This is a genomic window from Bacteroides sp. Ga6A2 (genome assembly GCF_000702225.1).
Classification (GTDB): Bacteria; Bacteroidota; Bacteroidia; order Bacteroidales; family Bacteroidaceae; genus Ga6A1.
Window position 1 is genome coordinate 57,672 of sequence record NZ_JNKX01000014.1, and the last position, 57,671, is coordinate 115,342.

A 57,671-nucleotide genomic window follows, 5' to 3' on the forward strand; every position below is an offset into this window, starting at 1 on the left:
TTGGGAGATATTATTCTCAGTTCATTCTATTACATTAAGCACAAATCTACAAAACGTAAGTATGTCGTTTTAGGCAATAAACAAATTGGTTTGGGTAATCGGTTGTTTGCGTTGGCTAACACCTACACTTGGTTTGGGAAAGATAATATCACACTTTACTGGATGCTAGATCATTGGATGGTTGATTCTTTCAATAATCTATTTATAATGTCGGATGCGCCTGGTTTCAAATGCGTCTCAAAGAATAAGATGGTCGAGAGTTTATCAATATCCATCATTGCCAAAGACAACTACTGAGTTTTGGCAATTATGGGTACCAGAAATTTTGACAGAAAAACTTCCTTTTGACGGAAGAGGCTACAAAACACTATACTGTCTTTACAATAACACCCCTGGATGGGCAAAAGAAGTATATCAAGTCTTTTTTAGACAATTGCAGCCATCTGCCAATGTCCAGAAAAGAATTGATGAATGTCATCTTCAATTGAATTATGTTGCGGTTCAAATTCGTGCTTCAAAGTCAAAAGGAGATACTATGGGAGTTGTTTCCTTAGAGCGTTATTTTAATGTAATGGACTCTTATGACCCTTCTCAACATTTTTACATTTCATGTTTTAATAGGGATATCAGTGATGCGTTTTCAACTCGTTACGGAGATAGAGTACACGAACTCCCCAATAAGCAATATCATTCTATGGTAGATGCTGTCGCAGACATGTGGTTCATAGGACGAGCTAAGGAGCTTATATGTCAGAATAGGAGTTCGTTCGCAGAAGTAAGTTGGTGGTGGGGAGGAGGGCGAGCAAAGGTTATTCGTCTCGAAGTTGAATATATACAAAACAAATAAGTTCTATGATTCAACTCGATCATAAACAGCAATGCTGTGGTTGTGGCGCATGTGTCCAGCGTTGTCCTAAGCAATGCATTTCTATGCAAGAAGATATTGAAGGATTTTTATATCCTTCTGTTGATGACTCTGCTTGTATTGATTGTGGCATGTGCGAGAAAGTTTGTCCAGTTATTCATCGGGATGACAAACGTGTTCCTATTAATTGCTATGCTGCAACTAATCCAGATGAAACCATTCGTAAAGAAAGTTCAAGTGGTGGTATTTTTACAATGTTGGCAGAAAAGGTTTTAGATCAGGGTGGGGTGGTATTTGGCGCAGCTTGGAACGAAAAATGGCAGGTGGTTCATAAGTATACGGATAATAAGGGCGGCCTCTCCGCTTTTCGGGGGTCAAAATATGTTCAGAGTATAATAGGTAATTCATATAAACAAGCGGAAGAATTTCTAAAAGATGGACGTTTTGTACTTTTCACCGGTACACCTTGTCAGATTGCTGGGCTAAAAAAATTCCTCGGCAAAGATTATGAGAATCTACTTGCTGTTGATTTTATTTGTCATGGTGTTCCATCTCCCAAAGTGTTCCGCTGGTATTTACAAGAAGAGATTGATCAATTCGCGGCACAGAAAAGGTACGACAAGCCTAATAAATGTAGTTCTGTTCCCCATATACCCAAGGAGGATATTATCCTGCCAGATGGGGTACAAATTAGAAAGATCTCTTTCAGAGACAAGAGAAAAGGTTGGAAAACTTTCAGCCTTGCCCTCAGTGTATTTGAAGAAATTGATTGTAGAAATAACAGATTAGAAACGATTTCAAGCACGCTACATGAGAACTCTTTCTTAAAAGGTTTTCTCAACGATTATTATCTTCGTCCAATCTGCGAAAAATGCCCGGCCAAGCAATTTAAGAGCGGGGCGGATTTAACAATCGCTGACTATTGGGGATATCAAGGTAATATAATTGAAGATGATGATACGGGAATTTCTGCGGTTCTATTATTAACAGTAAAGGGAGAACAGGCATTTGAAAGTATCGGTTGCTTAAGTTGTGAAGTTCCTTATAATGATATTCTTCGTATCAATGCTGCGGCAGAGCAATCTGTATCTGCTCCTTACCGTGCATATTTCTTTAAACAAAAGAACATGTCTTTTAATCAAGTGATTACAAAACTTACTTCTCGAAGATTCGTGGACAAGCTTGTTAGAAAGTTTTGGTTGATAACACATCGAGAATGAATTATTTAACACAAAGAGTAGAATTATGAAAATAGGCGTTCTTACACATTCTGCGTCAGATGATAATTATGGCCAATTGCTTCAGTGCTATGCACTCCAGCAATATTTAAAGGGCCTTGGACATCAGCCGTTTCTTATCCAATATGAGGTAGAAGACGCACCACAGAAAGATATCCTATCCCCTGTTAAAGATATTGTTCGTGGCATTTTATGTCTTTTTTCTAAAAAATACTGCGATGCATATAATAGTGTAAAAGCAATGCAAAGGCAGAGAGAAATTAATGCAAAGCGTAACAAGAAACGTGAATTCGTACAGTTTAAGGCGGAAAATATAGAACAGACAAAGTACTATGCTACGTTGAGCGAACTGCAAGAAACTCCCCCAGAAGCAGATGTATATATTGTTGGTAGTGATCAGGTCTGGAGCCCTGATGTCAACAGTAAATCAGCTTTGGCATGGTATCTGCAGTTTGGCGATAAAAAGACAAAACGCATTTCTTATGCCGCTAGTTTTGGTCGTAAACTTGAAAAGCACGAATATGAACTTTTTAGGAATTTGACAACAGGGTTTACTGCTATCAGCGTTCGTGAAAACAAAGCGCAGACATATAGCAAAAATGCAGGAGTTGAAAATGTTCAGGTAGTATTGGATCCTACTTGTCTTGTAGGAGCGGAGGTTTACATGCCCTTTATTCAAAAGGATAAAAAAGTGAAGCCCTACCTTTTTTTGTACTATGTGAATGTTATTGATAAAAATGATCTATCATGGAATCAGATAGAGGAGTTTATAAATGCAAATGAACTTGAACTGAAATCTGTGAGTGCTTCAGGTTATTATCCAAGTTTTGACATAATTTCAGGATATGAAAATTTGCTATTAACTATCCCGGAATGGCTTGATTGTGTTTATCATGCTGACTATGTTGTAACTACATCTTTTCATGGTGTTGTTTTTGCTATTTTGATGCATCGTCCCTTTGTGTCTATACCAATCAAAGGTATGTATAGCGGAGGTAATGATAGGTTAGTGTCATTTCTTGAAAATCTTGGATTGGCCGATCGTATTTTGACGGATAATCGCCTTATCAATGATATTTTGATGTTATCTATAGATTGGATCTCTGTGGAAGAACGCCTTAATGAACAGAGGAAAAATAGTGAAGATTTCCTAATCAAAGCGTTGAATTCATAAGCCTTGATTCTATTATTGAGTTGAATATTTGTTTCATGGAGTAACATTGGCCCTTTATGCAACAAACCAAAGTAATAGTTATTGGTGGAAACCACCACAATACTCTAGGACTTATCCGCAGCATTGGAGAGAAAGGGCTTCCTGTGTATCTTTTTTTGGAGCACCAGGAGAGTTTCGCTGCATGTAACCTGCGATTCAGTAAATATATCACGAAGATGTATCATTTGCAGGATGAGGACGAGATAATAACACTTCTTAAACGTGATTTTTGGAATGAGGATTACAAGCCAACAATTCTGTGTGGCAGTGATGTTTCGGTTTCTTTGCTTGATGACCATTACGATGAGTTAAAGGACAAGTTCCATTTCTTTAACGCAGGTAGCCAAGGAAGAATTAATTATTTCATGAATAAGTCTAATATGATTCCTTTGGCAGAGAAATGCGGATTAAAGACGATAAAAACTTGGCATTTGAGTGGTTATGATTCTATTCCAAAGGATATCATCTATCCATGTTTTTCAAAGCCTCAGAATAGTTCATTGGATGGGAAAAATGGGACCGGTATTATCCATACGGAGGAGGAACTGCGCGAGAGATTAAATACAGGAGAAGATGTTTTAGTGCAAGAGTACATTGATAAAGATTATGAAATAGATATCAATGGCTTATCATATAATCATGGGAAAGATGTTTTAATTAATGCTATATGCAGAAAAATAAGAGATTACTATGACAGGCAGTCTCAGTATGATGTATTAGAAAGCAAGTCTCTTTATTCTCGTGTTAATTATGATGCAATTAAGCAATTTATCCAATCTATCGGTTATGAGGGTTTGTTTAGTGTCGAATTTATAAATAAAAAAGGATTGTATTATTTCCTAGAAATAAATATGCGGAATGACGGGGCAAATTACCTTTATACGTCTGCAGGATATAATTACCCTTTCCTTTGGTATCTTTATGGGGCTGACGGGAAATTAGCCGAGTCTCAAATTAATTTGTCACAACTGAAAAAGTCTCTATACATAATGCAGTGGTCAGACTTTTCGGATGTCATACATCGTCGAATTTCTTTCTTTGAATGGCTGAGAGATTTGTCGCGTACACGTGCTTTTTTCGTATTGAACTTTAAAGATCCCAAGCCCTTTATGTTTGTCATTTGGCAGAACATAAAACTTGTTTTACATAAACTTCATATTTTATAACTCAGGTGATTTATGCAGCAGAGCGGTTGTTTTACAATAGATGTTTCTATCCAGAATGGTATGCCATTTCTTACTAAAGAGCGTAAGAGTATCTTGAGGATGTCTCATAGTCATTGGTATAGTTTGTTCTATCCACCAATGATGCAGGCAGATCCTTTCCTCTTCGTGAAAGGGGATACACTCTATCTTTTCTATGAGTATATGCCAATTGGAAAAGGGCTCGGAGTAATCAAGATGACATATACTGAGGATCTTCAGCATTGGTCAGAACCTCTTCAAATCACTCAGGAACCGGATTGCCACTTTTCTTACCCGTGGGTGTTCGAAGAGGATGGTGTTGTCTATATGATGCCAGAGACAGGATGTGACCATAACATACGTCTATATAGAGCTGTCAACGAAGAATTGACGGAATGGGTGGTTGATAGTGTTATCCTTGAACGTAAACAGGAGGATTGGAATGAAATAAAATTTGACTTTGCTGACAGTTGTATCTATAAGAAGGATGGCGTGTATTATCTCTTTACATCATATTATAAAAACAACGGGTATTTTTTAGAACTCTACACGTCAAAAGGTTTGAAAGGACCATACGCTTTGCATCCGGCTTCTCCTGTTTGTGAAGGAAACAAATATGGGCGTTGTGCTGGTAGTCTGATTGAGATTGATGGAAAATTATATCGTCCTACTCAGGATTGTGTGACAAGATATGGAGGTCAGACGCATATCATGGAGATAGACGAACTGACCCCCACAATCTATAAAGAGCATCTGGTTAGAGAGAATATAATGCCACAAGACGAAGCTTTCTTTCGCGAGGGTGGACATCAAATTAACTTTACTCAGTTTAAAGGTAAAACAATTGTAGCAACCGATGCAGGTTATGGTACATCTTTCTTTCTTGAGAGAATCCGTATAAAGATACTGAAATTGTTGGGATTAAAAGATAATAAACCATATTGAGAATGTGAATAAAAGTCAAAGAGGATTATAAACAGAAAGTATTATTTCACTTTTAAGCTAATATGTCCATCCTATTTGTAATAGAGAATGCCAATCTTCGAGGAGGTACAGAAATACAATCATTAAACCTTCTACATGCACTGCGTGCTGCAGGGGAGGATGTATGTCTGCTATCTCTTGTTCCTTACGAAGGTGAGGATGAGCATGTACTTTCTTTAAGTGAGGAGGAGTATGCTAAATGGATGGGTATCGCCTCTAAAATATGGAATAAACTTTCATTTTCAATTCTGAGTGATTATGTTTTACGGAAAACCCTGAGAAATATAATTAAGGAACAGAAGCCTTCTGTATTAATCAATCAAACGTATGATATTATAACTGCACTTCCTACCGGTAAGCGTGTCGCTCAGGTCTTTCATTGGTCTATTGTAGGGTATGAAGCCTCTCTAAGATCCAATATTAATAAAAAAGGATTATTTGTACGATACCTATCGCTTTTTTGCGAGTTTGGAAGGCGTTACCGAAGGCATAGGATATTGTCGCGGATTTCGAAACTTATAGTGTTGTCAAATGCTGCAATAGGTGAATTGAAAAAACTTAACATAAAAGTACGGGATGAACAGATAGCTGTAATTCCTAATTTCCTATCTAAAAGTAAAGATAGTCTTATACACTCATCTCTAAAAAATAACAATGTGGTCTTTGTGGGGCGTCTTTCTCATGAAAAGGGTGTTTTGCGATTACTTCGTATCTGGAAGCGCATTTCTCATGTGATGCCTCAGCTCAAACTCTCTATTTATGGAGAGGGGACTGCGCGTAGTGTGATGGAAACATACATTCGTAAAGAGAATCTGCAAAATGTCGTCTTTTGTGGTTTTTGCAGATCGACAGATGATATATATACACATGCCGACCTTCTGCTGATGACGTCGGATACGGAGGGCTTTGGACTTGTTCTTATAGAGGCGATGTACTATGGAGTACCATGTGTTAGTTTTGATTGTCCTATTTCGCCTAAGGAAATCATTGCTGATGCTGGAATTACCATTCCTTGTTTTGATGAAAAAAAATATGCCCAAAAGGTTGTTGAATTATTATCAGATGGGAAAACTTTAAAGACACTCCAACGGAAGGCAATATGCAGAGCACGTGATTTCTATTTAGATAAAATAATAGATAAATGGATAAAACTAGAAACTCATACTATATGCAAAGAATAAACTGGATAGACTGGGCCAAGGCCTTAGGAATTCTTTTGGTTGTGATGGGGCATAGTAATTATGCTCAGGACGATATCAATCCCATGATATTTATGATTCACATGCCATTGTTCTTTGTGGTAAGTGGATATCTGTTTAAGACAGACAAGGGCTTAAAAGCGATAACACAATCAAATATCAGGACTCTCCTAATTCCCTACATTCTTTTTAATGCGATATGGATGATTTATATATTAGTGACGGCCTTAATAAAGCTGTTGTTGGGTATTGATCCGGAATGGGCATCATTTATGGATACTTTATATCAGACAGTTGTTGGTATTCCTGGTGATTTATTCTGCGGTACATCATGGTTCCTGTTAGCTCTTATTTGGTGTAAATATATACTGTATGCTTTTGAGATGGGAGGGCATTTATGGAAGAAGGTAGTTATTGCGATTTTGTGGATGGCAACATTTATTGCGATACAGATATATAATCCACAGAGTCCTCTTTGCTTTAATGCTGGTGTGGCAGGATGTCTGTGGTTCGCCACTGGTTACTACATCAAGAAATACCGCGAAAAGATACATGTGTCAAAATGGATCTGGGCAATAGCAATACCAATTGCTTTTATTGCTTGTCTTTACGTTTGCCGACTTCAAGGAAACTGTAACTATCTTGTTGGGAATGTAAAAGGACTTTGGGGCTTGGCTGGAACAGCAGCAGGCTTGGTGTCATTCTTTGGCGTTTGTGTGTTGCTTGACCAGTTTAACTCAAAACTTATCATGCGAATATCTTCAGCCTCGATAGTCATTATGTGTCTTCACATGATGGTAATGATTAATTTGCAGAAGGCTGTTCACTATCAGTATCACCTAGGTGTAACTCTTCTTGGAGATATTGCCATCGTTTTGATTCTTACAGCCGTTTTCCCGTTGCTGCAAAAATATACACCATGGCTGATAGGCTATAGAAAATAATAGACGTAATGAAAAGATTAGAATATCTTGACCAGATCAAAGGCATTGCCATCTTTCTGATGGTAATGGGGCATGTGATTCTGTTTACCTTTAGAGTGGAAAACTGTACAATAGAGAAGATGTTTTTCTTCAACATGCCGGCATTCTTTTATGTATCTGGCTATCTGCTGTATAAGGAGATTGATAATGTGGAGGATTTTCTTGGAAGACTGAAGCATAAAGCAGCCAGACTGTTACCTCCATGGATTACTGTAACGGTAGTGATGGCAGAATACATGGGATGGGGATTCTTTAATACTTTATGCATATTCTATTGGTTCTTCTATGTGCTTTTCCTCCTGACATTGATTATCATTGTGCTGGATTTTATATTATTTCGCCACCTTAGGAATCCATACATATATTGCATTGCCCTCATGATAATCCCAACCGTTTCTGCGGTGTTAAAATTCATGGGCTATAGTGGCTATCTGCCAGCTCCATGGCTTTGTATGTATTCACTTCCTTTCCTTTTCGGGTGGGTGTGCAGAAAGTATGAAAAAGTGAATGACTTTGTTTTAAACAATCAGATTCTTTTCGTAATTGCTTTGGTCATTTTCCTTTTGACGTGGTATAAGGCAGACGTAGCAAACAACTATATACAGATTGTAGCTGCTATTGCCGGAATTATTGTGGTACAGTCTGTTTTGTATCATAGAGAGGTCGCTGGCAAGAAAATGGCGATTGTCAGCAAAATAGGAAGGAGCTCGTTGGCGATTTATGCCCTTAATAATTTCTTCCTTCCAGACCTTGGGGGGGGGGGCAATTTGTTTGCAGGGAAAGGCCTTGTTCTGGAGATTATCGCAATAGGTGGAGTAACGATTGCAGTCATTGCGTGTTGCATCGTTGTGGAAACTGTCTTTCATAACAATAAGTATTTGAGTAAGATATTGTAAGAATATGTTCTTGGAAATTCAAAAAGCAGATAAAAGTCAAAAAGACATCTATTTAGATAGAAATGTAACGGATGCCTTGAAGTTCATTGCATGTATGATGGTTGCAATGAGCCATTATAGTGGTTATGTACTTGCTAATGACTTGTCTTCAAATATCATATATAAAGTGTTTGCTGCTACAGGGGGATATCTCGGTGTGGCGATATTCTTTTTTCTAAGTGGTTTCGGGCTGATGATGAGTGACATGAAACATCATCTTAGCCCAATAGAATTTATTAAAAGACGATTGGTGAAGACGTGGCTGCCGGCTGTCTTAGTATCAGCTATTTGGCTGGGAATAGCTTGGATGGTGGACTTAGATTTGCTTTGTAACAAGCATTATTTCCTAGGTATTCTGTGGAGGTTCAATGATGAAGTGATGTGGTTTGTTCAAACGATCATCATTATGTATGGCTTCTTTTGCCTTTACAGAATTGCCCCCCCCACCACATTATTTTTGCAACTAATAAAGCTCATAATCTTTGGATTCGCGGCTTATTGGACAATACGTTTGACGGGTATCGGATCTTCTCTAAGTGTTCCTTTGTTCTTTCTTGGCATTGCTGTGGCAGAGGTCCCGGAATTAATCAAGCGGACATTAAATAATATCGTGATACTTATTGTTATGGGAATCGTTGCTATAATATTGTTGTGGATGTTTCGTCATGATAATTACTTGATGCATGGATGGGGTAACTATATTAGTTTAACTTTGATGTTACTAGTTTTTACCCACTACAATATAACGATTAGCACGTTACCTAAGTGGTTGGGCTCATCTTCTTATGATGTGTATTTGGTCCATTACAAAACACACTTGTTTATAGTTCATTACATGACGGTAGATGCTCTTTATATGTTTTTGGGTGGTACAGCGCTTGTTACTTTGGTATTCTATAAACTAAGAAAGATATTGGGAGTTTAATGAATCGTTTATATTATGAGTGTCAATAATATCTATATATGTGTTACCCCATTCTTCCCTTCTCCTACACACTGGCAGGGTGCCTATGTGTTGGATCAGGTCAAGGCTATCAAAAGGAATTCGGACTTTGAGGTGGTGGTGTTTAAAACGAATTCTCTAAACTCAAAGGAGGAGGACTATGACATTGATGGGGTGCATGTATACTCGATTCGTCCATTTCTCATGCCATCATATATTCTCAACGGCCTGACAGAGGGGTTAGTAGGAACGCTGTTCGTGAGGAAACTGCGTCAGATAGGAATAGATCCAATGGACGTGGCCTTTGTGCATTGTCACACAGCCAGTCATGCTGCTTTTGGATTTGGTGTAAGAAAGGTGAATCCTAACGCAAAGGTACTGGTTCAGTTCCATGACTTAGACCCCTATACACTGCGCAACGGGAAATGGGCTGATAAGCGATGGAACGTAAGGTATCGTGCAAGAAAGAGCCTGGAGGCTTTTGAAAGGGCAGACTTGCTGATAAGCATTAGTACACCTGTTCAGGACAACCTGTTGGCATTCCCGAAAGCCCGTCCGGAGGAGATCTATCCCAGTTATTTGGCAAGACTAGAGCATTTGAAGGATTTCCCAAGTCTTAAATCGCGTAAGACTTATATCCTGTACAACGGAGTAGATACAAGTCTGTTTAATCCAGAAATTAAGAAGCAACATGATTATTTTAGGATTGGATGTATCGGCAATTTCCAAGAACTTAAGGATCACATAACGCTCATCAAGGCTTTCGATATTCTAATAAAGAAGGGATATACCAATATGCGTCTGTCACTATTGGGGACGGGTGAAACGCGTCCGATGTGTGAGAATTACATCAGGGAGCATGGCTTGGAGGAATATGTAGAATGGCCAAATGAAGTCCCACATGATAAGTTGCCAGACTATTACAGGTCGTTGGACTTGTTCGTACTGCCCAGTGTCTATGAAGGCTTTGGGTGTGTCTATACAGAAGCATACGCATGCGGTGTGCCATTCATGGGCGTATATAACCAAGGGGCTGCAGAAGTCATCGCTCCGGAAGAACGCGTCAAGTGGTTGATACAACCTCACGATTATGCCGGTTTGGCCGATTTGATAGCGAATTATTATCTTCATAGGGAAACACAAACCCTATGTTGCCCAATAGATATAATTGTATTAATTATGAATTTCTTGAAGTTTATAAAAAATTTATGAGAAAATACTTGTTACTGATGTTTCTGCTTGTTAATGTGACGGCAGAATATTTTCTCTTGGCATCCATATCGAAGATAGTTTTTTATATCGTACTGGCATTAAGTGTATTCGTATGCATTGGTGATGTAAAAGTGATTCGTAAAGGATTAAAGAAGTGCCCATTTTTTTGTGGTGGGCTATGCTGTATATTGGTTATCAGTTTACAGTAGGCTTAAATACCTTGAATTTAGAGAATGTCATATATGTTATTGCAAAAATTGCCACTTTTGGTATTCTGTTATGCAGTATAGCGGTACATTATGATTATTATTTTCAAAAAATATATACACCACTTGGGTATATTTATTGGCATTTTACTATTTGTTGGCTTTAACTATGTGTCATATTCTGGCTTCAGATCATATGGTTTCTTCAATCCAAATGCTGGAAGTTTTATAGCACTGATTGGTGCTTCTTGTTTCCTATTTAAAGATAAAAAACTTAATCTGGTAGAAAAAATCATTTTATGGTTCTGCATATTATGTGTTGTCACAGGTCATAGCCGAAATACCTTAGCAATGTTGCTTATTATGGTTTTGTTCAAGTATAAGCTATCGCCCAAGCTTATTGCTGTTGGATTATTTGCCATGTTGTTCTTTGTTTTTGTCTTACCAATCATCGGACTTGAAGTAGAGGCCGTTAATCGTTTGGTTGGAACTTTGGACGGTTCCATTTCTATGGATCGAGAAAAACAACGTATGGCAGCTTTGTGGATGATAGGACAACACATGTGGGATGGTAATGGTTTTAACTTTACAAACTATGGTGATGCTGAATTCCTGACGGAACTTGGCGCGCATAACGGGTATTTAACTACCTTTGAACAAATGGGCTGCCTTTTTGCAAGTATCTGGTTTGTAGTGTTGTTCGAATGCCTATGGAGAATTAGAAAGTTGTATAGGGTAGATGACCTAAATGTTAAGCGCCACTTTGCACTTGTTGTTGCTATTATCTTTGCAGCAATGAATGAAGATATCTTTGTCGGGGTAAATAACTTTACAACCAATTTTTTCTTTATGTCTCTTGCTATTTTATCATTTTATCAACAACAATCTAAGCATGATGGACAAGTACGTATATCCTAAATTGCCTGCAGCAATCTGTGCACTTCCTTTTGTACGTTTGTCTGGAAGTGGTTTGGCAAATTGCCTCTTTGTCTATGCAAGGGCAATAAAACAAATATTGACTCATGGCGGAGAACTGATTACTCCAACGTGGGCAAATCTGTCTTTAGGTCCTTATATTCGACATCAGCAAGATAAACGGCACTATTTAGGGTTGTTTTCTAGTGCTAATGAAATAAGCGGTATAAAAAAGTTACTACTTTTGTCCGTATGTAAACGTAGAATAAAGGTAATAGAGGGATTAGATCCGTATTTCGCAGATCTATTAGATAATGCGAAAGAAATCTGTCGCTATATAGAAATTCATGTTAAACCAAACGTTCTTTTGTCCGTTAAAGAATATGATTTTTCAAATTGTGTTGCTATTCATATAAGAATGGGCGATTATCCAGAAAAGTTCAGAGTCCCAATAAGTTGGTATCTTTTGAAGATAGACGAACTTAAGAAACAAAATCCTGATTACAAGTTCTTAATATTTTCAGATGGAAGTGATTATGAATTAAATGAACTCCTATCTGTGACAGATGTAAAACGAGTTTTTTTCGGGAATGCCTTAGCAGATATCTTCGCTATCAGCAAGTGTTGTTATATGATAGGATCGGATAGCACTTTTTCCGGTTGGGGGGCGTTTCTTGGTCAGGTGCCATGTGTTTTTTACCGAAAACATTTCGGTCCCGTGTTAAAAGATAGTTCTAAAGAGATTGTTGAGAATAATGAGAATCTTTGGTGAAGTCATGGAACTCGTATTATTTTCTAATTCTGAGTCACCATCAAGTATTAGCTGTAGATGAGTTATACAGGTTACTTGATGATGATTTCCGATTTGTGGCAACTCTTCCTCGTAATGAAAAGGAACTGAAAGGAGGTACGGACTACTCTACACGACCATTGACAATTAGCCGAAAATATTGAAAAGCAGTATAAAGAACATGACGTACAACATCTTTGTCAGCCTTATGATATTGATGAATTGATAAAGGATTTCATACTATATATTGAGCTAATATGAGCAAATATCTAAAAAGTGAATATCTACTTTTGCTATTCCTCATTGTGAATATGACGGCAGAATACATCATGCTTGCATCAATCTCTAAGATGGTTTTCTATGGGGTGTTGGCATTAAGTATGCCTATATGCATGATGAATTTGAATATCATCAAAGATGGATTTAAACAATGTCCCTACATGGCTTGGTGGATTATTATTTATATTATATATCAATCTACTGTGGGAATCAAATATGCAACAACAGAAAACCTCATTTATCTCGTAGCTAAGATTACAACATTTTGTGTGATGCTGCTTTGCATTGGCAAGAATTATAGGTTCTATTTTGAGAAAATTTCAAAGCCAATGGGCTATCTTGTTGTCTCTCTGCTTATCATCGGATTTAACAAAATGGGTATGGACTCTGCGAGTAGGGCCTTTGGTTTTTATAATGGAAATGCGGGTTGCGCAATAGCAGTGATTGGTATGGCTTGTTTCCTGTTTAAAGAAGGTAAGTATAGTAAAGTGGAGATAATATGTCTTCTTTTTTGTGCTATGTGTGTCCTGTTGGGAAGTAGTAGAAATTCATTGGCAATGATGGGAATGTTGATTATTTTTCGTTATGGCGCGTCTTCTAAACTGATTTTGGCAGGTATTATCGGCTTATTAGCAATTGTATTCGTTTTGCCGGAATTAGGTTTTGGAGTGTCTTCTGTTAATCGCATGATAGGCACTTTTGACGGACGAATATCCATCGACCGCGATGATCAACGTGAGGCTGCCCGCTGGATGATTGAACAACATCCGTGGGATGGTAACGGTTTTAATTTCGTGAATTATGGATATGCTTTAAGTTTAACAGATCTGGGAGCGCATAATGGTTATCTCAATATGCTCGAACAAATGGGGTATGGCTTTGGCGGTCTTTGGTTAGGAATACTTATTTTAGGGGTGGTAAAAAACCTAAAATTATATAAAGAAAGTAACATATATGTTCGCAAGTATTTGGGAATAATGCTGGCTATATTGTTTGGAGCAAATCAGGAAAGTTATCTTTCTGGTGTTAACCAGTTTACGACAAACATGCTATATGTTTCAATGGTTGTATTATGGATGTACAGTTACAATAAAAAAACAGGGAAAATAACAGCATGAAGATATTATATTGTGTAAATATCCCTTCTCCTTATCGTGTGGATTTCTTTAATGAGTTGGGTAAGCATTGTGAACTGACGGTATGTTTTGAACGCAACACCTCAAGCGAGCGTGATAGCAGATGGGTAGCATCCGCAGCGAAACACTATAAGGCCATAAATCTGGAACTGCGTCCGTTCAGTTATGACAGGACAATCAGTTTCGGGCTGTTGAATTATGTCAGGAAGAGTGATGCAGATATAATAGTTTTAGCCAATTACTATTCCCCCTCAGCAATGCTTGCAATTAGCTATTGCAGGTTGACAGGCAAGAACTTCTACATGGAAGGCGATGGGGGCTTTTTTGAATATGACAGTTTCCCGAAGAAATTATTGAAGAAATGGTTAATACTGGGATCAACAGGCTACTTCACAACATGTGATGAAAGTATAAAATATTTAAAATACCTTGGTTACAGAGAAGATCGAATTTACAAATATCCGTTTTCTTCTATAAAAGAAACGGAAATCGTATCAACATCTAAATTGACTTCAACATTCAGAAGCAATAAACGTTCACAACTTGGAATTCCAGAAGGAAAAGTCGTAATAGCTGTGGGACGTTTTATCCCACTTAAATGTTTTGATGTTCTCATAGATGCGTTTGCTCGTTTGAAAACTCAAAATGCAGGGCTTTATATCATCGGAGGCACCCCGACTCAAAAGTACATTGACCAAGTATCTGCTTTGAAGCTCAATAATGTGCATTTTGTAGGTTTTAAGACCAAAGCAGAGCTGTCGGAATACTATGAAGCGGCAGATGTCGTTGCTTTTCCAACGAGAAAAGACGTTTGGGGATTAATCACCAACGAAGCCATGGCACATGGGAAACCTGTTGTGGCCACCAATGGGTGTGGCTCTGCTTTGGAAATGATAAAGGAGGGAGAGAATGGCGACATTGTTCCCATAAAGAATTATGATGCATTGGCAAAGGCAATAGATAGAGTGCTAAATGACGGGTGCGAAAAATACTCGGAAGCATGTGTTGAGACGGCTCGCCGCTACACGATAGAAACCATGGTGGATGCCCACCTAAAGGTATGGGGAATAAAACAATGAAGATATTACATACTACACCAACACTGGATATTTCGTATGGTGGTCCAAGTACCTGCACATACTACCTGGTAAAGGGGCTAAACGAGTTAGTACCGACTGATGTACTGACGTTAAGGAGTGAGAAATTAATATGGAAGGATACTTTTATCAAGGCCCTGCCTAATGATGCCTTTTCGCCTTTCTTGTATTCAAGAAATTTTGGGAAGTACATTAATGATCACGCAAGTGAATATGACTTTGTACATGCCAATGTTATCTGGTATTACTTCTCACATCAGGCCCGAAAAGCTGCAGAAAGAGCAGGAATACCCTTTGTGTTGTCGCCACATGGGATGCTTTATCCTAATGCATTGAAGGGAAGGTCTTCATGGAAGAAAAAGTTAACTATGCCGCTGTTTCAACGTGAAGACTTGGAGAAGGCTACAATATTGCATGCTACTTGTAAGCAGGAAATGAAACATCTAAGGGCATTGGGGTTGAAACAACCGATAGCAGTTGTTCCCAACTGCCTTAACATCGATGAAGACTATCTTCGCATGAGTGACGAAAAGCGGCCAGAGAATAATAGAAGACGTTTTGGCTTTGTGGGAAGAGTGGCACGTATCAAGAACATAGATCGCATCATAGAGGCATGGAAGAAGTTGGATGATAAGACTCAAGATGCAGAGTTGGTGATAATTGGTAGCGGAGATGAGGTTTATCTATCAGAATTAAAGCAATATGTGGCAGAGAACCAGTTGAAGAACGTATCATTCACAGGCTTCCTGACTGGAGATAAATTGAAGGCGGAAGTACACAAACTTGATGTGCAATTATTGGTAAGCACCAGTGAAAATTTTGGCATGGTTGTGCCAGAAGCCCTGATTAATCGTGTACCTGTGATAGCTGCTTATGGTACGCCTTGGGAAGAATTGCCAGAAAAAAACTGTGGATGGTGGATTGACAACAGTGTTGATTCGATAGCGGAAACTATTGAACAGGTTTTGCAATTGTCAGAAAGCACGCGGCTTGTAATGGGTGAGAACGGGCGTCAACTTGTACTTGAGAAATACAGTATGGAGAATGTCGCAAAAAAGATGAAGTCTGTGTATGATTACGTATTAGGTTATGGCACAAAAACGGAAGACATATATGAATAGGAAGAAAGTTGATTTAGGCTCATATAATTGCGACTGGCACGATTGTGGAGGCAGCGGGTTAAAGATAAAAGTATGGTATTTCTTCAATGCATTGTTTTTAAGGAATATTCTGTGCCCATTTATGGGAATAAAACGTACCGTACTTAGAATGTTTGGTGCCAAAATAGGCTCAGGTGTATGGATAAAACCAGGAGTAAATGTAAAATATCCATGGAATCTAACTATTGGCAACAATGTCTGGATAGGTGAAAATGTATGGATAGAAAACAATGAGCCTGTAACAATCGGCGATAATGTGTCCATTAGTCAAAATGCCATTTTACTTTGTGGTAACCACAACTATAAGAAAACAACTTTTGACCTGATGGTTGGTAAAATATCAATAGAAGAAGGTGCTTGGGTAGGAGCGGGAAGTATGGTGTGTCCTGGAGTTACTCTACATAGCCATGCTGTTTTAGCTGTATATTCTGTTGCAAATAAGGATTTGGATGCATATGGAATTTATCAGGGGAATCCAGCCCAAAAGGTTCGTGAACGTATAATAGAATAGTGTTATGAAGATATCAATTATAACAGCAACGTATAACAGAGCACATATCATACGAGATTGTATAGAGAGTGTACTCAAACAGGAGTTCAAAGATTATGAATATATTATTGTTGATGGTGTATCCAAAGATAACACCATTGATATTATAAAGGAATATGAACCAAAATTTGAAGGACGTCTACGATGGATTTCTGAAGCAGATGAAGGACTATATGATGCTATAAATAAGGGGATAAGGATGGCTAAGGGTGATGTTGTCGGTATAATTAATTCCGACGACTTCTTTCATAGAAGCGATACGTTTAAATTGATAGCACATGCTTTTGATGACCCTATGGTTGAGGCAATCTATGGTGATGATAGAGTCGTATCAGGAGATGATGTCAACAAAGAACTCAGAATAACGAGGGCGTCGTATTTCAGAACATGGATGTATCGCATTGGCTTGATGCCGGGGCATCAAACTTTTTATGCAAAACGGGAACTTTTTGAGAAATATGGCTATTACAAAACAGACTATAAGATTGCTGCTGATTTCGAGTTGATGCTTCGTTTTATATATGTAAATGGTGTGAAGACAAAATATATACCAGAAACCATAATGACATTTAGAGTAGGTGGCGTAAGTACCCAACTCGCAAATAAATTGCTTCTGAATAAGGAAACAGTGAGAGCCTGCAGAGAGAATGGGCTGTTTTGCATAGAACCTTTAATTTGGTTTAAATATTTGTTTAAACTAAACAGAATCTTTGGTTAAGATTAATAGTTTTGGAAATGAGGAAAAAGAAGTTTAGTGGCAAGAATATCTTGGTATTAGAAGGCTATTGTAAACAATGTCTTCCATTTATACGCGGCTTTAAAGAATTAGGGTGTGAGGTATCGGTGTTATGCGGCTCTAAACTGGACTGTGGCTATGCTTCACGTTTACCTGATCATAAGATTCTTGGCATTTGTGACCTGCATGATAAGAAGGGATCAGAAAAATATATAGTTAATCTTATAAAAACAGGAAAATACGATTTAGTTTTTCCAGTGTTTGAGTTTGGCGCAAGAATATTGGCACATCATAAAGAGGAACTTGCTAAATATGCTATCATATGGGTAAATGATAAAGAGATTTTTGACAGAGCCAATGATAAAAATGAGGTGATGAGAGTATGTATGGAAAATGGTCTGCCATGCCCCAAAACACTTTTTGATGTGACTAAACCAGAAGACGTAAACGAAGGCGGTTTAGATTATCCTATCATTATAAAACCTCGTAGTATGTTTGGAGCTCGTGGATTCCATGTTTTTTATAACGAAACAGAATTGAAAGAATATATTGAGGCTCGACATATTTATTTAGCTGATTATGTAGTACAGGAATGCATACCATTAGATAGTCATGTGATAGCAGGCAATGTGTACGTGGACAGAGACGGAGAGGTGAAAAGTTCTTTCATCTATGACAGTATACATTTGTACCCTGAAGACGGTGGTACCAGTACAATGAATGTTTTGATAGATCGCAAGGATATACATGAAACATGTTCAGCACTTGTCAAGAAAATGAATCTCCGAGGGGTCATTGGTATTGACATGATGATAGATAAACGAGATAATGTAGCAAAGGTGATAGAGATAAATCCTCGTGCAAGCCATGCCATAACTATAGGATTTCTCTCTGGTTTTAATCTTTGCCAGCAAATACTTGAAGATGCTTATAATCAACCTGTAACACGCTTTGACAAGAGTGATACAAGTCTATGTCTCAGAATAGGGCAAACGGATATGTTGTGGTTCCTGAAGAGTAAAAATAGATTCAAAAAATCTCCTTGTAGGTTAGGATACAAAAAGGTTAGGGAACAGATGTTCTATTGGGATGACCCTCTCCCTTGGTTCGCTTTCCTACTGGATGGACTTAAGGATTTTAGAAAAAAAATGAAAGAGAAGAGACTATAAAATAACTGAAAAAAGCTTTTATATTTTACAAAACGATGAGAGATAGCAAATATATCATGAGTAAGGGTAGATTTGATTACTTAGATGTTGCCAAAGGATTAGGTATGCTCACTATTATCTGGGGACATATTGGCTTTGGATGGTTGAGCAATGCATCATTTATTCATTTCATATCCCATTGTTCTTTTTTTTGAGCGGTTCTGTTTTTTTTCGAGACAGATATCCAGAATTTCAAGGTTTTATAAAAAAAGAATAAGAAGCCTGTTGCTGCCATATATGTTTTGGTCGGTATTCACAAGATAATTTGGGCTGCTTTTGCATATTTTAGTCATGTTCCTGTAGACAGTTATTGGATGCCATTACTGCAAACTTTTATTTCTCAGGGCTCGGAGGGATATTTGGTCCATAATGTTCCACTTTGGTTCGTCATGTGCTTATTTGTTGTTGAAGTTCTTTATTATTTTTTGTCATATCTAAAAGAGGAACTAATTGTTCTTTTGAGTATCGCTTTTGGCGTATTGGGGGTGTTAACTATAAAAGCAACTTTCTTTGATTTCAGCACATTGCCATGGAGTATTGATGTGGCTTTTATGGCTCTGCCTTTTTATATGGCTGGTAACTTATTGGTGAAGCATTTTCCTCATGAAATGATTGTATGTTCAATAAATAGGTATTGGGGGAGGAGTGTTCTTGTATTTGTTGTGTCATCTTTTATTGTCTATTGTGGCGCTAACTATAATGGAATAATTTCGATGGGACATTCATATTTAGGTCGTAGCCCAAGTGTGTTTTACATCACAGCTTTTGTGGGTATTATTGCTTTTGTTATTTTTAGTATTGCAATAAATAATCTATCATTAAAGATTGTCAGTGGAATTAAGTGGATTGGACGAAATAGTTTTCGCGTTATGGCAATCCATAACCCTATAAAGGGAGTATTAGTATTACTTCTAGTTAAGTTTACTGGTGGTTCTACATTGGATTTTATAAATTTTATCATCGCTTTTGCCTTGACTTGCATAATAACTATTTTTGTTGGTTTATATAGTGGAACACATTAAAAATAAGTACTTTAGTACTACTAAAACAACTCTGCAGATAATGATTATTCTTGTTACCGGTTCCGCAGGTATGATAGGCGGGTATGTTGTAAAAGGCTTGATAGAGAAAGGTCATACGGTTATTGGTGTTGACCGAGTAAAGCCAAAGGTGAAGTTTCCTGGATTAACGTCCGTCATCTTGGATCTGTCATCCAAAGATGACGTGATGCGGGTGTTTAGTGAAAACAAAATTGACCGCTGTATTCATCTTGCGGCTCTGGCCCATACGGCTGGCGTGAAGGATGTTACATGGGAAGCATTCAAAAAGGTGAATGTTGATATGGCGGAAAATGTGTTTGAGGCTTGTGCAAAGTATGATGTGCCGGTGTTGTTTATCAGTACTGTTGATGCCATTGGTATGGTGAAGGGCTTAATTACGCCCGATACGGAATTGAATCCAGTATCTAATTATGGTAAAAGCAAAGCACTGGCTGAAGGGAGACTGAAAGAGATTTGCAAGATATGGAACATCTATCGCTTCTCTCCTGTATATACACAAGACGTTAAACGTGATATAGAGAAACGTTATTACTTGAAATATCCAAACTTTGCTTACTTAATAGGTGGAGGTCAACAGTTTGAGGTGCTTGATGTCACGAAAGCAGTAGCCTCTATGGTTGACTGGGTAGACAAGAAAGTGGATAACACTATTCATTTCATTAAGGATGATGAGTTGCTGGATAGTGCTAAGGTTATAGCGGAAGAGAGCGCTGAAGGTAGGGCTAAAAATGTTTTTCGCATACCTCGCTGGATGGTAGTATGTGGGTATTATTGCATCAAACTTGTGTTTGGAAAGAGTAATAAGACCTATTTAGTGTTCAAAGCATTGTGGCCGTTTAGGACGGTATCTTTAAATTGAAAACAAAATATAAGATAGCAGCAGTTTGCCTTGTATTTTTCCTCGGTGTATTATATTTAAACTGGAAATATGAGGTGATTGCCTTCAATCCTTTTTCTGGAGAAGAAGAATGTGAACTGAAAGTAATGACATGGAATGTGCATTGTTCAAGGGGCACGGACAGCATCAGGCAAAGAAAAATAGCAGATTTGATTCTTAAGGAAGATGCAGATTTTGTGCAACTAAATGAATATAATCAGGATAGTTGCATGGTGATGGATTCGCTTCTTAAAACGAAGTACCCTTTTACTGAAGAGTTTCGAAGCCATCAAATCTGTGGGGATATTTTTTACTGTAAAAGAGCCATGACAAATTCTGGGCATGTATATATCCCAACTCCAGGGAAATCGATACAAACGATTAAGGCCACAATAGCCTTAGTTGATGATTCTGTGCAGATATTCGGTGTTCATATGGCGAGCAATCGCTATGATAATAGTACTATTGAGAAAGAACTTGTAAGTGACACCACATCATATGATAGATATAAGGATGCACAGGATAATCGCTGTTTTCAAGCACGTTGGACGAAAATAGCGGTTCTTGAATCTGAGTATCCAGTAATAGTGATGGGTGATATGAATGATTTTAGTTGCTCTGCTCCGTTAGATACACTTTCTACTTGTGGATTGAAAAATGCATGGTGGGAAGGGGGAAATGGATATGGAACTACTTACCATGATGGCTGGATGCGGTTGAGAATTGATCACATACTGCATTCGGATAAGTTGAAATTGCAATGCATTAAAGTAATAGATTCTGATCTTAGTGACCATAACCCAGTTGTAGCTGGGTTTAATGTAAACAATTGATAGATATGTATAGTTTTATTAAAAGAGTATTTGATTTTATATGTGCGTTTATTGCACTTGTGGTTTTATCTCCAGTTTTCCTTTTTACTATTGTTGGAATACTAATTAGTGACTGGGGACCGATATTCTATAAGGCCAATCGCATCGGTAAAGGGAATAAGCCGTTCAAAATGTTTAAGTTCAGGTCGATGAAAGTGCTGAAAGCACCAAAGAAGGGCGCAGAAGCAAGTCTGAGACCTGATGAAGACCGTATATTCCCATTCGGTCATTTCATCCGTAAAGCTAAGATTGATGAACTGCCTCAGTTGATAAATATACTTAATGGTAGCATGTCTATTATTGGCCCTCGTCCTGTGGCTGAAGACCAATTCGATATGTTCCGCTATGGCAAGTGGAATGAGGCTGCTAAGGTTTCCGTAGGTCTGAGTGGTCCAGCTGCTCTGTATGACTATATCTATGGTGACCAGTTTACTGATGAAAAGGAATATATGGAGAAAGTGTATCCTACTCGTCGAGAGTTAGAATATACATACGTGCAGAAAACTGGTATCTTCTATGATTTAAAGATGATAGTTTATACAGTTATCTGTATTCTTTATGCTCTTGCTGGTAAGGAGTGTACATGGATTTTAAATGAACTTAAGGCAGATGCTGCTCAAAGTATGTCTCAGAGTGTTTAATGATTTAAGAGTTAAGGAAGAATTATGAAATTCTTATTAGTAGTTGCGCATCCTGACGACGAGGTCTTGGGATGTGGCGCATCGATTTACAAGTGGACAAGACTGGGTGATACGGTGGACGTGTGTATCATGAGCGCAGAGGCGAAGGCTCGTGCTTTCCGCCCAGAAGATAATGAGTTGGAGGATGACACTCATGCTGCATTGGCATACATTGGTGTGAATAAGGAGTATGAGGGCAAGTTCCCAAACATAGAAATGAATACTGTGCCTCATCTTCAACTGGTGCAACATATCGAGGCTGCCATCAAGGAGAGTGAGCCGGATATCATCATCACGCATCATCCTGCCGACACAAACAATGACCACCTACAGACCAGTATGGCCTGTCAAGAGGCAATTCGTTTGTTCCAGCGTAGGACGGATGTGAAGCCTATCAAGGAGTTTTGGTATATGGAGGTTCCTTCATGCACAGAATGGGCATTGAATACCGCCATGAATAGGTTCCAGCCAAATACTTGGGTTGAAGTTGGTAAAGAAGGAGTAGATGCCAAGGTGAAGGCTTTGTCGATGTACCGTGGCGTGATGCGTCCTTATCCGCATCCACGTTCTGCAGAGGCCATTGAGGGCTTTGCTGCTTATCGTGGTTGTCAGGTAGGATGCAATTATGCAGAAGCATTTGAGGTTGCCTTACGTAGACTATAAAGGTACTGTAAACTCTGTGGCTGTTTTTTACTTGTTTTGACCACAATGTGGATGAAGTTAGAATACTTTAGTATCTGACAATTTACTCACCTTCTTTTCTCTCAAACATGACTCGAAGAGTACTTTCTTTCTGTCCTGTTGTACACATTGGTTAAGACTGTGTCATATGTCTAAACTCAAATCGGGTGTTAGAAGAATATAAATCTGTGGTTGAGTTTATAAAGTGTTGAAAATAAGTTATTTGAAGAAACGGCTTCTAATGACCGATTAGGGTTTAAAGTTGGTATGTGTTTGCCTGCAGGACCTTATGTGACAGATAAAGATGTGAGGTACATCGTAGATTGTATAAAAAACTCAATTGATTTTTGATATGAACAGCGCATGTTGTTCGTATCGAAAAAGTTATACTCAACGAACAAGCGGACATCAGTTAGCGATGTTCGCTTGTTCGTTTTTTATCGACAAAAAGTATGGATAAGTTAATTGTAACTACTTGATTACCAGCCTGGGCAATAATTTGGATTTAGATAAGAGTGTAAGGTTTTCGGAAACGAAGCCAAGCAATATCTGATAAGTTCATATGTGAGCGGTGTTTCCTAAGGATTAGATATCTGATGGAAACGCCGCTCTTTTATGCTGAGATGTGCTTGCAAATGCTTGAAAATCAGTGTGGGCAACATATTGGATTTAGATATATATGAAGGCACCTTTGCAGGTTTTGATGAACGGCACGGAGCCTATGGAATAATCAATTGTTTAACTATCAAAAAACTTTTAGAATTATGAAAGAAGCAAAGCATGAACAGATGCGGCAAAATGATGTGCCACTGGAGAAAATTTTGGATGCCATGGAACTGTCAGGTAAGTGGGTGGTCAAGAGACTGAATGGAAATCCGACGAGCGGTCCATTCTCGGAATTAGTCCTGACGGAAAAGGCTGCGGTGTTCTTCCCGAAGGTTGCTTATATGAAGTGGGCATCGGGAGCGTGGAAGTGGAAGCAGGGACTAGACTTGACAACTCAGTTTATACGAATCATAAGAAGTGAGATGAGTCACCGCCTGCGCGACTGGAGAGAACGGAACGAGTCAGAAGTAACGCCTATGAATAACGAACTTGTGGCTCGGGAACTAGAACAAGCTTTGGCCGATGAACTGGAGATGGAAGAAGAGATGAAGGACTTAGGGTATGCCAATATTTTGGAATATGTGTCAGAGCATCCGCGGCTGGTAGTTTATGTGAACTTGGTTCGCGAAACGAACGACTACCGCACCATCTCGAAGAAACTGCGCATTACGATGACGGAGGTGAAGGAACTGGAAGCCGAAGTGATAAAGATTGTCAGAACTAACAGGGCTAAGTGATAATTTTTAATTCAAATAATATGGAAGTGAACTTATTGGATAAAATCTGTGTTCTTGATGCAAAAACAGTAACAAAGAAAGAGTTTGAGCAGACTTTGGGTATGTCCCGGGAAGAGTACCTGAAAGAAATGAGGCGATTTGTTGAGGAACAGCAGCGTGTCAAGGCTGCTGCAGAATCGAAATAGCCCAGATGGACATCGTCCATTCGATTAGCGAGCCCTCGTGCTAAAACAGCGCGGGGGCTTTTTTTGATACTAAAAAAATGTAAACAACATGAAGTATTTTAAGATGGAAGAATTCGAATGCCGATGTTGCGGTAAGGTTCGCTTTACTGAGAACATCGAGGCTCTGGTGGAGAATGTGTTGGATCCAGCACGGGAAAAACTGGGGATGGCAATTGCCGTAAATTCTGGTTTCCGTTGTCCAAAACACAATGCCGCTGTGGGCGGAGTGCCTCAGAGTCAGCACACGGTTGGCGAGGCGGCTGATGTCTCTCTTCTGAAATCAGGGAGCAAACTGGAACAGTTGGTTACTGTAATAGTTGAACAGGGTAAGTACGACCAAGTGATTCTTTATCCGACATTCGTACACGTTTCGTGGAAGAAAAACGGGACTAACCGACGGCAGATACTGAAGAAGTCAGGAAACGGCTATCAAAGACTGTCAAAGGGCTGATAATTAAAAGTATATGGCAAAATGGGAACAATAGACATTACAAGCGTGGTACTCGGCTTGATTACTTTGCTGAGCGGATGCGGCTGGATGGTAGACCGTAAGAAACACAGACAAGAAGTGGAAGGACTGAAAGCCGACAACCGACAGAAAGACATGGAACTGAGTAAGGAATACGTGACGGAGTTCCGCACCTTTATTGCTGAGCCCTTGCAGCGAGAGGTGGGCGAACTGCGCCAGGAAGTAAAGGAGTTGCGCAATGCGATACAAAGAATTGACCGCTGTCCTCATAGGGATGTGTGCCCTGTGTATGACGGGATGCCGCAGCAGCCGACAGATGACGGTTGCTAAGAGTGCAGAGCGGAGCGTCCTTACTGTTGAGAGTGAGAAGAAGATAGAAAGAGTGGATAGTGTGGTAGTGGAACAGAGAGACACGCTGCGCGAGGTAACCACTTTGACTATCATGACAAACGACAAGGGTGACACTCTAAAAGTGACGCAAGTGACAGAGCGCGACCAACTGCGTTCGCGGTCTGACGTAAGACACAAGAAGAAAGACGTGCTGGCAATAAGGGACACTGTGTATGTGGTTACACGAGACTCTGTATTGATTCAAGATTCGATGTCATGGCATCAAGAGAAATCAACGGATTCAAAGCAGGCTTTCGTGTCGGCTTTAGGGTGGATAATGGCTATTGCCTTAATCCTTCTTGCCACGGTAGTGCTCGTGCGTGCACGGCGTTGATGTTCGGTTTTACATCGCTTCAGGATTATCGTCGACAGATAGTCCTTAAATACAGATAGTTATTTTCTAAGAATTTTGTTTAACATAAAAAAGGAGGAAAAATGGCAAAAGTAGCTGGATTTTTGAGTCAAACCAGTGGAAGACTGGATGACAATTTTGTAATGCGCCAGACTGCATTCGGTACGGTAATAGCGAAGACACCTCGCAAGAAGGGGGTGCCTCGCCGAAGTGAGAAGCAGGCTAACATGCGGTGCCAGATGGCTAACATGGGGGCGAACTTCAAACTGTATGACGGCAAGTTGGCGCAGGCATTCGAAGGCAAGAGCGCAGGACTGAGTGATTTCAATCTGTTTGTAAGTTTAAACTATGGTAGCGGTGCGACGTACATCACCAAGCAGGAGCGCATGGCTGGAGCATGTGTGCTGGCGAGCTATCAGTTCAGCCGTGGCAGTCTGCCTGCCGTTGGGTACGCTCTCAGAGAAGGAATGCTGGTAAGCGACATCGCCCTTGGCAATCTGGTGATAGACGATGGTACGACGGTGAGCGACCTGACGATTGCGATAGTGAAGCACAACGATGATTGGGAAGATGGCGACCAACTAACGTTCTTTGACGCAGTGCAGTGGCAAGACAGCGATGGAATGCCGCGTGCTACGATGACGGCAAGTAAGGTCGTACTAGACACTACAAACGAGACCCCATTGCTGGACGTTGTGAAGTCGGAAGGCTTTACTTCCGTGGCAACATCAGACGGCAGCGGTTATGTGCTTGGTATGAATCATGCGCTGAAGAACGAAGGAGCGGCATGGGTGCACAGTCGGGAGAGTGGTAGTACCCTGAAAGTTAGCAGTCAGCGACTTCTGGTGGTGAACGATATTCTGGAGAAATACCAGAGTGATGCCGCGATGTTAGCGAGTGCGAATAGTTACGGCGGCATTAACATGAAGACTGCGTATCTGAATCCTGCATAGTGCTTTTAGGTTCAATGAACCGAACAAGGCTTTGATGAGGCAGGTTTGATTGAGGGCGGCAGCGATGCCGTCCTCTTTTTATTTCTTTTCATCGTTTGAAGACGTCATCTTGAAGTCGTCTACAAACTTCATGCCCCTCAGAATCTGACCGCTGCGCTTTACGAGGTAAGGACCGGGCTTTGCCGAGTTGTACTTTCGCGGAGCAGGCAGACTCGCTGCTATGAGCGCACACTGGCGTCGCGACAATTCCTTTGCCGTGGTGTTGAAGTTCTCGTTTGCCACCGACTCGGCTCCGTAGATACCTTTGCCCATCTCTATTGAGTTTAGGTAGACCTCCATGATGCGTTCCTTGCTCCATGTAAGTTCGATGAGGGCGGTGAAGTAAACTTCCAGTCCCTTGCGAGCCCAACTGCTTGTAGGCCAAAGAAATACGTTTTTTGCGGTCTGCTGGCTGATGGTGCTTCCTCCGCGAGCCTTCTTTCGTCCCTTCCGGTTATCCTCGAAAGCCTTCTGAATGGCATCGAAGTCGAATCCGCAATGCTCCATAAAGTGTGCATCTTCGGCGGCGATTACCGCCTTTGGGAGATGGCGCGACATCTGGTCGAGCGGAATCCAGCGGTGCTTCATCTTGAAGTCGCTGTCGCCAATCTGCTCAGCCGCGCGTATGAACATCAGGGGAGTGTAGTAAACCGGACACCACTTGTATATTAGTGCCATCGTGATGGTCGATACCAAGAATGCGATTAGTGTAATCTGAAAAGTCCTAACGATAATGTGCCAATATTTTTTCCAGCCTTTCATCTTTTTTGTTAAAAAAACAATGCGAAATTATAAAAAAATCTTTTAATACAAGATATGTCGGGCATTTTTTGTAATTTTGTCGCAAGTTTATAAACTAAAAAGTAATTTTTTAAATGGCTATAGAACTGAAAGGCCTTACTAAACGCAGTGAGGATTATTCGAAGTGGTATAATGAATTAGTGGTTAAGGCGGATTTGGCTGAGCAGGCCGACGTTCGCGGATGTATGGTTATAAAGCCTTACGGATATGCAATCTGGGAAAAAATGCAGAGAGTACTCGACGATATGTTCAAGGAGACAGGAGTACAGAATGCATATTTTCCTCTTCTTATTCCTAAGTCTTTCCTTTCTCGCGAGGCAGAGCATGTTGAGGGCTTTGCAAAGGAGTGCGCCGTGGTTACACACTACCGTCTGAAGACAAACGAGACACACGACGGCGTGATTGTTGACCCAGAGGCTAAACTCGAGGAGGAACTCATCGTCCGCCCAACATCAGAGACTATCATCTGGAACACATACAAAAACTGGATTCATTCATATCGCGATCTTCCTATTCTTTGCAACCAGTGGTGCAACGTAATGCGTTGGGAGATGCGTACACGCTTGTTCCTCCGCACATCAGAGTTCTTGTGGCAGGAAGGTCACACCGCTCATGCAACACGCGAGGAGGCCGAGGCACGCGCAAAGCAGATGCTTAAGGTTTATGCCGATTTTGCCGAGCAGTATATGGCTGTTCCTGTGGTTCAGGGCGTGAAGAGCGAGACAGAGCGTTTTGCCGGCGCACTCGACACATACACAATCGAGGCGATGATGCAGGACGGAAAGGCTCTTCAGAGCGGAACATCACACTTCCTCGGTCAGAACTTCGGAAAGGCGTTCGACGTTCAGTTTACCGACAAGGACGGAAAACTCGACTACGCATGGGCTACATCATGGGGCGTTTCAACCCGACTGATGGGTGCTCTTATCATGACACATTCTGATGACAACGGATTGGTGCTTCCTCCGGCTCTTGCTCCAATTCAGGTTGTCATCGTTCCTATTTATAAAGGTGCAGACCAGCTCGAGGCTATCAACAACAAGATTCAGCCTCTCATTGACAAGTTCAAGAAGATGGGCATCAGCGTGAAGTACGATAACGCAGACAACAAGCGTCCGGGCTTCAAGTTTGCCGACTACGAGCTGAAGGGTGTGCCTGTCCGCTTGGTTATGGGCGGCAGAGACCTCGAGAACAATACCGTTGAGGTTATGCGCCGCGATACCCTCGAGAAGGAGACTGTATCGTTCGACGGCATAGAGACATACGTTCAGAATCTTCTCGACGAGATTCAGAAGAACATCTTCAAGAAGGCTAAGGACTTCCGCGACGCTCACATCTACGAGTGCGACGACTACGAGGAGTTCAAGCAGAAGGTTAAGAACGGCGGCTTCTTCCTCTGCCACTGGGACGGCACAGCCGAGACCGAGGCTAAGATCAAGGCTGACACTCAGGCTACAATCCGTTGCGTTCCTTACATGTTCGAGCAGACCGAGGGCGTTGACATGGTTTCTGGCAAACCATCTAAGTGCCGAGTTCTCATTGCACGTTCATACTAACACTCAAAAGTATCTAAGTTAAATTCACCCAATAAATATGATTTTTTTCTTCAGAACACAGGCTGGTAGCATCATCGCTACTCAGGCTGAACAGCTTAGCGAAGAGGACGTTAAGAAACTCTGCTGGCTGTACGGTGACGCTACCGTAGAGAGTGAGGATAACCTGAAGGGCTGTTTCGTTGGTCCTCGACGTGAGATGATTACTCCGTGGAGCACCAATGCCGTTGAGATTACTCAGAACATGAGCATCAGCGGCGTGAAGCGAATTGAGGAGTACTTTCCAGTAAAGGACGAGAATGCCGATCATGACCCGATGCTTCAGCGCATGTACAAGGGCTTGAATCAGGACATTTTTACAGTAAACATCAAGCCGGCTGCTATTCAGTACATCGACGATCTTGAGTCGTACAACGAGCAGGAAGGCTTGGCTCTTTCTCCAGCCGAGATTGAGTACCTTCACAATGTTGAGGCGCAGCTTGGTCGCAAACTCACCGATTCTGAGGTGTTCGGTTTTGCGCAGATTAACTCAGAGCACTGCCGTCACAAGATTTTCGGAGGCTCGTTCATCATCGACGGCAAGGAGATGGAATCGTCTCTGTTTGCCATGATTAAGAAGACAACTCAGGAGAATCCTAACAAGATTATTTCTGCCTACAAGGATAACGTTGCATTCTCACAAGGTCCTGTTGTCGAGCAGTTTGCTCCGAAAGATCATTCAACAAGCGATTATTTTGTAATTAAAGATATTGAGAGCGTTATCTCTCTGAAGGCCGAGACTCACAACTTCCCAACAACCGTAGAGCCTTTCAACGGTGCTGCTACCGGTACGGGCGGTGAGATTCGCGACCGTATGGGCGGTGGAGTTGGTTCATGGCCAATTGCCGGAACTGCTGTCTACATGACATCTTATCCACGCACCGACGGCGAGCGCGAGTGGGAAGGCGGTATGCCTGTTCGTAACTGGCTGTATCAGACTCCAGAGCAGATTCTTATCAAGGCATCTAACGGTGCTTCTGATTTCGGTAACAAGTTCGGACAGCCGCTTATCGCAGGCTCTGTGCTCACATTCGAGCATCAGGAGAACGGCGAGAAGTATGGCTACGACAAGGTTATCATGCTTGCCGGAGGTGTTGGCTACGGCACAAAGCGCGACTGCCTGAAGGGCACTCCTGAGAAGGGTAACAAGATTGTGGTTGTTGGTGGCGATAACTATCGCATCGGTCTTGGTGGCGGTTCTGTATCGTCTGTTGATACCGGCCGTTATTCAAGCGGCATTGAGTTGAACGCCGTTCAGCGTGCCAACCCAGAGATGCAGAAGCGTGCCAACAACCTTGTCCGTGCTCTCTGCGAGGAGGATGTAAATCCTGTTGTTTCTATCCACGACCACGGTTCTGCCGGACACGTTAACTGTCTGTCTGAACTTGTTGAGGAGTGCGGTGGTAAGATTGACATGACCAAGCTTCCTATCGGCGACCAGACTCTTTCTTCGAAGGAGATTATCGCCAATGAGAGTCAGGAGCGCATGGGCTTGCTTATTCAGGAAGAGCACATTGAGCACGTTAAGAAGATTGCAGAGCGCGAGCGCGCCCCTATGTATGTTGTGGGTGAGACTACTGGCGATGCACACTTCTGCTTTGAGCAGGGCGACGGCGTACGTCCGTTCGACCTCGACGTGGCTCAGATGTTCGGTCATTCTCCAAAGACTGTGATGGTTGATAAGACCGTTGAGCGCAAATACGAGAATGTAACATATTCTGCTGCAAACGTAAACGAGTACGTTGCACGCGTGCTTCAGCTAGAGGCTGTGGCTTGTAAGGATTGGTTGACAAACAAGGTTGACCGTTCGGTAACAGGTAAGATTGCACGTCAGCAATGTCAGGGAGAACTTCAGTTGCCATTGAGCGACTGCGGTGTCGTTGCACTCGACTACAGAGGCAACAAGGGTATCGCTACATCTATCGGACATGCTCCACAGGCAGGTCTTGCCGACCCAGCCGCAGGTTCGGTTCTTTCTGTTGCCGAGGCTCTTACAAACATCGTTTGGGCTCCGTTTGCCGACGGAATGGACAGCATATCACTTTCTGCTAACTGGATGTGGCCTTGCCGCTCGCAGGAGGGCGAGGATGCCCGTCTGTATGCAGGCGTTCAGGCTTTGTCAGACTTCTGCTGCGCACTCGAGATTAACGTTCCTACAGGTAAGGACTCGCTTTCGCTTTCTCAGCAGTATCCAAACGGCGAGAAGATTATCAGCCCGGGAACAGTAATCGTTTCGGCTGGTGGCGAGGTTAGCGATGTTAAGAAGGTCGTTTCTCCAGTTCTTGCAAAGGTTGAGAAGAGCACGCTTTATCATATCGACTTCAGTTTCGACAAACTTGCACTTGGCGGTTCGGCATTCGCACAGAGCCTTGGCAAGGTTGGTTCTGATGTTCCAACTTGTAAGAATCCCGAATACTTCCGCGATGCCTTCATGGCTGTTCAGGAGTTGGTAGAGAAGGGCTTGATTCTTGCTGGTCACGATATCTCAGCCGGCGGTCTGATTACAACATTGCTCGAGATGTGCTTCGCTAATGTTGAGGGCGGTATCGTTGCCAACCTCGACGGTTTCAAGGAAGAAGACCTTATAAAGGTATTGTTTGCCGAGAATCCGGGTGTTGTGGTTCAGGTTGCCGATGCGCACAAGTCAGAGTTCAAGAAGATTCTTGAGGATGCTGGCGTTGCTTTCGTAAAGATTGGTACTCCAACAGACGAGCGTCACATTCTTGTTGAGAAAGACGGCGCAACATATCAGTTCGGCATTGACTATTTGCGCGATATGTGGTACTCAACATCATATCTGCTCGATACAAAGCAGAGCTTCAACGGCTGTGCAAAGGCTCGTTTCGAGAACTACAAGAAGCAGCCTGTTGAGTTCGCATTTAACAAAGACTTCACCGGCAAGTTGTCGCAGTACGGTTTGAATCCAGACCGTCGCGAGGCAAGCGGCCTGAAGGCTGCAATCATCCGTGAGAAGGGTACAAACGGTGAGCGCGAGATGGCATACATGCTCTATCTTGCAGGCTTCGATGTTAAGGATGTGATGATGACCGACCTTATTACAGGTCGCGAAACTCTCGAGGACATCAACTTCATCGTGTTCTGCGGTGGATTCTCTAACTCAGACGTTCTTGGTTCTGCCAAGGGATGGGCTGGTGCATTCCTGTTCAACCCTAAGGCTAAGGCTGCGCTCGACAAGTTCTATGCTCGCGAGGATACGCTTTCGCTCGGAGTATGTAACGGTTGCCAGTTGATGGTTGAGTTGAACCTCATCAACCCAGAGCACAAGAAGCGCGCTCACATGCTTCACAACAACTCGCACAAGTTCGAGAGCAACTTCCTTGGTCTGACTGTTCAGACAAACCGCAGCGTATTGCTCGGCTCGCTGAGTGGAAACAAACTCGGTATCTGGGTTGCTCATGGCGAGGGCAAGTTCTCATTGCCAGAAGGCGAGGATGCTTACAACGTTGTTCTGAAGTATTCATACGACGAGTATCCTGCAAATCCTAACGGTTCAGACTTCTCTGTTGCCGGAATTTGCAGCGCCGACGGTCGCCACTTGGCAATGATGCCGCACTTGGAGCGTGCATTCTTCCCATGGCAATGCGGCTGCTATCCGTCAGAGCGTAAGCATGACGAGGTAACTCCGTGGATTGAGGCATTCGTGAATGCCCGCGAGTGGGTTAAGGCTCACAAGAAGTAATATACATTACTATATAATAAGGTTAGGGCGTATCAGATTGCGCTCTAACCTTTTACTATCTTTCTCCTTAATGCAAATAATGTATTGACAGTAATTTTTGCTATCATGAAAAGACGATTTTTTTCCTTTGCACTATTTTTGCTGACAACAGCGGCTTTCGCGCAAAACAGAATTGATTTGAGCGGAACATGGCAGTTTAAGATAGACAGAGACGGAACCGCTACGGCTACATCAAAATACGATGACAGCATAGAACTTCCCGGCTCTATGCTAACCCGTGGAAAGGGCGATGTTGTGTCGTTAAAGACACGATGGGTCAGTTCGCTCTACGACTCATCTTATTTCTTCAATCCATACATGAAGAAATATCAGGTTGAGGGAAACATGAAGTTTCCGTTCTTCCTTACTCCAGACAAACATTATGTGGGCAACGCGTGGTACAGACGCACAGTTTCCGTTCCGCTGACGTGGAAGAAACAACGTGTGATTCTGACTCTTGAACGTCCGCATATCGAGACAACCGTTTTCGTAAACAATAAGGAAGTCGGACATCAGATGAGCCTTTCTGCTCCTCATGTGTTCGACATCACAAACTTCGTCGTTCCCGGAAAGGACAACGAGATTGCGATAAAGATTTACAACGGAATAGAGAACGTGTGCGTTGGTCAGGATTCGCACTCAGTTACCGACCAGACACAGGGCTGCTGGAACGGAATCGTGGGCAGAATGTCGCTCGATGCGCATCCGATGGCATATATCAGCAACGTGGCTGTCTTTCCTGATGTCGAGAACAAACTCATCGACGTAAAGGTGAAAGGCACGGCCAAGAAATTCAAGTTCGAGATTGACGGCAAGGCTGTTAAGTCAAAGAAACTGACAGACAGCACTTACCAGATTGTTCTTGGCGACGAGATGCGCCTTTGGGACGAGTACAATCCGAATGTGTACAAACTTGCCGTAATAAGCGGTGCCGACCGTTTCGAAACAGTCTTCGGAATGAGAAGCGTAAAAGTCGATGGCACTCGCATCTTGCTCAACGGCAAGCAGATATATGTGCGCGGAACGGTAGGCAACTGCTGTTTTCCAGAGACCGGCTATCCTCCAACCGACGAGGCTTCGTGGACGGCTATCTTCAAGAAGTGCAAGGAATACGGACTCAACACCATGCGATTCCATTCGTACTGTCCTCCTGAGGCGGCTTTCACGGCAGCCGACAAACTTGGTTTCTATCTTCAGCCCGAAGGTCCGTCATGGCCTAACCACGGCGTTAAACTCTACAACAAACAGTACATCGACATCTATCTGATGGACGATACAAAGAGACTTGTCGAGGCTTACGGAAACCATCCGTCGTTCGTGATGCTATCGGCTGGAAACGAGCCTGCCGGAGGTTGGGTTAAGTGGTGCAACGAGTGGGTTGCCTACTGGAAGAAGACCGACTCGCGACGTATATATTGCGGTGCCAACGTAGGTGGCGGATGGGCTTGGGACGATGGCTCTGAATATCACGTTAAGGGCGGTGGTCGAGGCTTGGATTGGAGCAAACGCAAGCCACATTCAGACGATGATTATCTGAAAGACATTCAGTTTCCGAGAAACTACAAGGGCAAAGAGCCTAACAACTCGCCGATGATTAGCCACGAGCAGGGACAATGGTGCGCCTTCCCCGATTTGAAGGAGCGTTCGCAGTACACAGGCGCGTACAAGGCTAAGAATTTCGACATCTTCGAGGATTTGTTGCGCGACAACGGCATGGGCGACCAAGCCGAGAAATTCCTCTATGCCAGCGGAAAACTTCAGGTTTTGGCATACAAGTATGAGATGGAGCGCAACTTCCGCACAAAGGATTATGCCGGATTCGTTCTGCTTGGTCTGAACGATTACAGCGGTCAGGGAACGGCCCTTGTCGGACCTCTGAACGTGCATTGGAAGGAGAAAGGCTATGTTGATGCCGACGAGTGGACAAACTTCTGCAACGACGTTGTTCCGTTGGCAAAATTTGCGAAATTTGTTTATAAGTCTGACGAGAAGATAAGCGTTCCGATAGAGATTTACAACGCAACTGGTGGCGACTTGAGCGATGCCAAGGTTGAATACAATATCAGGTACAACTCTAAGGATGTTGATGGCGAACTGCTCTCTGCAACCATTCCGGCAGGAAAGAACAACGAGGCTGGCACGGTAGCGTTCGACCCTTCGTCAATTTCAACCGACGAGCTGAGCCGTGGCGTAAAGTGCACGCTATCCGTTTCAGTCAAGGCAAACGGCAAGAGCTGGCTTAACAACTGGGAATTCTGGGTTTATCCGAAATCTGTAGAAATGCCAGACGCAAAGAATATATACATTTCCGACACGCTCGACAACAAGGCTCTCGACGTACTTAAGAAGGGCGGAAAGGTTCTTCTAACAGCAGCCGGAAAGGTCCGCTACGGAAACGACATCCGTCAGGATTTCCTTCCTGTCTTCTGGAACACATCGTGGTTTAAGATGCGTCCTCCACACACAACAGGAGCGTACATCGACACAACTCATCCGATTTACAACAACTTTGTAACCGACCGTTGGACTAACATCAACTGGTGGGAACTTGCAAACCGTGCTCAGGTCATGAATCTTTCGGAGTTCCCTATTGATTATCAGCCACCAATGCAACCAATTGACACATGGCATGTTAGCCGCAAGTGCGGAACGATTGTAGAGGCTAACGTGCTTAACGGAAAGTTGCTGATGACAACTCTTGATATTACGAAAAAGTTGGATGAGAGAGTCGTTGCCCGTCAGCTACGCAAGAGCATCATAGAGTACATGAACAGCCGCGAGTTCGACCCAAGCATAAGGGTTGAGCCATCTGTAATCACGAATCTCTATGAGAAGACTGCTCCGCCGGTGAATATGTTTACAAAAGATTCTCCCGACGAACTGAAACCAAAGATTAAGTAATAAAAAAAAGGCTTGCAGAGTTTGATTCCTGCAAGCCTTTTTGTATCGTTTTTGTCGTAGTGAAGTAGGGGAAGGGTTCGGGATTCCTTCGGGATGCGTTCGGGATTTAGTTGGCAGACTTATTGTCTTTTTGCTGGGGAGAAATGAGAGTTGTTGTGATTCCAAAGCGGAGGTCGTGATGATACAAAATCTTTTGCCTCGGTACAAAGAAAATGAGGACGTATCGGCAAAAGCGACGCGCCCTCATTCAGTTATCTAAAAAACGTGAAAATTATTTCTTTTTAGTAGTTGTTGTTTTCTTTGTTGTCGTAGTCTTCTTGGCTGTTGAAGTAGACTTCTTTGTTGTTGTAGCCTTCTTCTTTGTTGTAGTAGAAGATTTCTTAGCCGTAGAAGTTGACTTTTTTGTTGTGGTTGTAGAAGTTGTAGTCTTTGCAGGCTCTTCCTTCTTTATCTCACCCTTCTTGAACTTCATTCCAAGATTCATTCCGTCGTATTCCTTGAGGAGCGAAGTGATGGTCTGAACGGTTGAGTTGTTTACTTTTGAGCCGATGAACTCGATGCCCGTTAGCACCTTGTCGGCATCGTAGAGCATAGAAAACTCATCGCCCGAAACGCTTACGGTTGTGGTAGATGAAATGCCAGTTATATCGTATGTAAGCGTAAGTTTGTCGCCCGAAACGGTATATTTGCCGCTTGCCTTGTTCTTCTCGCCGATAGTCTTGTCGAAAGTACCGTCGCTCTTGAACGTGAAGGTAAGATTACCCTCCTTGATTCCAGCCTGCTTCAGATAATTGTCGAACTTCTTCTGAGCCTGTGAACTGATGGCCGAGCCAGCCGCCTTTTTCAGAATGTTGTCCGATTCGAGCTGAACTGCCGAACCTGTGAAAATCCATGTGCCCTCGAGTTGGTTGGCAGATACCGATGGAGTTGTTACCGCATTCACAACCTTGTTGAGTATGTCGCCCAATTGTGCGTGCGAAAGGCTTGGCACACAGAATAGTGCCACAGCCAAAAGTGTGCATTTAATCAATTTCATATTTGTGAATTTCAAAAATAAAATACCTTTATAGCGCACAAAGTTACAAAAAAGGTTGAAACGACGAAGCATTTTCTGCGGATTAAAGCGTTCTTTGCGCAAATTAATGCTATTATTTCGTTGTTCTTGATTATATAGATGATTTTGTGTTTTTTTCATGGGATATGAGTAAATAATCAGGATTATTGTGTTAAAAAATCTTATTTTGTATAAAAAACAACAAAAAATTCATTATGTGTATTTCTAATATTATTATCTTTGCGCCAAAATGAACATATTTTGTTAATTTTAGATATTATGAAACAGACATTAAAAGTTTTTGTTTTGGCAATTTTTGCCACTTTTACATTCAACAGCATTGCTAATGCTCAGTTCGGACTTATTAAAGGCGTTGCAGGTGCCGTTACTTCAGGAAAGAGCAAAGGCAAAGAGGGTAAGTTGGCTAACGGAAAATCTGTAAGCACAAAGCGTGCTCCTATCGGCAAGACCGAAGTCATGTCGTGGATTGGCATGGACGATGATGAGGCTACACTCAACGTGTTCAAGGCTATGGTGAAGAAACAGAACAAGTACAACAACGATACCGATGCCCGAATGAAGGTGAGCGACGAGAACAAAGGCGAAATCCTTATGGTTGGCCTGCTTGCCGAAGACTGGAGTTATTCGCGTACAAATCTCGGCGACATCAAGAGTCGTTCTATTCCTTTCTTCTATGTGATGAAGAACAAGGCTGGAAATTTCGTAACAGAGAAGTTCTGGGCTACTCAGAAGTTCAATGGCGCATCGTACGATGCTTTTACCATCGAGCCTGTTATGAGCGGCACGGCCGATTCGAACAAGTATTGGAGAATAATAGTTGACTGGACGGACGAAGATACAGCCAAATACTCACAAGCCAAGTAATTTAGAATCTACTAACAAATTCATAAATCCCCGTTGGCGCGAACCAATGGGGATTGGTTCTTTTTTATTAGAGAAGAAAACAAGATGACATATAATTATAACAAATAACAGAATTTATGGCTTATCAAGAACAAGAAACAACGGGTTACGGAACCCGTGTAGGAAGGTCGTTTAAGGCAATAGGCAGCGGAATCCTGCTGTTCTGTATCGGAACGGGACTTCTTTGGTGGAACGAAGGTCGTATGGTAAAGACAGCAAAGATGCTCGAGGAGGCCGGCGGCTCGTATGTCGAGATGGAGAATCCAAACAAGAAGGACGCATCGCTCGAGGGTGAACTTATTTGCGGAACGGCTCTGGCAACAACCGAGGATTCGCTCAGCGACAGCCAGTTTGGCGTTGGCGCAAAGGCTATCGCGCTGCATCGCAAGGTAGAGTATTACCAATGGGTTGAACATTCTGACGAGAAGAAGGAAGACAAACTTGGCGGCAAGGAGGTTACAACCACAACATACACATATTCAAAGAAATGGGTGAGCAGTCCTGTTGAGTCGGCTGAGTTCAAAGACCCTGCATACCAGAATAAAAACACTATTCTTACAACCGTTGAGGGGGCTGACCAGTATGCCGAGAACGTAAAGTTCGGCGCATACAAACTTAGCGAGACCCTCATTCACATGATTTCTTCTCGCGAAGGATTGAACTTGGCTATCAGCGAAGACCTTCTGAAAGAACTCGACAAGAACGCGCAGACAGCCTACGAGCGTTTCTACGGCGTTAAGAAGTCGGCTCAGCAGACGGCGGCGCAGCAGCCAGCCGAGACTGCCGTTATTTCAGATTCAGCCAAGGCTGTTGCCGATTCTCTGAAGGCGGTAAACGACAGCATCATTAAGAATGCCGTAAACAAGAAGGATTTTGAATACGTTCATCAGGCCGGAAACGTGCTGTATTTCGGTCGCGTTCCGGGCTCGCCAGAGGTGGGTGATGTTCGCGTAACATTTGAGCAGGTAGTTCCTGCCAAGGTAACGGTTATGGCTGTTGTAGACGGCGAGACATTCAAGGCTTTCAAGGCAAAGAACGGCAAGCGATTCCAGACTCTTGTTATGGGCAAGAAGACTGGCGACGAGATTATAGAGGCAGAAGATGAGTCTAACGGCTTCTGGCTTTGGGTTTGGCGTGGCATCGGAACTATGCTTGTAATTGGCGGCTTGAACGGCATCTTCGGCTTTATCGAGACAATCCTGAAGGTCGTTCCGTTTGTTGCCGGCATCTTCGGCTGGGGCGTTGGCGTTGTCTGCACAATTGTGGGCATCGTGTGGTCGCTCATTGTCATTGCCGTAGCATGGCTCTTCTATCGCCCTGTATTGGGCATCACGTTGCTGGTTATATCGGGCTTCCTTATATGGGTATTTGCCTTCAAGGGTAAGGACAAACTGAAGGAATTGGCAGCCAAGGCAAAGAAATCAGAGTCTGCAAGTGCGCCGTCTGACAATAATGCATGATAAAAATTGATTATGGCTATGGCTCTGTGCCTGTGTGCCTTTCGCGGGTATGCAGGCGCAGAACTTTTCGTTTTCCTGAAACGTAAACAGCCATCTCTTTTTTTTGACAAGACATTAGATTTTACTATCTTTGCCTCTTCGGGCGAAAAGTGAAAAAGTGTATTTATGAAAAATCTGATATTCTCGGCATTCGTTGCCGCTATGATGCTTTCAGCCTGCGGAAGCAAGACTGGCAATGTTGCTGAAACCGCAGAAACTGTCGATAGCCTGACAACCGATTCGGCTGATGTCAAGACTGTCGCAAACGCAAACATAGATTCGGTAAAGCATACCAAAGACTATATAAATCAGCGAATTGATACGATTTATAAGTATAAGAACGATGGGCAATATTGCTCGGAGAGTTACCGCGCGCTCGAGGCTGAGGCTGTTAAACAGAGCGAGGAGCGTGACGAGATTTATTTCGACGGCGACCATTGGATAAATGGTCAGGACATCGACCCGAAATGGAGTTACAAGGTAAAGAAGATAGAACTCGAAGGCGACTCGGTTGCATGGGCTGACATTACAATTCATAATTTCGGCGATAGCCGCGTGAAACTTAGATTGCTGTACGAGCGCGGCGACTGGTTCGTCGACGATTTTTATTTCTACTACAAAGACGAAGGAGTGATTAAGGAATTGCGCGAGAAGGAGGGAATGAAGGAATACATTTCAGCCAACCGCAAAAAATAGAAAAAGATGAGAAAGATATTGCTTTTGCTGTCGTTTCTGCTGATTGTTTGCTCTTGTGGCAACAACGTGCAGAAGACAATGCAGAAAAATAATTCGACAGATAGCGTTGTCGCCGAAAAAAAGGTCAGTGATACAGATAAGAAGGAGGCTCTGCAAGGGTATCCGGCTCTTGTATATGCCAAGGTAAACAAAGTTCTGTCGCAACAGTCTGTAAATCAGAATGAACTCGATTCGGCTTTCTTTGCCAAGAGTTACCTTGATTTGAGGGCTGAGGTTCTGAAGGTGCAGGACGGCAAGCCTTTCGACCAACTTTTCTTTGTTGAGTACATGCCGTTTTCGCAAGGATTGTGCCCGCCGATTATTATTTCGGGTGTCAAGATAGAGTCGTTTAAAGAAGATAAAGCCGAAATAACCTTCACCATAAATGATGGTGAGGACGATTTCGTAAAAATGTGGTGGCATCTGCAATATGCCAATGGCGAATGGCGCATAGACGACTGGAGTAACTATCTCGAAGACGAGTATGGCATAGTTAAGGGTATGCGCGAATATTTGCAGAAGAATAAAAAGTAGAGATGATGAGAAGAGTATCTGTGTTAGTTGTATTGTGCCTGTGCCTTGTTGCAGGCGTTAAGGCTCAGAAATCCAGCCTGTATGAGCGTAAGGATTTCAGTTTCAAGATGACAACGGAGAAAGATTCCGAAGGAAAAATCAGAACCGTTAAACTTCACGCTTGCGTTGGCAGTAACGCGGTAAGTAATTTCACGTTCAAGGTTGTCGTTCCGACGGAAGACATCTGCGGAATAACCGAGCCTGACATCAATTTCGACGGCTATCCCGATGTAGACATTAATCTTGGCTATAAGGGCGGATTTTCTAACAACGTCCAGCACGAGGCTTTGCTCTGGAATCAGAAAAAACATTGCTTCGAAGTGCCAGAGGGATACAGCGATATTGGCGAGCCGCAATTTGACGGCGAGAAGAAAATCATCTTCACAACGTTGAGTGCAGGTCCTGATGCGCGCGTAACGACTTATTACCGTTGGCAAGGCAGCACGCTTTGCGAATATCTCTCTGACACCTGGAAGATTGACGATGACAAGGTGGCAGATTTCAGCGATATGCTTAACCTGCCTCTGTTCCGTTTAGATGCCAAACTGAATGGCCGCACTCCTGTAATCATAGCGTTTCAGAAGAATGAAGACGGCATTGTGGCTGGCTACATTTATTATCCGCGTGCCAAGAATCCTGCGCCTATCATGATAAAAGGAATTTTCGATGGCATCTACGACCTTAGGGAACGGCTGCCGGACGGCACTACTACAGGCTATCTAAGCCTTAAATGCGACAAAGACCAGAACTGGAGTGGAGCATGGGCTAATCCCGTTACTCACAAATCGCTGGAGATAACTGATATTATGTTCAGTCACGAAGTTCCAAAGTGGTTCACGAAGTCGCTTTTTTTAGAGTAAAGAAATTGTAAATAGTAAGTTATATTATGGAATTACCAAAAGATTTAGGCACAAAAATCTTCAAGGGCTGCGGGTGCGTTTCTATAGGCATCGTGGTGCTGCTGATAGCCCTTGTAGCATGGGCTATCAGTCTGCCCGACGAGGAGGATTCTGATGAGAAAAAAGAGGCTCAGAAAACCGAGCAGGCCGAAAAGAAGGACAGCATTGTTGTTAATGCTCCGTTGGAGGGCGACCCTTACAAGGAACTCGACGAACTTATTGGTTTGGATCAGGTTAAGGACGAGGTTCGCTCGCTTGCAAACTTTGTTAAGTTGCAGAAGCAACGCGAGAAGAAGGGACTGAAAGTGCCGAAGATGTCGCTGCACCTTGTCTTTACCGGAAATCCCGGAACGGGTAAGACAACCGTGGCGCGCATCGTTGCCCGAATATATAAGGATTTGGGCGTGCTGAAGAAAGGTCACACCGTAGAGACCGACCGCTCCGGACTGGTTGCCAACTACGTTGGGCAGACTGCAACAAAGACAAATGCCGTGGTAGATTCGGCCCTTAACGGCGTTCTGTTCATCGACGAGGCTTACGCGCTTGTTCCCGACGAGGGCATAAAGCAAGACTACGGTCAGGAAGCCATCTCTACATTGCTTAAGCGCATGGAAGACGACCGCGACAAACTTGTGGTAATTATAGCCGGATATACCAACGAGATGAAGCGTTTTATTGACTCCAACCCCGGACTTCAGTCGCGCTTTAACCGATATATCAGTTTTCCCGACTATACCTCGGGCGAACTTAGCGATATCTTTAAGATGTATGTCAAAAAAAATCAGTACACGCTTGCGCCCGATGCCGAACGTTATCTAAAACACAGGCTCGACAGCGTGGTGTGCCATAAGGACCGCAACTTCGGAAATGCCCGATATGTGCGCAACGTGTTCGAAAAAAGCATACAGCGGCAGGCTAACCGATTGTCTAACCAGAAAGACCTCACCACAAAGCAACTTACCGAACTTACAAAGAGCGATTTGAGCAAGGCGTTCAACAGTTGCAAATAACCTTATTTCGTCTCTGCCTCTCTCTCGGCAAAAAGAGTGGGGCAGAGATTTTTTTTGCCAAATTTTTTGATGCTGCCGAATTCTTGCGTCCATTCGGTAGCAAATAAACAGAATTCGAGCGGCAAATTCGGCATAACTGAGAAATTCCTGAAAAACACCTGAAAACTAATATCCCTTATCCAAAAACATACATATTCATCAAAGACTTTCCGACTGCTGAAACCACACAAAATGTTATATATGGTGGCTGAAATGTTAAGTCTTGTGTTGCGGTTGTGTGGTGCGTAATTATTCATTAGAATTAACATTCTAACACCTAATCATGTAGAAAAACTTATACTTTTTGTTAAATAAGTATTATGGATTTAAAAATTATCAAAAAAACTTATGAGTTTTATCAAAAAAATAATACTTTTTATTTACCTTTGTAATGAAAATATGCTTAATGTAAAAGTAGAAAAAGAAGTCTGAGTTTATCTTATGGATAAGGACGCCTTTTATAAAGGAATTTTGAAAGAGAACAGACGATTGAAAAAGAAGGTTTTTGAATTGTCTTCTACCGACTCGCTAACAGGATTGTATAACCGTTCCTATGGTGAGAAAGCAGTTTGTCGTCTGTTGGAATCCGGTATGCGAGGTTATTTCTGTCTTTTCGATTGCGATGATTTCAGGCTGATTAACTATAAGTTCGGTCATGAGGTTGGCGACATCGTTCTGATAAGAATAGCCTCGGTTCTGCGTAAGGCATTGTCTGAACAGACAATAATAGCACGAGTCGGAGCAGATGAATACATGTTTTTTATCCCTTTCAGCTCGGGCTATTCTGAGTTTGAGGCAAGTGTGCAGTGCCGCGAGTTCTTCTCTGTTATCAATAGCGAGCAGTTTATCGAACTTAAAGGCTATCGCCCTAATTTCAGCGTGGGTACATGCGAGTATCTGCCGGAATCGGGCATGACATTCGAGACGCTGTACAAAACGACATCCGAGTGTCTGAAGAAAGCCAAGGAGTTTGAAGGCAACTACTTGTATAATGATGTAACGGGCGGCATCCCCGATATAGCACGCGCATTTCAGTTGCTGCGCGACGACCGTACATTGTACAACGAACTCAACGATTTTCTCTTTACCATAGCCGACGAGTCAAAATGGCTCGAATTTGTGGAACGGAGCGCGAATGTAAAGGGGTCGATGTACGCAAACAAGCAACAGCAACTCGACCAAATTATGCAGTACTACAAGCGCGGAGACCTGAAGGACGCCGACTACGAACTTCTCTTCGACCTTGTGCAGAAAAATTGCGATGTGCTCGATGTATCTATGGTAGAGCGTTTTGTCGGCGGAATTTTAATGCCGTATTACGAGTCTAAGCCTTCGACGCCTGAGACGCGAGGCTATCTGGTGCGTTTATACCTGCTGATGGCTGAGGCCTGCATTGCCGTGTACAGGCTTGGCGACAACGGTCTTTGCTGCTATTGTCTGGAATATCTGCAAAAGTGCATAAATACCGCTGAAGGCTTCCCGAAAGACAGTATGCCGTTTGAGTGCAAGTTCTATGCCATGTGCCATCTGATAGGTCATTTCGACCTTATGGACAATTTAGGGGTGGCCGAGAAGGAACGCTTCGATTACTATCTTCGGGTTGTAGAAATGCTGAAAGGCAAGGAAGCGATAACGCTGAGTCCAGGATATATGCGCGATAGCAACGACTATCTGATAAACAATGCTGCGTTGTATCCGCTAATGCGTGCAGCCCTCATTCTTTCGAAAGAAAAGATTCAGGCAACCGATAAGGCCGAACTGAAGCGACTGCTGACATACATAGTGCAGCACTCTACCGATGGGGTGATTGACTCGAACGTTGGAGGCGAGGAGTACACATATTTTAACAAGATGATGTACAGATTGCTTTTCCATCATCATAAAGGTTCCGAGATGGTTTTTGAGTTGCACCGTCATATGGTCGAGATTATCGACCGTCGAAAGAAGGTGCTTGATACAACCGAGCTGACGGCCTTCTGCGGTATGCTCTTCATCGGTTCAAAGGCGCTTGATAATTCCGACTTGGACGGCGAGGAGAAACGCAAGGTTGTGCTTGCTGTATGGAGGATGATTCTGTACATCTTTGTACGCAGACGCAATGTGGCGATGGACTATCAGATTGAATTCCTCTCGCGTAACATGCTCAAAAGCATACTCGCTTCAAAAAATATCACGGCTTCGGACAAGATGCAGTATCTGCCAAAGTCATTATGCGTGTTTATGATAAACACATACGCTCACAGCGCGGCTTTGGCTATATATGTAAACATAGTAACCGAGAACATCATCGACAACTATCCAGAGTTGCTGCTGGGCACGTTCGAAGGCTACGACACGGTCGGCGACATCAGGCAGCATCGCGAAGACATACTCAACTTTATGCGCGAGGCATGCATATTGCACGACATCGGCAAGATATATCAGACATCCATCATCACCAACAGCTTCCGTAAACTGACCGAGCACGAGATGATTCTCGTAAGAATGCATCCGGTGATGGGATATGAGATGATAAAGGACAATCCCGACCTGAGCAAATATCGCGAAATAATGCTTGGGCATCATAAGTGGTACGACGACTCTAATGGCTATCCAAAAGAGTTTTGCAACAGTGGATACCCGAAGAAAGTCCTTGTAGACATAGTGTCTATCTGCGACTCGCTCGAGGCTGCAACCAATCATATAGGGCGCAACTACCGCAAGGCAAAGCCGTTCTGTATGATATTCGACGAATTTTTTGAAATGAGTGGAACAAGATATAATGCCGAGATACTTAAAACTATAGTTGGTACACCCGAGGTATACTGTAAGCTGAGACAGATGGTTGACGTGAGTTGGAAGTCTGTCTATCGCGAACTGTTCCGGGACATTGTAATAGAATTTACTCATTAATTTAGTGAAAGAGAACTTGAGAAAAACTATGGCGGAAGATATTTTTAAAGATTTGGGAGAGCTGAACAAGGAAGAACTCTATGACCTTGCGGTGGCGCTGTATGAGCGCGACATTCTCATAGCAAAGCAGAACAGAGTGAACCTGTTCAGATATGACGTGGCCGACGACACGCTCTTCTTTGTGTTTGTCGACCGGCACGACGGCGAGGTTCGCCGCCGCAAGACTGAACATTATCTTACTTCTGAAAACTACGCATTCAGCACGCCTACGCGCAGCGTGTGCGTGAATCTTTTCAGAGACTATATAGAGGGCAGAAAAACAGAGCCTACGGGCTCGTTCGAGATGCCTTACAAGGAGGGCGGACAATATCTGCGGTGCGACTACAAATGTGTGTATGACCGCAACGGAAAACTCCATTCAATTCTCGGGCAGTTCGAGGACGTAACCTTTACGCGCGAGAAGATGCTCAAGACTATCGAGAAGCAGAACGAGTATATGCGAATAATCAACTCGCTGAAGACATCGTTCGAGTCTATCATCTATTTCGACCTTGAGAAACTTAATTACAGTTTGATATCGGCAACCGATGCCCTCAAGAGCGTTACAAAGAAAAATGGCACGATGAACGAGTTGGCACAGATATTCTGCACGGCATACGTTATGCCCGAATACAAAAAACTGTTTACCGACTTCATCAACTTCGACGACCTTGCCGAGCGATTGAAGGGTAAGCAGTACATCATGGCAGAATATGCCACATTCCACCTTGGCTGGGTTGTTGCCCGTATAATCCCTGCCAATGTCAATGCCGACGGAAACGTTACGCACGCTCTCCTGACATCAGAATGTGCCGATGAACTTCATCGCGAAACAATATTCCTGCGGCAGGCTGCCGAGACCGACGGGCTTACAGGCTTGCTAAACCGGTATGCCGGCAAGCGAGAGATTGAAAAGTGTGTGAGCGAGAAAAAGGTGGGCGTGTTCGCTTTGTTCGACTGCGACAGATTCAAGCAGATAAACGATACGCTCAGCCATCTGGTAGGCGACAGCGTGCTTGTTGAGATAGCCCAGACAATGAAGGAGACATTCAAAAATCAGATTGTGATGAGGCTCGGAGGCGATGAATTTATTGTTTTCATAACCGGTAGTGAGGTTGAACGCCGCCTGAAATCAAAAGACGGGTTGGTTGGAATGTTCGACCAAATGAAATTAAACCTCGAAGGGGTGACTATCCCTGAACTTGAGGGCACGCACATAACAATGAGCGGTGGTGTTGTGGCATACAATAATTTGGAGGGAGTAACGTTTGAGGATATGTACAAACTTGCAGACGAAGCACTCTATGTAAGTAAGAAAAAACGAAATGGAAATATAACTATAACTTGTAGGTAAAATAATAAAACCAAACTTTAACAAAGAGAATGATTGAATATAAAGATGAAAAAAGTCGCGAATTAGCCACACAGTCGATTCCGAAGTTGATGCTCAAGTATGCTGCTCCGGCAATCATATCTATGACGGCAATGTCATTGTACAACATCTGCGACTCGATTTTTATAGGTAGAGGGGTTGGGGCTCTTGCTATAGCCGGATTGGCAATTTGCTTTCCGTTGATGAATGTCTTGGCGGCATTCTGTTCGCTCACGCTTGTAGGCTCGGCGGCTCAGGTGTCGGTAATGATGGGTGCAAACCAGCGCGACGATGCACAGAAGATATTCGGCAATATGCTTAGGCTTGAGATTGTGCTCGGACTGGCGGTAACGGTGTTGGGACTTGTTTTTCTCGACCCGTTGCTCGTGCTTTTCGGTGCCACGGACAAGACATTGCCTTACGCGCGCGATTATATGCAGATATCGCTTTTGGGCACCGTGTTCGCTTACGCTTTTCAGGGAATGTCGGGGCAGCTCAGAGCCACGGGTAGTCCGGCACAGGCAATGAAGGCTCAGATTATAGCCTTGATTTTCAATCTGGTACTCGATGTGCTGTTTATCTTCGTCTTCGATTGGGGAATTAGGGGAGCAGCCATCGCCACCGTAATAGGACAGGTGTTTGCATTTGCATATTGCGTTGCGCTGTTCAAAGACAAGTCGCGCTATGTCTATTTCACTAAAGAGGGCTTCAGGTACAGTTGGGAGAAGATAAAGGCTATTCTTTCAATCGGAGTTTCGCCTTTCTTGGTAAGCATCTGCGGATGTATAATCGTAGTTTTCATAAACCGCGCGCTCATAGAGCAGGGCGGTAACGACTGCGACTTGTATATCGGTGCATACGGAATAGTAAACCGTATAACGCAGTTCATCATAATGGCTGTTGCCGGATTCTCTTCGGGATTGCAGCCTATAATCGGATTCAACAACGGAGCAGGACTCTACAAGCGCATAAAGGAGACATTGTACCAGTCAATCCGTGGAGTAACAATATTCATGACACTCGGCTACGCTTTCGTGGCATCGTTCCCGGCGGCTTTGGCATCTCTGTTTACAAGCGACTATAAGATGATAATGTTTAGTGTAACTGCCATGCGCATTGCATTGTGCACGTTTCCTATCATCGGAATACAGATGATGAGCATCGTGTTCTTTCAGGCAATACGAAAGCCGCTTTCTGCCATCATTATATCCCTTACAAGGCAGTTGCTCTTTCTCTTGCCTATGCTTGTTATCCTGCCCGAGATGTGGGGTGTTGATGGCGTGTGGTGGAGCATGGCTATTGCCGATGTGCTGAGTGTTACGCTCGCAACGGCAATGTTGTTTCGCAAAGTCAGAAACTTTAAGGAAAAAATATGAAAAAGATTTTTTTAGCTGTTTTTGCGGCTATTCTGATGCTTGTATCGTGCAACGATAAAGGCAGACAGAACGGAGCGCAGGGCGAGGTGGAGGTGAGTTTCGACTCGCTCGGAAACGTGATGGGCGACACGGTAGTGTATGCCGACAGTTTCGTGGGTAAGTTCTTTAAGTTCCGCTATGCGCTGCTTGTTGAGATGCCTGTTGGCTCGGACGACATTCACGACAGCATTGTAAAATGGGTTGCCGACGAGTACGACCCGGAGCATCTGTACAAGGGCGACAGAACGAAGCTCGACTCTCTCTTTCTTGTACGCACCGAGCACATGAAGAAGGAGGTGAAGGACACCGATGACGAATTTGGCTCTGACGGCAGCGAGAACCCGGGATTTGGCGATGGCATCGACAGCACCTCGGTAGTAAAGATATGGGAGAACCGCGAGTTCGTAACCTACGGCTATTCTTGCGATTATTTCTTCCCCGGAGCGGCTCACGGCTCGTATGTGTTCTATGCCGCAACGTTTAACAAGCACGACGGCAGTCGCGTAAAGACTGAGGATATGTTTACAGACAATGCAAAACTGCTTTCGTATATAAAGCGCGGTCTGATGGAATATTTCGAGGCGCGCTCAATAGAGGAACTTTATGATAATCTTCAGTTAAGCGATACCAAGGATGTTCCGCTGCCTCAGCATGGCTTGTGGATTGAGGAGGGCAAGGTTGTTTTCCAATATCAGCAGTACGAGATTGCGTGCTATGCTGCCGGACTGCCGGGTGGCTCGATAGATTTGAAGCTTATCTCTCCGGATATGGTTACGCCGTGGTTCAAGGATAATTTCTGTCCGTGGCTTAACGATGCCAGTTCTGCCAGCAAAATTCCTAATTGACAATTTTTTTAATTGAAATTTGAAAGTTGAAAATTGAAAAAATTGGATTTTGAATTCAGAATTGACAATTGACAATTCATAATTGATAATTCACAATTCATAATTGGGCAATGGCTGGGTGAGTTTTGGCATTTAATTTCCATTTTTACCAGAAAGAAATATCCGCAATGTTAGTGAAGAGGCATTGCGGATATTTTTTTGTTATTCAACAATCTTTATTGCTACCGATTTTATCTGTTGCCAGCCGGCTTTGTCGGTTAGTCTAATCATAAAATGATAGTCGCCCGTGTCGATGTTTGTCGGAATCTTTATGTCCTCGCGAGCAGAGAACGACTTTTGTCCGTCGGGAATGTTGAAATCTTGGTTAAACTTCCACGGATTCTGCTCCTTCTTTACATCGTCCATGCTGCAAGTCGTTGCCGACGTGCTGTGCGTGTGGTGGTCGAAGTTGTGGTGAACTTCGATGTTGTACTTGCCCAGCTCGTCGTTGTCGGTAAAGACGTAGCTGAACGGAATCGTCTCGCCGCGGTGATACACTTGGCAGTCGATAGGGTTGGCTGTGATGCCCTGCTCCGATATCTCTGGATAGGTCATATCCTTCTCATCGTCGTCAGAACTGCCGCACGCACAGAGTGCGCACAGCAGTGATACTGAAAAAAGTATTTTCTTCATTATTTTCTATGTTTAGTCGTCGTGATGGTGGTCGTGCTCATCTTCATCATCGTCGTCGCCGTCGTCCTCAACAATGTTCAGCTCGCTCTCTACGGTTGTCTGCTGACCGTTCTTGTCTGTTACGGTAAAATGAAGGTGATATTCGCCCAGAGGAGCCTCGGCTGGAATGTCGATATGCTCGTGGAACTCGGTGTTGCGTATGCCGATGTATTTTCCGTCGGTGTAGCTCTTTTCAATCTTGAACGAGCCGCCGTTCTCCTCGTGAATCTCAACGTCGATACGCTGAATCAAGCCCTCGGCAACCACGTCTGCCTCAAGATGAAGGTCGTGCCCAGGATGGCAGTGCTTGGTGTTGTCGTGTCCCACTTCGGTAAGCGTTATTGATGGCTTTGCCGGAAGGTCGTCGTCATCGTCGCCGCAAGAAGTTAGGAACATTGTTGATGCACACAGAAAAGCCATCAGAAGGCTCATGAACTTAATATTTCTCATTTTTTTCTTTCTTTAATAATTGTTTAAAAATCCAAGCCTATCATTGCCGACAGATTGCGTCCCGGTTCGGGAACATCTATCAGACGATAGTAGCTTGTGTGGTTGTAATATCGTTTGTTCAGCAGATTGTCTGCATGCAAGGCGATTTTCAGTCTGTTTTTTCCTACCGCAAAGTGCTTGCCTGCCGATGCATTCAGCGTGCAGTAACCGTCGGTAGGCTTTTCGGGCGGAACAATCTCATTCTGCGCGCCCACAACGTGTATGCTGAGCTGCGCAAAGCCTTCGCCCTTCTTCTCGAACTGATATTTTATGCTCGCATCGCCCGACCACGGAGTAGAGAAGGGTAGAGTGTAGCCTTTCTTTGTACCCGATTTCTGACGAGCATACAGATATTCGCCCTTCAGTTCGGCCTCCCAGTGCTTGCCGATGCTGTATGTAGCCTGAGCCTCGAATCCGTAGCGCAGAACTTTGGCTTGGGTGTACTGATAGAGTTGCAGCCCCTCAACATAGTCGGCCGTAGGATTCAGATATATATAGTTCGGAAAAAAGTTGACGTAAGGGTCTATCTGTATTGCCAGACGCTTGTCAGACCAATGTATTCCGGCATCCAACTGATACGATTCTTCGGGATTGAGCGACTTGTTTCCTCGCTCATATCTGAAGATGTGATAGTTGATGCCGTCGGCTCCCAGTTCCTTAGGTATAGGCACGCGGAAACTCTTGCCCACGTTAGCCTTCAGCACCCATCCGCCAACCGAATAGTTTATTCCGGCAGACCATGTGATGCTGTTGAAGTTGCGCGTGGCAGCCTCGGAACGTTGCTTGTAAACCGAGTCGGAAGCCGATACTGGCGTTTTGTACCAGTCGGAATAACTGTGTATGCGTGTGCGAGAGAAGTCGTAGCGCACGCCAGCGTTCAGTTTGAGATGCTCGCCGATGCTGTGCTTGTCGAACACGAACGCGCCCGTGCTCACCGATTCGAAGTCGGGGATGATGAAGCCCCAGCCGTCGCGTCGGTTATGCTGATATTCGCCGTTCACGCCAATGTTAAGTGTGTTCTGCTCGCTCAGAATCTTCTTCAGCGAGATGGCTGCGGTGTATGTGCTCTTGTCGAACACTCTCTCGTCCGTTCCGTCGGGCTTGGGCATGTAGCCGTGCGAGATAGGCTCAGAACATTCCTTGCGGTGATTGTTCTGGTATGCCAGACGGATGTCTAACGCCGAGTTCTCGCTTTGCCAAGCCGTGTGGCTGAGCACCTTCAGATGGTTCACGCTCTGTAGCGGCAGGTCGATGTCGCGACGGCTCTTGTCGTAGTCGATGTTGGATAGTCGCACCTCAAGACCATGCGCGTTGGCAAAGAATCCGCTTCGCGAATAGTTGTCGGATATGCGCACGTCGGTGTGGAAGTTATATCCGGCATAGCCAAGCGTGATGCTTCCGTCGCGCTCCGTTCCGGCTGTGTTGCGCAGTCGCTGCTTGTGCAGTTTAATATAGTACGAGTAGTACTGAATGCTGTCTGCCGGAATCTTGTAGTCGGCATAGTTGATGAGCGTGGTGTTGGCACGATAGAAGAAACGCCCTATGCGTCCGCCAATCTTTGCTGATAAGCCCATCTGCTCGTTGTTTGTGCGACCGAACACCTGCACTGCGCCCTCGAAAGGCTTCAGCGGAATGTGGTTGGTGTAGAGGCTCAGCACGCCGCCTATGGCATCGCTGCCGTAGAGTAGGGCTGCCGGACCTTTTATCACCTCAACGTGGTCTATGGCAAACTGGTCAATCTCCAGTCCGTGGTCGTCGCCCCACTGCTGTCCCTCGTGCTTTATGCCGTCTTCGGTCACCGCCAGACGGTTGAATCCCAAGCCCCTTATTGTTGGCTTAGACTGTCCGCTGCCAATGCTCATAGCCTTCACGCCCGGCACTCCCTCGAGTGTCTGCATAAGGCTTCCGGCAAAGTTGTTCTCCAGAAAGTCACGGTTCACCTGCACACTCGTCTGCGACGAACGCATAAGGTAATCTCTCTTCGATTGCCCTGTTATGGTTACGTCGTCGAGTGATACAATAGTATCGTTGGCAGCGCACGCAATGAGCGTCGCAGCCAATAAGTTTGCTATCATAAGATATTGGTCTGTTTGAAAAAATCAAGAAATGAGATTATTCCCTTTTGATTAAATCAGACAAACCGGAGGTGCGCGCGGATTTACGATGCCTTTGGCGCGGACGCAGACAAACGGTGCTGCATCAGCCTTGAAGGCAAGGATAAGATTTAGGTTGATGAAAAGAGCCACGGCTGTGCCCGTGAGGTAGGGCAGCGAGAAGAGTTGACACAGAAGACAGGTATGTGTGAAGCCCTGTGCGCTCGATATGTGCCCGGCGTGCGGAATGTGCTTTACGCACTCAACGCACTCGTCCTCGTGGTGGTGTGTGTCGTGGTGATGAACGTGTATAGCCGACAACAGAAGCATTGGCACGAATACTCCGAGAAGTATCCATGCAGATATTTTTCTGCGTGTCGTTATTTTTTTCATTTTCTGATGCTATACCAAAATTCAGTGCGGCAAAGTTACTGCTTTTTTTGTGAATAAGATAAAGAATTTGTTTTTTTGTCTGTCGGATGAAGTTTTTGTTGTGCATTTTTAAGAAAAACGGATTAAAAACAGAAATGTTTTGCCGATATGATTAAGATTGCTCGATGAGGTTTGTTGCTGGTTTTAGAAAAAAGTTTGGTTGAAAGTGTAAGATTTTTTTTTCTAAAAGATTCTTAAAAATGTTATTTATTGTAGATTTTTATTGTAAATATTGTTTTTTTGTGTAATTTTGCATTTATAAATAGTACTATTTGTAAATTGTAAAGCAATGCCTGAAGCTGTAAGATGGCATATCTAATAAGGTTTAATGAAAAAATATTTTTGTTGCTACCATGCATTTATTGCTGATGGCTATATAAAGTATAACGAGGGGGAAGACCCTTATTATTTGCATTTGAATTATGGTTGGGGTGATGGTAATTTTCATAGAGATGCATATGTACTCAGTGCAAAAAAATCTTGGAAAATAGAAGAAGCTCGAGAAGAATACAAAAGGCAGAATATAATTTATCACTATGACACTAAGTATTTTACATACGCATATACGAACGAAGTTAATTGGTAAAATATGAAAAAAATATTGTTTTTTATCTTGTCAGTTTTCTGTTTGCTGACATCATGTCACGAGGATATAATAGGGGGAAAAGTGCCATGTTCTAACAAAACTTATTTTAGAATTTCTGACGGAACAGATACATTAATGTTTGTAAATAGAGGTTATTTCGAAATTATTCAAGTTTCTCTCTTAAATAAAGAGGATGGTGCGTATATTGGCGCAGTGGGTTGTGGAGGCTCTGTTATGAATCTGATAGTTCCAGGGGAAAGGGAAAATCAAATTGTTGAATGTAATGGAGATAAAGCTTCTATTATGTATCATGACAAGAGTGTACTTAGTGTTAAGAGAACAGGTGAAATTGTAGATACTATTGATTTGCATGGGTATTGTTTAATAACCCGAATAAAAGACAAGTCGAAGGCTTTGACTTCATACGAGATTAAGCCTTATGATAATGTAAGTGATATTCCTTATCATGTGGGTTTGTCGGTTGCGTCAGACGATACAGAAGGATTTCTTGTTGTATCTCTCTATTAATAAATAAGAAAAAGCCATTTCAAGATTCAAAATAGAGTCGAGAAATGGCTTCCTTTTTTGGAATTTTTATTCCTTTTTTTACACATCTTCTGCCGAATTTCTCGCTCGAACTCTATTTGCTTGCAACCGAAGTGGCGCAAGATTTTTGCAGCTATTGGAGTCGGAAAAAACTTTAGTGTTTATATTCATTGTAATAAAAAAATTTTTCAGCGGTGGGATTTTCAAATTCCCAAGTTTTTCTGAGGGCGTGTCAAAATAGAGTCTCATTAGTGAGTGTAAAGAATTCTTCAATTTTCATCGTTGTAAATATCCAATTCGTCGAATTAAAGCTGCCAAAATTGAATCGTTTGGAATTCTTTTTCTCTTGAAACTACATTTTGACACACCCTCAACTGGGTATTATATTTTTTCTTTTCTTCTTACATCAATCATTCTTTTTTGAAAATTCCGTTGATGCTTGATGTGTGGTAGAGCATCTATAACACAAAATATCTGTAACAGACAAGAAAGAAACATGAAAATGTTAAGAAATGTAAATAATGTTTGTATGATTAGAAAAAATGGTAATTTTGTAGCCTGATTTTACAAACAATATTTTCGGAATAAGCATAAAGAGAAGGTGAAAAATGACTAAACATCTATTCTGCATAGTTTCTGTACTTTTGCTTTTATCGTGCAACGGTGGCGAAAAAACGCAAGTAAAGAAATCGCACAACAATCGCCACGAATATGTTGATTTGGGGGTGAGCGTATGCTGGGCAACGACAAACATTGGTGCCGACGAACCTACTGATTTTGGCGACTATTTTGCATGGGGCGAAATCAAACCCAATAAAGAATATTATCACGAAAGTACATACAAATTCTGCAAGAAAAATGGTACGATGTTCGGCATGCCACTTTATGATTATACCAAATATGTTACAGAGCACAACACCCGAGGCTTTTACGACAACAAACTCGAACTGGATGCCGAAGACGATGCCGCATCGGTGCTGTGGAAGGATGATTGGCGTATGCCTACCGAGGCTGAACTAAAAGAACTGCGAGACGGATTTAACTGTAATTGGATATGGATTGCAGAAGGAAACACTGAGTTTAAAGGCGTTGCCGGATTTAAGGTTGTAAGCCGAAAGAAAGGCTATGAAGGCTCGTTTATATTCTTGCCGGCTGCAGGAGAAATTATTCTTGAATTGAAAGATGCTGGCTTTTTAGCTTACTGGTCAAAGTCGCTAAATTCGTTGGGCGAAATATATGCAGAGCCTTATGCTTTGGAATTAGATCCTTACTCGTTAAATAACTATAGCGTTGATTCGGATGTTGTTCCACCGAAAACAGTTAGAACTTTGGGAGCGACTATCAGACCAGTAAAAACAAAGAATAAATAAACCGAAAAGATGAAGAAAATACAATATTTGTTTGCATTTGTTTTTATAACCATCTCATGCACTTCGGAAAAAACAACGGAAATGGATTTTGATATGATACAAGCTGAAAATCGTTGTAGTGAAATGATGGAGGAATTCTATCAAAACCATTTAAGATATCCCAGAAATTCAAAGGATTATTGCCGTTGCTTTTATGCGCACGAAAAACTAAATAATTTCAAATGGGCACGTCTGCTTTCAGATAAACCGAATGTTACATTTAGCTCGCTTGAGGATTATAATGAGTTTATGGATTCTGTCTATACGTCTCAAAAGAAACTTTATCGCGATGCTGCTCCAAATTTTACATGGCAAGTCTTTTACAAAAACAACTCAGATAACGATATTGTTTGTAAGGACGGATTGGTTCGATTCGAAAACCATAGCGATGGCATTACATATTATACTTATGATATCAGAACAAGTTTGCGGAGGGTTCTGCTTCATGAATACGGATACAAACTATATTCAGAAGGTGAGTTGAATGATATTTGCCGTGCATTGTCTGTAAGAATGCGCAGTAAGGATTCTATATTGATAGATTTGCCAGAAACTGTTTATGACAGATTTAAGACAAGTAGGGATTTGTCAAGAATTGCAGATTCTGTTCTTTCACAAGGTAATAAAAAGCCGCAGAACGCAAAATTCCGTTACATGGGAATAAGATACCACCGTGGCGGAAAAATGGAAACAGTAGATAGAAGTCTGGCATTACCAGATGAAATAAAGAATTGCAAGCAACTTGTTCATTATATGGACTCGTGTGTAAATTTAGACAAGCGGGTGGACTTTATCCAATTCTATTATCGTTATTATTCCGCTGAATAGTTGGCAACTTGTTGGCTAATTCCGTTTAACCCAAATCGGTCGTTAGAAGTACATAAATCCGTGGTTAAGTTTGTAAAGCCTTGAAAGTAAGCTACTTGTAAGTTCGTTTTTCTAATGGTGGTCATTAGAAAATTCAATTTGTAAAGTGTTTGTTATCAAACGGTTATGAAAGTAACCACGAAAATAGCCATCCTAATAACCGATTTGGGTTTAATTACGCGAGTTCGGGATAAATGGGCGACCGCGGGAGTGTTTTTGATTATAGACTCTATGTTAATTTCAATTGTAAAATAAACAGAAGAAAGCCATCACTTACTTTGGCTATTCCCAACATATAGCCAACATATAGCCAACATATAGCTTACATATAGCCTACATATATCTTTTTCCCTTCTCATCTCGAATCTACCCCCTTGCTACCTCCTTGCTACCCCCTTGCTACCTCCTTGCTATCCCCTTGCTACCTCCTTGCTACTATCTTGCTACCTTCTTGCTACCTTCTTCCTACTATCTTGTTACATACTTCCTTCTGGCTTCCTTGAACATACCCTTAATGTTGCTTCATCGTACCTTGGACGTACCTTGGATGTATCTTGGATGTACCTTGGACGAACCTTGGACGTTCCTTGGACGTATCTTGAATGTACCTTGAATCTACCTTCCCTCTACCTTCCCACCATTTTGCATTTACCAAAAGGATAATTCGCGATATATCATAGTTTTTTTGCCGATTCTGAATAGTTGGCAATTTGTGGGTAAACAGCGTTCAGAAGAACGGAGTTTTGGAAAAATAAACAGAAGAAAGCCGCAGGGAAATTTGCGGCTTTCTTGTATCTTTGACTTGTCATCATATAATAGAATCAGAAGAATGTCTTTTCAAGTCTAAAATCATGTGCTTATTTTCTGAGTTTAAGTGATCTTAAATTGTATGAGAGAGCAAGATTTATTGAAGCAACCTTGCCGATGCCTCTGAAATAAGTATAAGAAACAGATGGGGTTAGGCGCAATATTTGATAGTTGCTGCAATGACCGAAGAGTTGACTGCCCGTCAGCATTACGCTTTTGGCTAAGACAAAGTCGATATTTATTCCGGCATTAAATTGTAAGCCGTTTTTTTCTCTGTTGTCATCTTTATTTAGGGTTGTATAGTAGCCTTGAACTCCCAGTCCAAGGAATGGACAAAGTTTGACCCTGCTGCCGTTGTATGCTCTTGTTCCAAATCTGGCGGAAATCATGCACATGTTGAGTTTTTCGCCTTTTTCAATCACTCCTTTGCTTGTATTGATATCTCTCTTTGCGTTGCCTCCTGTTTCTATTTGCATATCTGTGCAAACAAAGAATTTTTTGTTGAAATAAACTCCAAATCCAAAGAGGGTGTGTCAAAATAGGCACATCCTTTTTTATATCAAAGCCCCGACTTTCTCAAGCCAGGGCTTCGTTATGTCGTAAAGTTTTCGTATCTTTACAACATGCA

The 57,671-nt window shown here is 42.7% G+C and carries 53 protein-coding genes; 46 read left to right on the forward strand and 7 right to left on the reverse strand.

What is annotated here, in order from left to right:
* The first annotated feature begins 277 nt into the window (after window positions 1–277).
* The 29 genes from T538_RS0104390 to T538_RS0104530 all read left to right on the forward strand — a co-directional run bounded on the left by T538_RS0104390 (window position 278) and on the right by T538_RS0104530 (window position 26,735).
* The gene (locus tag T538_RS0104390; RefSeq protein WP_031532370.1) at window positions 278–847 is read left to right on the forward strand and encodes a hypothetical protein; all 570 of its coding nucleotides are present in this window, start codon (window positions 278–280) and stop codon (window positions 845–847) included.
* Window positions 848–852: 5 nt separating this feature from the next.
* Window positions 853–2,085, forward strand: coding sequence for a Coenzyme F420 hydrogenase/dehydrogenase, beta subunit C-terminal domain (locus T538_RS0104395; RefSeq protein WP_031532371.1), 1,233 nt, complete (start codon window positions 853–855; stop codon window positions 2,083–2,085).
* 25 nt (window positions 2,086–2,110) lie between these two features.
* On the forward strand, window positions 2,111–3,277 hold the full coding sequence (locus T538_RS0104400) for a polysaccharide pyruvyl transferase family protein (protein ID WP_031532372.1): 1,167 nt from the start codon (window positions 2,111–2,113) through the stop codon (window positions 3,275–3,277).
* Between the two features lie 56 nt (window positions 3,278–3,333).
* Window positions 3,334–4,482 carry an ATP-grasp domain-containing protein gene (locus T538_RS0104405; protein ID WP_031532373.1) on the forward strand — a complete coding sequence of 383 codons (1,149 nt, stop codon included), beginning with the start codon at window positions 3,334–3,336 and terminating at the stop codon, window positions 4,480–4,482.
* 138 nt (window positions 4,483–4,620) lie between these two features.
* A complete protein-coding gene (locus T538_RS0104410; protein WP_155992987.1) occupies window positions 4,621–5,445 on the forward strand; it encodes a glucosamine inositolphosphorylceramide transferase family protein in 825 nt (274 codons plus the stop codon).
* Between the two features lie 62 nt (window positions 5,446–5,507).
* A complete protein-coding gene (locus T538_RS0104415) occupies window positions 5,508–6,665 on the forward strand; it encodes a glycosyltransferase (RefSeq protein ID WP_031532375.1) in 1,158 nt (385 codons plus the stop codon).
* On the forward strand, window positions 6,626–7,627 hold the full coding sequence (locus tag T538_RS0104420; RefSeq protein ID WP_031532376.1) for an acyltransferase family protein: 1,002 nt from the start codon (window positions 6,626–6,628) through the stop codon (window positions 7,625–7,627). The genes T538_RS0104415 and T538_RS0104420 overlap by 40 nt, the downstream gene beginning before the upstream one ends.
* Window positions 7,628–7,635: 8 nt before the next feature.
* A complete protein-coding gene (locus T538_RS0104425) occupies window positions 7,636–8,562 on the forward strand; it encodes an acyltransferase family protein (RefSeq protein WP_031532377.1) in 927 nt (308 codons plus the stop codon).
* A 4-nt stretch (window positions 8,563–8,566) separates the two neighbouring features.
* The gene (locus T538_RS0104430; protein ID WP_031532378.1) at window positions 8,567–9,526 is read left to right on the forward strand and encodes an acyltransferase family protein; all 960 of its coding nucleotides are present in this window, start codon (window positions 8,567–8,569) and stop codon (window positions 9,524–9,526) included.
* Between the two features lie 15 nt (window positions 9,527–9,541).
* On the forward strand, window positions 9,542–10,756 hold the full coding sequence (locus T538_RS0104435) for a glycosyltransferase family 4 protein (RefSeq protein WP_031532379.1): 1,215 nt from the start codon (window positions 9,542–9,544) through the stop codon (window positions 10,754–10,756).
* A 299-nt stretch (window positions 10,757–11,055) separates the two neighbouring features.
* Entirely contained in the window at window positions 11,056–11,880 is an 825-nt protein-coding gene (locus tag T538_RS17015) for an O-antigen ligase family protein (RefSeq protein ID WP_034538877.1), read from the forward strand.
* Window positions 11,855–12,649, forward strand: coding sequence for an alpha-1,2-fucosyltransferase (locus T538_RS0104445; protein ID WP_051655872.1), 795 nt, complete (start codon window positions 11,855–11,857; stop codon window positions 12,647–12,649). The genes T538_RS17015 and T538_RS0104445 overlap by 26 nt, the downstream gene beginning before the upstream one ends.
* Window positions 12,650–12,924: 275 nt before the next feature.
* Window positions 12,925–14,064 (forward strand): O-antigen ligase family protein, encoded by a 1,140-nt coding sequence (locus T538_RS0104450; RefSeq protein ID WP_031532382.1) that lies wholly within the window; start codon window positions 12,925–12,927, stop codon window positions 14,062–14,064.
* Window positions 14,061–15,161, forward strand: a complete 1,101-nt coding sequence (locus T538_RS0104455) for a glycosyltransferase family 4 protein (RefSeq protein ID WP_031532383.1) — start codon at window positions 14,061–14,063, stop codon at window positions 15,159–15,161. Before T538_RS0104450 ends, T538_RS0104455 begins: the two co-directional genes overlap by 4 nt.
* Window positions 15,158–16,300, forward strand: coding sequence for a glycosyltransferase (locus tag T538_RS0104460; RefSeq protein ID WP_031532384.1), 1,143 nt, complete (start codon window positions 15,158–15,160; stop codon window positions 16,298–16,300). Before T538_RS0104455 ends, T538_RS0104460 begins: the two co-directional genes overlap by 4 nt.
* Complete coding sequence (locus T538_RS0104465) at window positions 16,293–16,850, forward strand: WcaF family extracellular polysaccharide biosynthesis acetyltransferase (RefSeq protein WP_031532385.1); 558 nt, start codon at window positions 16,293–16,295, stop codon at window positions 16,848–16,850. The genes T538_RS0104460 and T538_RS0104465 overlap by 8 nt, the downstream gene beginning before the upstream one ends.
* Window positions 16,851–16,854: 4 nt before the next feature.
* Window positions 16,855–17,607, forward strand: a complete 753-nt coding sequence (locus tag T538_RS0104470; protein ID WP_031532386.1) for a glycosyltransferase family 2 protein — start codon at window positions 16,855–16,857, stop codon at window positions 17,605–17,607.
* A 17-nt stretch (window positions 17,608–17,624) separates the two neighbouring features.
* Window positions 17,625–18,794, forward strand: coding sequence for a carboxylate--amine ligase (locus T538_RS0104475; RefSeq protein ID WP_031532387.1), 1,170 nt, complete (start codon window positions 17,625–17,627; stop codon window positions 18,792–18,794).
* Window positions 18,795–19,147: 353 nt separating this feature from the next.
* Window positions 19,148–19,855, forward strand: a complete 708-nt coding sequence (locus tag T538_RS0104480) for a hypothetical protein (RefSeq protein WP_031540839.1) — start codon at window positions 19,148–19,150, stop codon at window positions 19,853–19,855.
* A 40-nt stretch (window positions 19,856–19,895) separates the two neighbouring features.
* A complete protein-coding gene (locus T538_RS0104485; protein WP_155992989.1) occupies window positions 19,896–20,753 on the forward strand; it encodes an NAD-dependent epimerase/dehydratase family protein in 858 nt (285 codons plus the stop codon).
* Window positions 20,750–21,604, forward strand: a complete 855-nt coding sequence (locus tag T538_RS0104490) for an endonuclease/exonuclease/phosphatase family protein (protein ID WP_031532390.1) — start codon at window positions 20,750–20,752, stop codon at window positions 21,602–21,604. Before T538_RS0104485 ends, T538_RS0104490 begins: the two co-directional genes overlap by 4 nt.
* A gap of 5 nt (window positions 21,605–21,609) precedes the next feature.
* Window positions 21,610–22,284 (forward strand): sugar transferase, encoded by a 675-nt coding sequence (locus tag T538_RS0104495; protein WP_031532391.1) that lies wholly within the window; start codon window positions 21,610–21,612, stop codon window positions 22,282–22,284.
* Window positions 22,285–22,308: 24 nt separating this feature from the next.
* Complete coding sequence (locus T538_RS0104500) at window positions 22,309–22,986, forward strand: PIG-L deacetylase family protein (RefSeq protein WP_031532392.1); 678 nt, start codon at window positions 22,309–22,311, stop codon at window positions 22,984–22,986.
* A 782-nt stretch (window positions 22,987–23,768) separates the two neighbouring features.
* Window positions 23,769–24,347, forward strand: a complete 579-nt coding sequence (locus T538_RS0104505) for a hypothetical protein (protein ID WP_031532393.1) — start codon at window positions 23,769–23,771, stop codon at window positions 24,345–24,347.
* Window positions 24,348–24,367: 20 nt separating this feature from the next.
* Window positions 24,368–24,532: a hypothetical protein gene (locus T538_RS18325; protein WP_155992991.1), complete on the forward strand. Its 165-nt coding sequence runs from the start codon at window positions 24,368–24,370 to the stop codon at window positions 24,530–24,532.
* An 88-nt stretch (window positions 24,533–24,620) separates the two neighbouring features.
* Window positions 24,621–25,022, forward strand: a complete 402-nt coding sequence (locus T538_RS17020) for a D-Ala-D-Ala carboxypeptidase family metallohydrolase (RefSeq protein WP_051655874.1) — start codon at window positions 24,621–24,623, stop codon at window positions 25,020–25,022.
* A gap of 21 nt (window positions 25,023–25,043) precedes the next feature.
* On the forward strand, window positions 25,044–25,370 hold the full coding sequence (locus tag T538_RS0104520) for a hypothetical protein (protein WP_031532396.1): 327 nt from the start codon (window positions 25,044–25,046) through the stop codon (window positions 25,368–25,370).
* Window positions 25,357–25,764 (forward strand): hypothetical protein, encoded by a 408-nt coding sequence (locus T538_RS0104525; RefSeq protein ID WP_031532397.1) that lies wholly within the window; start codon window positions 25,357–25,359, stop codon window positions 25,762–25,764. Before T538_RS0104520 ends, T538_RS0104525 begins: the two co-directional genes overlap by 14 nt.
* Window positions 25,765–25,865: 101 nt before the next feature.
* Window positions 25,866–26,735: a hypothetical protein gene (locus T538_RS0104530; protein WP_031532398.1), complete on the forward strand. Its 870-nt coding sequence runs from the start codon at window positions 25,866–25,868 to the stop codon at window positions 26,733–26,735.
* 78 nt (window positions 26,736–26,813) lie between these two features.
* On the opposite strand, the gene mtgA is transcribed toward T538_RS0104530, so the two are convergent.
* Window positions 26,814–27,536, reverse strand: coding sequence for a monofunctional biosynthetic peptidoglycan transglycosylase (gene mtgA / locus T538_RS0104535; RefSeq protein WP_031532399.1), 723 nt, complete (start codon window positions 27,534–27,536; stop codon window positions 26,814–26,816).
* A 113-nt stretch (window positions 27,537–27,649) separates the two neighbouring features.
* On the opposite strand from mtgA, the gene proS reads away from it, so the two are divergent.
* From proS to T538_RS0104550, 3 genes are all read left to right on the forward strand, one after another.
* Window positions 27,650–29,131, forward strand: coding sequence for a proline--tRNA ligase (gene proS, locus T538_RS0104540; RefSeq protein WP_031532400.1), 1,482 nt, complete (start codon window positions 27,650–27,652; stop codon window positions 29,129–29,131).
* Between the two features lie 37 nt (window positions 29,132–29,168).
* On the forward strand, window positions 29,169–32,867 hold the full coding sequence (gene purL, locus T538_RS0104545; protein WP_031532401.1) for a phosphoribosylformylglycinamidine synthase: 3,699 nt from the start codon (window positions 29,169–29,171) through the stop codon (window positions 32,865–32,867).
* A gap of 105 nt (window positions 32,868–32,972) precedes the next feature.
* A complete protein-coding gene (locus tag T538_RS0104550; protein WP_031532402.1) occupies window positions 32,973–35,807 on the forward strand; it encodes a sugar-binding domain-containing protein in 2,835 nt (944 codons plus the stop codon).
* Window positions 35,808–36,078: 271 nt separating this feature from the next.
* Here the strand turns inward: T538_RS0104550 and T538_RS0104555 are convergent, their stop codons facing one another.
* Window positions 36,079–36,843 (reverse strand): DUF4923 family protein, encoded by a 765-nt coding sequence (locus T538_RS0104555; protein ID WP_197025747.1) that lies wholly within the window; start codon window positions 36,841–36,843, stop codon window positions 36,079–36,081.
* 297 nt (window positions 36,844–37,140) lie between these two features.
* On the opposite strand from T538_RS0104555, the gene T538_RS0104560 reads away from it, so the two are divergent.
* From T538_RS0104560 to T538_RS17595, 10 genes are all read left to right on the forward strand, one after another.
* Entirely contained in the window at window positions 37,141–37,746 is a 606-nt protein-coding gene (locus tag T538_RS0104560) for a hypothetical protein (RefSeq protein WP_031540843.1), read from the forward strand.
* Window positions 37,747–37,862: 116 nt separating this feature from the next.
* Window positions 37,863–39,245 (forward strand): TMEM43 family protein, encoded by a 1,383-nt coding sequence (locus T538_RS0104565; protein WP_031532405.1) that lies wholly within the window; start codon window positions 37,863–37,865, stop codon window positions 39,243–39,245.
* 165 nt (window positions 39,246–39,410) lie between these two features.
* Complete coding sequence (locus tag T538_RS0104570; RefSeq protein WP_031532406.1) at window positions 39,411–39,980, forward strand: hypothetical protein; 570 nt, start codon at window positions 39,411–39,413, stop codon at window positions 39,978–39,980.
* Window positions 39,981–39,986: 6 nt separating this feature from the next.
* Window positions 39,987–40,553 (forward strand): hypothetical protein, encoded by a 567-nt coding sequence (locus T538_RS0104575; protein WP_031532407.1) that lies wholly within the window; start codon window positions 39,987–39,989, stop codon window positions 40,551–40,553.
* 2 nt (window positions 40,554–40,555) lie between these two features.
* On the forward strand, window positions 40,556–41,452 hold the full coding sequence (locus T538_RS0104580; RefSeq protein ID WP_031532408.1) for an XAC2610-related protein: 897 nt from the start codon (window positions 40,556–40,558) through the stop codon (window positions 41,450–41,452).
* A 26-nt stretch (window positions 41,453–41,478) separates the two neighbouring features.
* Window positions 41,479–42,501: an AAA family ATPase gene (locus tag T538_RS0104585; protein WP_081834862.1), complete on the forward strand. Its 1,023-nt coding sequence runs from the start codon at window positions 41,479–41,481 to the stop codon at window positions 42,499–42,501.
* A gap of 510 nt (window positions 42,502–43,011) precedes the next feature.
* On the forward strand, window positions 43,012–45,432 hold the full coding sequence (locus T538_RS0104595; protein WP_197025748.1) for a diguanylate cyclase: 2,421 nt from the start codon (window positions 43,012–43,014) through the stop codon (window positions 45,430–45,432).
* A 28-nt stretch (window positions 45,433–45,460) separates the two neighbouring features.
* Complete coding sequence (locus T538_RS17590; protein ID WP_031532412.1) at window positions 45,461–46,825, forward strand: GGDEF domain-containing protein; 1,365 nt, start codon at window positions 45,461–45,463, stop codon at window positions 46,823–46,825.
* A 29-nt stretch (window positions 46,826–46,854) separates the two neighbouring features.
* On the forward strand, window positions 46,855–48,219 hold the full coding sequence (locus T538_RS0104605; protein WP_031532413.1) for an MATE family efflux transporter: 1,365 nt from the start codon (window positions 46,855–46,857) through the stop codon (window positions 48,217–48,219).
* Window positions 48,216–49,103, forward strand: a complete 888-nt coding sequence (locus tag T538_RS17595; RefSeq protein ID WP_051663818.1) for an RsiV family protein — start codon at window positions 48,216–48,218, stop codon at window positions 49,101–49,103. The genes T538_RS0104605 and T538_RS17595 overlap by 4 nt, the downstream gene beginning before the upstream one ends.
* A gap of 201 nt (window positions 49,104–49,304) precedes the next feature.
* Here T538_RS17595 and T538_RS0104615 read toward each other — a convergent pair whose 3' ends face one another.
* Genes T538_RS0104615 through T538_RS0104630 form a run of 4 tightly spaced genes read right to left on the reverse strand, consistent with a single transcriptional unit; the run spans window position 49,305 to window position 52,789 of the window.
* A complete protein-coding gene (locus tag T538_RS0104615) occupies window positions 49,305–49,775 on the reverse strand; it encodes a DUF4625 domain-containing protein (RefSeq protein ID WP_031532415.1) in 471 nt (156 codons plus the stop codon).
* Window positions 49,776–49,787: 12 nt separating this feature from the next.
* The gene (locus T538_RS0104620) at window positions 49,788–50,264 is read right to left on the reverse strand and encodes a DUF4625 domain-containing protein (protein ID WP_051655877.1); all 477 of its coding nucleotides are present in this window, start codon (window positions 50,262–50,264) and stop codon (window positions 49,788–49,790) included.
* 23 nt (window positions 50,265–50,287) lie between these two features.
* Window positions 50,288–52,378: a TonB-dependent receptor gene (locus tag T538_RS0104625; RefSeq protein ID WP_031532417.1), complete on the reverse strand. Its 2,091-nt coding sequence runs from the start codon at window positions 52,376–52,378 to the stop codon at window positions 50,288–50,290.
* 51 nt (window positions 52,379–52,429) lie between these two features.
* Window positions 52,430–52,789: a hypothetical protein gene (locus tag T538_RS0104630; RefSeq protein ID WP_031540846.1), complete on the reverse strand. Its 360-nt coding sequence runs from the start codon at window positions 52,787–52,789 to the stop codon at window positions 52,430–52,432.
* Window positions 52,790–53,156: 367 nt separating this feature from the next.
* Between T538_RS0104630 and T538_RS18795 the strand changes: the two genes are divergently transcribed.
* The 4 genes from T538_RS18795 (at window position 53,157) to T538_RS0104650 (ending at window position 56,197) form a co-directional block, all read left to right on the forward strand.
* Window positions 53,157–53,414: a hypothetical protein gene (locus T538_RS18795; protein ID WP_031532419.1), complete on the forward strand. Its 258-nt coding sequence runs from the start codon at window positions 53,157–53,159 to the stop codon at window positions 53,412–53,414.
* Between the two features lie 3 nt (window positions 53,415–53,417).
* Entirely contained in the window at window positions 53,418–53,942 is a 525-nt protein-coding gene (locus T538_RS0104640) for a hypothetical protein (protein ID WP_031540847.1), read from the forward strand.
* 626 nt (window positions 53,943–54,568) lie between these two features.
* Window positions 54,569–55,330, forward strand: a complete 762-nt coding sequence (locus T538_RS17600; protein ID WP_051663819.1) for a hypothetical protein — start codon at window positions 54,569–54,571, stop codon at window positions 55,328–55,330.
* A 9-nt stretch (window positions 55,331–55,339) separates the two neighbouring features.
* On the forward strand, window positions 55,340–56,197 hold the full coding sequence (locus T538_RS0104650; RefSeq protein WP_031532423.1) for a hypothetical protein: 858 nt from the start codon (window positions 55,340–55,342) through the stop codon (window positions 56,195–56,197).
* A gap of 896 nt (window positions 56,198–57,093) precedes the next feature.
* Here the strand turns inward: T538_RS0104650 and T538_RS0104660 are convergent.
* Window positions 57,094–57,519 (reverse strand): hypothetical protein, encoded by a 426-nt coding sequence (locus T538_RS0104660; protein ID WP_031532424.1) that lies wholly within the window; start codon window positions 57,517–57,519, stop codon window positions 57,094–57,096.
* Window positions 57,520–57,671 lie beyond the last annotated feature (152 nt).

What these genes read in the sequence shown, in the direction of transcription:
- T538_RS0104425 (WP_031532377.1), top strand. Translation starts at nt 7,636, where the DNA reads ATGAAAAGATTAGAATATCTTGACCAGATCAAAGGCATTGCCATCTTT.
- T538_RS0104605 (WP_031532413.1), top strand. Translation starts at nt 46,855, where the DNA reads ATGATTGAATATAAAGATGAAAAAAGTCGCGAATTAGCCACACAGTCG.
- T538_RS0104475 (WP_031532387.1), top strand. Translation starts at nt 17,625, where the DNA reads ATGAGGAAAAAGAAGTTTAGTGGCAAGAATATCTTGGTATTAGAAGGC.
- proS (WP_031532400.1), top strand. Translation starts at nt 27,650, where the DNA reads ATGGCTATAGAACTGAAAGGCCTTACTAAACGCAGTGAGGATTATTCG.
- T538_RS18325 (WP_155992991.1), top strand. Translation starts at nt 24,368, where the DNA reads ATGGAAGTGAACTTATTGGATAAAATCTGTGTTCTTGATGCAAAAACA.
- T538_RS0104620 (WP_051655877.1), bottom strand. Translation starts at nt 50,264, where the DNA reads ATGAGAAATATTAAGTTCATGAGCCTTCTGATGGCTTTTCTGTGTGCA.
- T538_RS0104435 (WP_031532379.1), top strand. Translation starts at nt 9,542, where the DNA reads ATGAGTGTCAATAATATCTATATATGTGTTACCCCATTCTTCCCTTCT.
- T538_RS0104430 (WP_031532378.1), top strand. Translation starts at nt 8,567, where the DNA reads ATGTTCTTGGAAATTCAAAAAGCAGATAAAAGTCAAAAAGACATCTAT.
- T538_RS0104410 (WP_155992987.1), top strand. Translation starts at nt 4,621, where the DNA reads ATGATGCAGGCAGATCCTTTCCTCTTCGTGAAAGGGGATACACTCTAT.
- T538_RS17600 (WP_051663819.1), top strand. Translation starts at nt 54,569, where the DNA reads ATGACTAAACATCTATTCTGCATAGTTTCTGTACTTTTGCTTTTATCG.
- T538_RS0104520 (WP_031532396.1), top strand. Translation starts at nt 25,044, where the DNA reads ATGGGAACAATAGACATTACAAGCGTGGTACTCGGCTTGATTACTTTG.
- T538_RS0104560 (WP_031540843.1), top strand. Translation starts at nt 37,141, where the DNA reads ATGAAACAGACATTAAAAGTTTTTGTTTTGGCAATTTTTGCCACTTTT.
- T538_RS0104630 (WP_031540846.1), bottom strand. Translation starts at nt 52,789, where the DNA reads ATGAAAAAAATAACGACACGCAGAAAAATATCTGCATGGATACTTCTC.
- T538_RS0104570 (WP_031532406.1), top strand. Translation starts at nt 39,411, where the DNA reads ATGAAAAATCTGATATTCTCGGCATTCGTTGCCGCTATGATGCTTTCA.
- T538_RS0104480 (WP_031540839.1), top strand. Translation starts at nt 19,148, where the DNA reads ATGCCATTACTGCAAACTTTTATTTCTCAGGGCTCGGAGGGATATTTG.
- purL (WP_031532401.1), top strand. Translation starts at nt 29,169, where the DNA reads ATGATTTTTTTCTTCAGAACACAGGCTGGTAGCATCATCGCTACTCAG.
- mtgA (WP_031532399.1), bottom strand. Translation starts at nt 27,536, where the DNA reads ATGAAAGGCTGGAAAAAATATTGGCACATTATCGTTAGGACTTTTCAG.
- T538_RS0104640 (WP_031540847.1), top strand. Translation starts at nt 53,418, where the DNA reads ATGAAAAAAATATTGTTTTTTATCTTGTCAGTTTTCTGTTTGCTGACA.
- T538_RS0104455 (WP_031532383.1), top strand. Translation starts at nt 14,061, where the DNA reads ATGAAGATATTATATTGTGTAAATATCCCTTCTCCTTATCGTGTGGAT.
- T538_RS0104485 (WP_155992989.1), top strand. Translation starts at nt 19,896, where the DNA reads ATGATTATTCTTGTTACCGGTTCCGCAGGTATGATAGGCGGGTATGTT.
- T538_RS0104460 (WP_031532384.1), top strand. Translation starts at nt 15,158, where the DNA reads ATGAAGATATTACATACTACACCAACACTGGATATTTCGTATGGTGGT.
- T538_RS17015 (WP_034538877.1), top strand. Translation starts at nt 11,056, where the DNA reads ATGATTATTATTTTCAAAAAATATATACACCACTTGGGTATATTTATT.
- T538_RS0104530 (WP_031532398.1), top strand. Translation starts at nt 25,866, where the DNA reads ATGGCAAAAGTAGCTGGATTTTTGAGTCAAACCAGTGGAAGACTGGAT.
- T538_RS0104575 (WP_031532407.1), top strand. Translation starts at nt 39,987, where the DNA reads ATGAGAAAGATATTGCTTTTGCTGTCGTTTCTGCTGATTGTTTGCTCT.
- T538_RS0104395 (WP_031532371.1), top strand. Translation starts at nt 853, where the DNA reads ATGATTCAACTCGATCATAAACAGCAATGCTGTGGTTGTGGCGCATGT.
- T538_RS18795 (WP_031532419.1), top strand. Translation starts at nt 53,157, where the DNA reads ATGAAAAAATATTTTTGTTGCTACCATGCATTTATTGCTGATGGCTAT.
- T538_RS0104555 (WP_197025747.1), bottom strand. Translation starts at nt 36,843, where the DNA reads ATGAAATTGATTAAATGCACACTTTTGGCTGTGGCACTATTCTGTGTG.
- T538_RS17590 (WP_031532412.1), top strand. Translation starts at nt 45,461, where the DNA reads ATGGCGGAAGATATTTTTAAAGATTTGGGAGAGCTGAACAAGGAAGAA.
- T538_RS0104415 (WP_031532375.1), top strand. Translation starts at nt 5,508, where the DNA reads ATGTCCATCCTATTTGTAATAGAGAATGCCAATCTTCGAGGAGGTACA.
- T538_RS0104495 (WP_031532391.1), top strand. Translation starts at nt 21,610, where the DNA reads ATGTATAGTTTTATTAAAAGAGTATTTGATTTTATATGTGCGTTTATT.
- T538_RS0104500 (WP_031532392.1), top strand. Translation starts at nt 22,309, where the DNA reads ATGAAATTCTTATTAGTAGTTGCGCATCCTGACGACGAGGTCTTGGGA.
- T538_RS0104585 (WP_081834862.1), top strand. Translation starts at nt 41,479, where the DNA reads ATGGAATTACCAAAAGATTTAGGCACAAAAATCTTCAAGGGCTGCGGG.
- T538_RS17020 (WP_051655874.1), top strand. Translation starts at nt 24,621, where the DNA reads ATGAAGTATTTTAAGATGGAAGAATTCGAATGCCGATGTTGCGGTAAG.
- T538_RS17595 (WP_051663818.1), top strand. Translation starts at nt 48,216, where the DNA reads ATGAAAAAGATTTTTTTAGCTGTTTTTGCGGCTATTCTGATGCTTGTA.
- T538_RS0104525 (WP_031532397.1), top strand. Translation starts at nt 25,357, where the DNA reads ATGACGGTTGCTAAGAGTGCAGAGCGGAGCGTCCTTACTGTTGAGAGT.
- T538_RS0104565 (WP_031532405.1), top strand. Translation starts at nt 37,863, where the DNA reads ATGGCTTATCAAGAACAAGAAACAACGGGTTACGGAACCCGTGTAGGA.
- T538_RS0104615 (WP_031532415.1), bottom strand. Translation starts at nt 49,775, where the DNA reads ATGAAGAAAATACTTTTTTCAGTATCACTGCTGTGCGCACTCTGTGCG.
- T538_RS0104465 (WP_031532385.1), top strand. Translation starts at nt 16,293, where the DNA reads ATGAATAGGAAGAAAGTTGATTTAGGCTCATATAATTGCGACTGGCAC.
- T538_RS0104405 (WP_031532373.1), top strand. Translation starts at nt 3,334, where the DNA reads ATGCAACAAACCAAAGTAATAGTTATTGGTGGAAACCACCACAATACT.
- T538_RS0104505 (WP_031532393.1), top strand. Translation starts at nt 23,769, where the DNA reads ATGAAAGAAGCAAAGCATGAACAGATGCGGCAAAATGATGTGCCACTG.
- T538_RS0104450 (WP_031532382.1), top strand. Translation starts at nt 12,925, where the DNA reads ATGAGCAAATATCTAAAAAGTGAATATCTACTTTTGCTATTCCTCATT.
- T538_RS0104660 (WP_031532424.1), bottom strand. Translation starts at nt 57,519, where the DNA reads ATGCAAATAGAAACAGGAGGCAACGCAAAGAGAGATATCAATACAAGC.
- T538_RS0104650 (WP_031532423.1), top strand. Translation starts at nt 55,340, where the DNA reads ATGAAGAAAATACAATATTTGTTTGCATTTGTTTTTATAACCATCTCA.
- T538_RS0104550 (WP_031532402.1), top strand. Translation starts at nt 32,973, where the DNA reads ATGAAAAGACGATTTTTTTCCTTTGCACTATTTTTGCTGACAACAGCG.
- T538_RS0104470 (WP_031532386.1), top strand. Translation starts at nt 16,855, where the DNA reads ATGAAGATATCAATTATAACAGCAACGTATAACAGAGCACATATCATA.
- T538_RS0104625 (WP_031532417.1), bottom strand. Translation starts at nt 52,378, where the DNA reads ATGATAGCAAACTTATTGGCTGCGACGCTCATTGCGTGCGCTGCCAAC.
- T538_RS0104445 (WP_051655872.1), top strand. Translation starts at nt 11,855, where the DNA reads ATGATGGACAAGTACGTATATCCTAAATTGCCTGCAGCAATCTGTGCA.
- T538_RS0104580 (WP_031532408.1), top strand. Translation starts at nt 40,556, where the DNA reads ATGATGAGAAGAGTATCTGTGTTAGTTGTATTGTGCCTGTGCCTTGTT.
- T538_RS0104400 (WP_031532372.1), top strand. Translation starts at nt 2,111, where the DNA reads ATGAAAATAGGCGTTCTTACACATTCTGCGTCAGATGATAATTATGGC.
- T538_RS0104420 (WP_031532376.1), top strand. Translation starts at nt 6,626, where the DNA reads ATGGATAAAACTAGAAACTCATACTATATGCAAAGAATAAACTGGATA.